52 protein-coding genes (1 of these 52 cut by a window edge) are annotated in these 57,671 nt (G+C 47.9%); 27 read left to right on the top strand and 25 right to left on the bottom strand.

Annotation, left to right across the window (positions count from 1 at the left end; genetic code table 11):
* The first annotated feature begins 187 nt into the window (after nucleotides 1-187).
* The 4 genes from CBX96_RS11430 to CBX96_RS11415 all read left to right on the top strand — a co-directional run bounded on the left by CBX96_RS11430 (nucleotide 188) and on the right by CBX96_RS11415 (nucleotide 4,917).
* Nucleotides 188-388 carry a twin-arginine translocation signal domain-containing protein gene (locus tag CBX96_RS11430; protein WP_011624444.1) on the top strand — a complete coding sequence of 67 codons (201 nt, stop codon included), beginning with the start codon at nucleotides 188-190 and terminating at the stop codon, nucleotides 386-388.
* A gap of 17 nt (nucleotides 389-405) precedes the next feature.
* Nucleotides 406-3,258 carry a molybdopterin-dependent oxidoreductase gene (locus CBX96_RS11425; RefSeq protein WP_086903568.1) on the top strand — a complete coding sequence of 951 codons (2,853 nt, stop codon included), beginning with the start codon at nucleotides 406-408 and terminating at the stop codon, nucleotides 3,256-3,258.
* A gap of 29 nt (nucleotides 3,259-3,287) precedes the next feature.
* Nucleotides 3,288-3,857 carry a formate dehydrogenase FDH3 subunit beta gene (gene fdh3B, locus CBX96_RS11420; protein WP_011624446.1) on the top strand — a complete coding sequence of 190 codons (570 nt, stop codon included), beginning with the start codon at nucleotides 3,288-3,290 and terminating at the stop codon, nucleotides 3,855-3,857.
* 76 nt (nucleotides 3,858-3,933) lie between these two features.
* Nucleotides 3,934-4,917 (top strand): formate dehydrogenase subunit gamma, encoded by a 984-nt coding sequence (locus CBX96_RS11415; protein ID WP_109286773.1) that lies wholly within the window; start codon nucleotides 3,934-3,936, stop codon nucleotides 4,915-4,917.
* An 80-nt stretch (nucleotides 4,918-4,997) separates the two neighbouring features.
* Here the strand turns inward: CBX96_RS11415 and CBX96_RS11410 are convergent, their stop codons facing one another.
* A complete protein-coding gene (locus CBX96_RS11410) occupies nucleotides 4,998-7,064 on the bottom strand; it encodes a TonB-dependent receptor (RefSeq protein ID WP_109286772.1) in 2,067 nt (688 codons plus the stop codon).
* A 628-nt stretch (nucleotides 7,065-7,692) separates the two neighbouring features.
* On the opposite strand from CBX96_RS11410, the gene CBX96_RS11405 reads away from it, so the two are divergent.
* Nucleotides 7,693-9,276: a methyl-accepting chemotaxis protein gene (locus tag CBX96_RS11405; RefSeq protein ID WP_109286771.1), complete on the top strand. Its 1,584-nt coding sequence runs from the start codon at nucleotides 7,693-7,695 to the stop codon at nucleotides 9,274-9,276.
* Between the two features lie 100 nt (nucleotides 9,277-9,376).
* Here the strand turns inward: CBX96_RS11405 and CBX96_RS11400 are convergent, their stop codons facing one another.
* Entirely contained in the window at nucleotides 9,377-10,306 is a 930-nt protein-coding gene (locus CBX96_RS11400; RefSeq protein ID WP_109286770.1) for a bile acid:sodium symporter family protein, read from the bottom strand.
* A 386-nt stretch (nucleotides 10,307-10,692) separates the two neighbouring features.
* On the opposite strand from CBX96_RS11400, the gene CBX96_RS11395 reads away from it, so the two are divergent.
* The 3 genes from CBX96_RS11395 to CBX96_RS11385 all read left to right on the top strand — a co-directional run bounded on the left by CBX96_RS11395 (nucleotide 10,693) and on the right by CBX96_RS11385 (nucleotide 13,346).
* A complete protein-coding gene (locus tag CBX96_RS11395; RefSeq protein WP_011624451.1) occupies nucleotides 10,693-12,030 on the top strand; it encodes a coproporphyrinogen III oxidase family protein in 1,338 nt (445 codons plus the stop codon).
* 115 nt (nucleotides 12,031-12,145) lie between these two features.
* Nucleotides 12,146-12,379: a hypothetical protein gene (locus tag CBX96_RS11390; protein WP_109286769.1), complete on the top strand. Its 234-nt coding sequence runs from the start codon at nucleotides 12,146-12,148 to the stop codon at nucleotides 12,377-12,379.
* Between the two features lie 28 nt (nucleotides 12,380-12,407).
* The gene (locus tag CBX96_RS11385) at nucleotides 12,408-13,346 is read left to right on the top strand and encodes a DUF4424 domain-containing protein (RefSeq protein ID WP_109286768.1); all 939 of its coding nucleotides are present in this window, start codon (nucleotides 12,408-12,410) and stop codon (nucleotides 13,344-13,346) included.
* Nucleotides 13,347-13,405: 59 nt separating this feature from the next.
* Here the strand turns inward: CBX96_RS11385 and CBX96_RS11380 are convergent, their stop codons facing one another.
* The gene (locus CBX96_RS11380; protein WP_109286767.1) at nucleotides 13,406-15,397 is read right to left on the bottom strand and encodes a ligand-gated channel protein; all 1,992 of its coding nucleotides are present in this window, start codon (nucleotides 15,395-15,397) and stop codon (nucleotides 13,406-13,408) included.
* A gap of 121 nt (nucleotides 15,398-15,518) precedes the next feature.
* Between CBX96_RS11380 and CBX96_RS11375 the strand changes: the two genes are divergently transcribed.
* Together CBX96_RS11375 and CBX96_RS11370 are read left to right on the top strand one after the other, a co-directional pair.
* Nucleotides 15,519-16,481, top strand: a complete 963-nt coding sequence (locus CBX96_RS11375) for a LysR family transcriptional regulator (RefSeq protein WP_109286766.1) — start codon at nucleotides 15,519-15,521, stop codon at nucleotides 16,479-16,481.
* Nucleotides 16,482-16,561: 80 nt separating this feature from the next.
* Nucleotides 16,562-17,434, top strand: coding sequence for a patatin family protein (locus CBX96_RS11370; RefSeq protein WP_109286765.1), 873 nt, complete (start codon nucleotides 16,562-16,564; stop codon nucleotides 17,432-17,434).
* Here the strand turns inward: CBX96_RS11370 and CBX96_RS11365 are convergent.
* Both CBX96_RS11365 and CBX96_RS11360 read right to left on the bottom strand, forming a co-directional pair.
* Nucleotides 17,427-18,362 carry a LysR family transcriptional regulator gene (locus CBX96_RS11365; protein WP_109286764.1) on the bottom strand — a complete coding sequence of 312 codons (936 nt, stop codon included), beginning with the start codon at nucleotides 18,360-18,362 and terminating at the stop codon, nucleotides 17,427-17,429. The genes CBX96_RS11370 and CBX96_RS11365 overlap by 8 nt on opposite strands.
* Nucleotides 18,363-19,217 carry a DMT family transporter gene (locus CBX96_RS11360; RefSeq protein WP_109286763.1) on the bottom strand — a complete coding sequence of 285 codons (855 nt, stop codon included), beginning with the start codon at nucleotides 19,215-19,217 and terminating at the stop codon, nucleotides 18,363-18,365.
* A 196-nt stretch (nucleotides 19,218-19,413) separates the two neighbouring features.
* Between CBX96_RS11360 and trmL the strand changes: the two genes are divergently transcribed.
* Nucleotides 19,414-19,878 carry a tRNA (uridine(34)/cytosine(34)/5-carboxymethylaminomethyluridine(34)-2'-O)-methyltransferase TrmL gene (gene trmL, locus CBX96_RS11355; protein ID WP_011627532.1) on the top strand — a complete coding sequence of 155 codons (465 nt, stop codon included), beginning with the start codon at nucleotides 19,414-19,416 and terminating at the stop codon, nucleotides 19,876-19,878.
* Between the two features lie 972 nt (nucleotides 19,879-20,850).
* Nucleotides 20,851-21,174, top strand: a complete 324-nt coding sequence (locus tag CBX96_RS21495) for a hypothetical protein (protein WP_146194340.1) — start codon at nucleotides 20,851-20,853, stop codon at nucleotides 21,172-21,174.
* Between the two features lie 157 nt (nucleotides 21,175-21,331).
* Here the strand turns inward: CBX96_RS21495 and CBX96_RS21570 are convergent, their stop codons facing one another.
* A complete protein-coding gene (locus CBX96_RS21570) occupies nucleotides 21,332-21,499 on the bottom strand; it encodes a hypothetical protein (RefSeq protein WP_181382193.1) in 168 nt (55 codons plus the stop codon).
* 176 nt (nucleotides 21,500-21,675) lie between these two features.
* On the opposite strand from CBX96_RS21570, the gene CBX96_RS11345 reads away from it, so the two are divergent.
* From CBX96_RS11345 to CBX96_RS11330, 4 genes are all read left to right on the top strand, one after another.
* Nucleotides 21,676-22,653: a transposase gene (locus tag CBX96_RS11345; protein WP_109286762.1), complete on the top strand. Its 978-nt coding sequence runs from the start codon at nucleotides 21,676-21,678 to the stop codon at nucleotides 22,651-22,653.
* Between the two features lie 230 nt (nucleotides 22,654-22,883).
* Complete coding sequence (locus CBX96_RS11340; protein WP_258294499.1) at nucleotides 22,884-23,414, top strand: hypothetical protein; 531 nt, start codon at nucleotides 22,884-22,886, stop codon at nucleotides 23,412-23,414.
* 52 nt (nucleotides 23,415-23,466) lie between these two features.
* Nucleotides 23,467-23,889 carry a hypothetical protein gene (locus CBX96_RS11335; RefSeq protein WP_109286761.1) on the top strand — a complete coding sequence of 141 codons (423 nt, stop codon included), beginning with the start codon at nucleotides 23,467-23,469 and terminating at the stop codon, nucleotides 23,887-23,889.
* A gap of 123 nt (nucleotides 23,890-24,012) precedes the next feature.
* A complete protein-coding gene (locus CBX96_RS11330) occupies nucleotides 24,013-24,333 on the top strand; it encodes a hypothetical protein (protein WP_219930417.1) in 321 nt (106 codons plus the stop codon).
* 153 nt (nucleotides 24,334-24,486) lie between these two features.
* Here CBX96_RS11330 and CBX96_RS11325 read toward each other — a convergent pair whose 3' ends face one another.
* Nucleotides 24,487-25,041, bottom strand: a complete 555-nt coding sequence (locus CBX96_RS11325; protein WP_109286760.1) for a hypothetical protein — start codon at nucleotides 25,039-25,041, stop codon at nucleotides 24,487-24,489.
* A gap of 245 nt (nucleotides 25,042-25,286) precedes the next feature.
* Between CBX96_RS11325 and CBX96_RS11320 the strand changes: the two genes are divergently transcribed.
* Complete coding sequence (locus tag CBX96_RS11320; protein ID WP_109286759.1) at nucleotides 25,287-27,314, top strand: S9 family peptidase; 2,028 nt, start codon at nucleotides 25,287-25,289, stop codon at nucleotides 27,312-27,314.
* A gap of 102 nt (nucleotides 27,315-27,416) precedes the next feature.
* Here CBX96_RS11320 and CBX96_RS11315 read toward each other — a convergent pair whose 3' ends face one another.
* The 6 genes from CBX96_RS11315 to CBX96_RS11290 form a co-directional block, all read right to left on the bottom strand.
* A complete protein-coding gene (locus tag CBX96_RS11315) occupies nucleotides 27,417-28,877 on the bottom strand; it encodes a pitrilysin family protein (RefSeq protein ID WP_109286758.1) in 1,461 nt (486 codons plus the stop codon).
* Nucleotides 28,874-30,205 (bottom strand): pitrilysin family protein, encoded by a 1,332-nt coding sequence (locus CBX96_RS11310; protein WP_011627539.1) that lies wholly within the window; start codon nucleotides 30,203-30,205, stop codon nucleotides 28,874-28,876. The genes CBX96_RS11315 and CBX96_RS11310 overlap by 4 nt, the downstream gene beginning before the upstream one ends.
* A 138-nt stretch (nucleotides 30,206-30,343) precedes the next feature.
* Nucleotides 30,344-31,741, bottom strand: coding sequence for an amidohydrolase (locus CBX96_RS11305; RefSeq protein ID WP_109286757.1), 1,398 nt, complete (start codon nucleotides 31,739-31,741; stop codon nucleotides 30,344-30,346).
* Between the two features lie 336 nt (nucleotides 31,742-32,077).
* Nucleotides 32,078-32,395 (bottom strand): hypothetical protein, encoded by a 318-nt coding sequence (locus CBX96_RS11300; protein WP_109286756.1) that lies wholly within the window; start codon nucleotides 32,393-32,395, stop codon nucleotides 32,078-32,080.
* A 313-nt stretch (nucleotides 32,396-32,708) separates the two neighbouring features.
* Nucleotides 32,709-33,347 (bottom strand): class I SAM-dependent methyltransferase, encoded by a 639-nt coding sequence (locus CBX96_RS11295; RefSeq protein ID WP_109286755.1) that lies wholly within the window; start codon nucleotides 33,345-33,347, stop codon nucleotides 32,709-32,711.
* Nucleotides 33,348-33,408: 61 nt separating this feature from the next.
* Entirely contained in the window at nucleotides 33,409-33,762 is a 354-nt protein-coding gene (locus CBX96_RS11290) for a hypothetical protein (RefSeq protein ID WP_109286754.1), read from the bottom strand.
* 290 nt (nucleotides 33,763-34,052) lie between these two features.
* Between CBX96_RS11290 and CBX96_RS11285 the strand changes: the two genes are divergently transcribed.
* Nucleotides 34,053-36,173 (top strand): bifunctional diguanylate cyclase/phosphodiesterase, encoded by a 2,121-nt coding sequence (locus CBX96_RS11285; protein ID WP_109286753.1) that lies wholly within the window; start codon nucleotides 34,053-34,055, stop codon nucleotides 36,171-36,173.
* 268 nt (nucleotides 36,174-36,441) lie between these two features.
* On the opposite strand, the gene CBX96_RS11280 is transcribed toward CBX96_RS11285, so the two are convergent.
* Entirely contained in the window at nucleotides 36,442-37,044 is a 603-nt protein-coding gene (locus CBX96_RS11280) for a tRNA-uridine aminocarboxypropyltransferase (protein ID WP_109286752.1), read from the bottom strand.
* A gap of 207 nt (nucleotides 37,045-37,251) precedes the next feature.
* Here CBX96_RS11280 and CBX96_RS11275 point away from each other — a divergent pair, with 207 nt between their 5' ends.
* Nucleotides 37,252-38,091 carry a putative porin gene (locus CBX96_RS11275; RefSeq protein WP_109286751.1) on the top strand — a complete coding sequence of 280 codons (840 nt, stop codon included), beginning with the start codon at nucleotides 37,252-37,254 and terminating at the stop codon, nucleotides 38,089-38,091.
* Between the two features lie 70 nt (nucleotides 38,092-38,161).
* Here CBX96_RS11275 and CBX96_RS11270 read toward each other — a convergent pair whose 3' ends face one another.
* Nucleotides 38,162-39,370: a multidrug effflux MFS transporter gene (locus CBX96_RS11270; RefSeq protein ID WP_109286750.1), complete on the bottom strand. Its 1,209-nt coding sequence runs from the start codon at nucleotides 39,368-39,370 to the stop codon at nucleotides 38,162-38,164.
* Nucleotides 39,371-39,485: 115 nt separating this feature from the next.
* Here CBX96_RS11270 and CBX96_RS11265 point away from each other — a divergent pair, with 115 nt between their 5' ends.
* The gene (locus CBX96_RS11265) at nucleotides 39,486-40,445 is read left to right on the top strand and encodes a LysR family transcriptional regulator (RefSeq protein ID WP_086903545.1); all 960 of its coding nucleotides are present in this window, start codon (nucleotides 39,486-39,488) and stop codon (nucleotides 40,443-40,445) included.
* Between the two features lie 62 nt (nucleotides 40,446-40,507).
* Here the strand turns inward: CBX96_RS11265 and CBX96_RS11260 are convergent, their stop codons facing one another.
* Nucleotides 40,508-42,379, bottom strand: coding sequence for a methyl-accepting chemotaxis protein (locus CBX96_RS11260; protein WP_109286749.1), 1,872 nt, complete (start codon nucleotides 42,377-42,379; stop codon nucleotides 40,508-40,510).
* Nucleotides 42,380-42,768: 389 nt separating this feature from the next.
* The gene (locus CBX96_RS11255; RefSeq protein WP_086903544.1) at nucleotides 42,769-44,640 is read right to left on the bottom strand and encodes a methyl-accepting chemotaxis protein; all 1,872 of its coding nucleotides are present in this window, start codon (nucleotides 44,638-44,640) and stop codon (nucleotides 42,769-42,771) included.
* 444 nt (nucleotides 44,641-45,084) lie between these two features.
* On the opposite strand from CBX96_RS11255, the gene CBX96_RS11250 reads away from it, so the two are divergent.
* Nucleotides 45,085-45,435, top strand: a complete 351-nt coding sequence (locus tag CBX96_RS11250; RefSeq protein WP_109286748.1) for a hypothetical protein — start codon at nucleotides 45,085-45,087, stop codon at nucleotides 45,433-45,435.
* A 3-nt stretch (nucleotides 45,436-45,438) separates the two neighbouring features.
* Here CBX96_RS11250 and CBX96_RS11245 read toward each other — a convergent pair whose 3' ends face one another.
* Together CBX96_RS11245 and CBX96_RS11240 are read right to left on the bottom strand one after the other, a co-directional pair.
* On the bottom strand, nucleotides 45,439-46,896 hold the full coding sequence (locus tag CBX96_RS11245; RefSeq protein WP_109286747.1) for a DUF4145 domain-containing protein: 1,458 nt from the start codon (nucleotides 46,894-46,896) through the stop codon (nucleotides 45,439-45,441).
* Nucleotides 46,897-46,932: 36 nt separating this feature from the next.
* Nucleotides 46,933-47,640 (bottom strand): hypothetical protein, encoded by a 708-nt coding sequence (locus tag CBX96_RS11240; RefSeq protein WP_011624476.1) that lies wholly within the window; start codon nucleotides 47,638-47,640, stop codon nucleotides 46,933-46,935.
* A 190-nt stretch (nucleotides 47,641-47,830) separates the two neighbouring features.
* Between CBX96_RS11240 and CBX96_RS11235 the strand changes: the two genes are divergently transcribed.
* On the top strand, nucleotides 47,831-48,358 hold the full coding sequence (locus tag CBX96_RS11235; RefSeq protein WP_109286746.1) for a DUF2780 domain-containing protein: 528 nt from the start codon (nucleotides 47,831-47,833) through the stop codon (nucleotides 48,356-48,358).
* A 96-nt stretch (nucleotides 48,359-48,454) separates the two neighbouring features.
* Nucleotides 48,455-48,916 carry a TerB family tellurite resistance protein gene (locus tag CBX96_RS11230; protein ID WP_109286745.1) on the top strand — a complete coding sequence of 154 codons (462 nt, stop codon included), beginning with the start codon at nucleotides 48,455-48,457 and terminating at the stop codon, nucleotides 48,914-48,916.
* Nucleotides 48,917-49,005: 89 nt separating this feature from the next.
* Here CBX96_RS11230 and CBX96_RS11225 read toward each other — a convergent pair whose 3' ends face one another.
* Nucleotides 49,006-49,830, bottom strand: coding sequence for an HDOD domain-containing protein (locus CBX96_RS11225; RefSeq protein WP_011624479.1), 825 nt, complete (start codon nucleotides 49,828-49,830; stop codon nucleotides 49,006-49,008).
* 295 nt (nucleotides 49,831-50,125) lie between these two features.
* Between CBX96_RS11225 and CBX96_RS11220 the strand changes: the two genes are divergently transcribed.
* The gene (locus tag CBX96_RS11220; protein ID WP_109286744.1) at nucleotides 50,126-50,737 is read left to right on the top strand and encodes an energy transducer TonB; all 612 of its coding nucleotides are present in this window, start codon (nucleotides 50,126-50,128) and stop codon (nucleotides 50,735-50,737) included.
* Between the two features lie 72 nt (nucleotides 50,738-50,809).
* Here CBX96_RS11220 and yjeH read toward each other — a convergent pair whose 3' ends face one another.
* On the bottom strand, nucleotides 50,810-52,078 hold the full coding sequence (gene yjeH, locus CBX96_RS11215; protein WP_109286743.1) for an L-methionine/branched-chain amino acid transporter: 1,269 nt from the start codon (nucleotides 52,076-52,078) through the stop codon (nucleotides 50,810-50,812).
* 227 nt (nucleotides 52,079-52,305) lie between these two features.
* Between yjeH and CBX96_RS11210 the strand changes: the two genes are divergently transcribed.
* Nucleotides 52,306-52,737 (top strand): Lrp/AsnC family transcriptional regulator, encoded by a 432-nt coding sequence (locus tag CBX96_RS11210; protein WP_011624482.1) that lies wholly within the window; start codon nucleotides 52,306-52,308, stop codon nucleotides 52,735-52,737.
* A gap of 264 nt (nucleotides 52,738-53,001) precedes the next feature.
* Here the strand turns inward: CBX96_RS11210 and nrfD are convergent, their stop codons facing one another.
* The 4 genes from nrfD to CBX96_RS11190 all read right to left on the bottom strand — a co-directional run bounded on the left by nrfD (nucleotide 53,002) and on the right by CBX96_RS11190 (nucleotide 55,646).
* The gene (nrfD, locus tag CBX96_RS11205) at nucleotides 53,002-53,943 is read right to left on the bottom strand and encodes a cytochrome c nitrite reductase subunit NrfD (protein ID WP_109286742.1); all 942 of its coding nucleotides are present in this window, start codon (nucleotides 53,941-53,943) and stop codon (nucleotides 53,002-53,004) included.
* The gene (locus tag CBX96_RS11200; RefSeq protein WP_109286741.1) at nucleotides 53,940-54,626 is read right to left on the bottom strand and encodes a 4Fe-4S dicluster domain-containing protein; all 687 of its coding nucleotides are present in this window, start codon (nucleotides 54,624-54,626) and stop codon (nucleotides 53,940-53,942) included. Before CBX96_RS11200 ends, nrfD begins: the two co-directional genes overlap by 4 nt.
* A 4-nt stretch (nucleotides 54,627-54,630) precedes the next feature.
* Nucleotides 54,631-55,095, bottom strand: a complete 465-nt coding sequence (locus CBX96_RS11195) for a nitrite reductase (protein WP_011624485.1) — start codon at nucleotides 55,093-55,095, stop codon at nucleotides 54,631-54,633.
* 77 nt (nucleotides 55,096-55,172) lie between these two features.
* Nucleotides 55,173-55,646, bottom strand: a complete 474-nt coding sequence (locus tag CBX96_RS11190) for a DUF2726 domain-containing protein (protein WP_011624486.1) — start codon at nucleotides 55,644-55,646, stop codon at nucleotides 55,173-55,175.
* Between the two features lie 414 nt (nucleotides 55,647-56,060).
* Between CBX96_RS11190 and CBX96_RS11185 the strand changes: the two genes are divergently transcribed.
* Nucleotides 56,061-57,029, top strand: coding sequence for a LysR family transcriptional regulator (locus tag CBX96_RS11185; RefSeq protein WP_011718683.1), 969 nt, complete (start codon nucleotides 56,061-56,063; stop codon nucleotides 57,027-57,029).
* A 174-nt stretch (nucleotides 57,030-57,203) separates the two neighbouring features.
* Nucleotides 57,204-57,671, top strand: partial view of a 2-succinyl-5-enolpyruvyl-6-hydroxy-3-cyclohexene-1-carboxylic-acid synthase gene (menD, locus tag CBX96_RS11180; protein WP_011624488.1) — the beginning only. 1,254 nt of this gene lie beyond the right edge of the window; the window shows 468 of its 1,722 coding nt (coding positions 1-468); the start codon lies at nucleotides 57,204-57,206; the stop codon falls past the right edge of the window.

The raw sequence follows: 57,671 nt of genomic DNA, 5'->3' as shown, positions 1-57,671 counted from the left end.
CAAACTGTTCTAGATCAAATCCTACTCAATCTTTTCCTACTATATTGCCCTCACGCGCGATGATTAACGGCAAGCAAGATGATTTCATTATCTTTTCCACCTCTAATCTTCACTTTTTGATAACAAGTTATATCCCCTCGAAAAGTCGCGCCATCCAAGAACCATAACCCCTCATTCAGGAGTCAGCATGAAGCAACAACCTAGCGATTTATCTCGCCGTTCTTTGCTTAAAGCACTCACCGTTGGCAGCGTTGCCGGCGCCGCAATTGCCGCTACCGGCATGAGCGCAGCCCAAGCCAGCGAGAGCAGCAAGGTAACAACCAAAGAGCCTAAGGGTTACCACGAAACTGCGCACATTATCAGCTATTACGATAGCCTGCGTAGCTAATCTAGGAGAAGTCAGCGATGAAGTTAACTCGCAAGTCCGATGTCGCCCAAGTGGCCGACAAACCGACGTTAGGCATTAGCCGTCGTCAATTTATGAAACAAGCAGGTATTACTACTGGTGGTATCGCAGCCGCTTCTCTGATGGGTACTGGCATGATGCGCCGCGCAGAAGCCAAAGATGTACCACACGACGCGCCGATCGAAGTTAAACGTACGATTTGTAGTGCCTGTGCTGTGGGTTGTGGTCTGTATGCCGAAGTGCAAAATGGTGTGTGGACAGGTCAAGAACCTGCGTTCGATCACCCATTCAATGCCGGCGGTCACTGCGCGAAAGGTGCTGCACTGCGTGAGCATGGCCACGGTGAAAAACGCCTGAAATACCCAATGAAATTGGTTGATGGCAAGTGGAAAAAAATCTCTTGGGAAGATGCGATTAACGAAGTGGGCGACCAAATGCTCAACATTCGTAAAGAATCTGGCCCAGACTCTGTGTACTTCATGGGTAGCGCTAAGTTCTCTAACGAAGGCTGCTATATGTACCGCAAACTGGCGGCCATGTGGGGCACAAACAACGTCGACCACTCTGCTCGTATTTGTCACTCTACCACGGTAGCCGGTGTTGCTAACACTTGGGGTTACGGTGCGCAAACTAACTCTTTCAACGACATTCAGAATGCCAATGCCATCTTCCTGATCGGGGCAAACCCAGCGGAAGCGCATCCGGTTTCAATGCAACACATTCTGATCGCCAAAGAGAAAAACAACGCGAAAATCATCGTTGTTGACCCACGTTTCTCTCGCACAGCGGCGCACTCAGATCTGCACTGCGCGATTCGTCCTGGTACCGACATTCCCTTTATCTACGGTATGTTATGGCACATTTTCGAAAACGGTTGGGAAGATAAAACCTTTATCCAACAACGCGTATTCGAGATGGAAACCATCCGCGAAGAAGTGAAAAAGTTCCCACCTAAAGAAGTGGCGGATATCACTGGCGTGAGTGAAGAAGTGGTTTATCAAGCCGCAAAACTGATGGCAGAAAACCGTCCAGGTACTGTGATTTGGTGTATGGGTGGTACTCAACACCACGTCGGTAACGCTAACACCCGTGCTTACTGTATTCTGCAATTAGCCTTAGGCAACATGGGCGTTTCTGGCGGCGGTACTAACATTTTCCGTGGCCACGACAACGTACAGGGCGCGACCGACTTAGGTCTGCTGTTCGACAACCTGCCAGGTTACTACGGTTTAACCTCAGCCGCTTGGACTCACTGGACCCATGTGTGGGATCTGGATATGGAGTGGGTGAAGAGCCGCTTCGATCAAAACGCCTATTTAGGCAAAGATCCAATGACCACCCCAGGTATCCCTTGTTCTCGCTGGCACGATGGCGTGTTAGAAGACAAGAGCAAGCTGGCACAAAAAGACAACATCCGTATGGCCTTCTTCTGGGGTCAATCGGTCAACACTGAAACCCGTCAACGTGAAGTGCGTGATGCGCTAGACAAGATGGACACAGTCGTGGTTGTCGACCCATTCCCAACCATGGCGGGTGTTATGCACCGTCGTAAGAATGGTGTGTATCTGTTACCTGCTGCGACACAGTTTGAAACTCAAGGTTCAGTGTCTAACTCAGGCCGTTCTATCCAATGGCGTGAGCAGGTTATCCAACCTTTATTCGAGTCAAAAACCGACATCGAAATCATGTATCGTTTAGCGCAAAAACTCGGTATCGCCGAGCAATACACTAAACGCATCGCCAAAGAAAACGGCTTACCGGTTATCGAAGAGATCACCCGCGAAATCAACCGCGGCATGTGGACCATCGGTATGACAGGCCAAAGCCCTGAGCGTATCAAGCTGCACACCCAAAACTGGGGCACTTTCAGCAACAAGACGCTCGAAGCCGCCGGCGGCCCAGCGAAGGGCGAAACCTACGGTTTACCTTGGCCATGTTGGGGCACACCAGAAGCGAAACACCCTGGTACCCAAATTCTGTATAACCAATCTAAACACGTTAAAGACGGCGGCGGTAACTTCCGCGCTCGTTACGGCGTTGAATACAATGGTAAAAACCTGCTGGCTGAAGGCTCTTTCTCTAAAGGTGCCGAGATCCAAGACGGTTACCCAGAATTTACCGACAAGCTGCTGAAGCAACTCGGTTGGTGGGATGACCTGACTGCGGAAGAAAAAGCCGAAGCTGAAGGCCGCAACTGGAAGACCGACTTATCAGGCGGTATCGTGCGCGTGGCAATTAAGCACGGTTGTATTCCATTTGGTAACGCGAAAGCCCGTTGTATTGTTTGGACTTTCCCAGACCAAGTGCCAGTTCACCGCGAGCCGTTATACACAGCACGCCGTGACTTAGTGGCTAAATACCCAACCTACGACGACATGCAAGTTCATCGTCTGCCAACACTGTACAAGTCAATCCAAGAGAAAGACTTCAGCGGCAAGTACCCACTGGTACTGACCTCTGGTCGTTTAGTGGAATACGAGGGTGGTGGTGAAGAATCTCGTTCTAACCCATGGCTGGCTGAGCTTCAACAGGAAATGTTTGTTGAAATCAACCCAGGTGACGCAGCCGACCGCGGTATCCGCAACGGTGAGTTTGTGTGGTTAGAGGGCGCCGAAGGTGGCCGCATTAAAGTACAAGCCATGGTAACGCCACGCGTTAAACCAGGTGTGACCTTTATGCCATACCACTTTGCGGGTGTGATGCACGGTGAAAGCTTAGCGCCTAACTATCCTGAGGGCACTGTGCCTTACGTTATCGGTGAATCCGCTAACACGGCACTGACCTATGGTTATGACCCTGTGACTCAAATGCAGGAAACCAAAGCGTCGCTCTGTCAGATCGTTAAAGCGTAAGTGCAGCTTAAGCTAGGAGAATTGCCACTATGGCTACAATGAAATTTTTGTGTGACACCAAGCGCTGCATCGAATGTAACGGCTGTGTCACCGCATGTAAAAACGAAAACGATTCCGCTCTCGAGTGGGGTATCCAACGCCGCCGCGTCGTGACTATCAACGATGGTCAACCCGGTGAAGCTTCAATCTCTGTCGCCTGTATGCATTGCTCAGACGCGCCATGTATGGCGGTTTGCCCAGCAAACTGCTTCTACAAAACCGAAGACGGCATTGTGCTACACAACAAAGATGCCTGTATTGGTTGCGGTTACTGCTTGTACGCCTGTCCATTTGGCGCACCACAGTTCCCGAAAAAAGGTGCCTTTGGTAGCCGCGGTAAGATGGATAAATGTACCTTCTGTGCCGGCGGCCCAGAAGAAAACCACTCAGAGGCAGAGCGCCAGAAGTACGGTTCAAACCGTATTGCCGAAGGCAAACTGCCAATGTGCGCAGAACTATGTGCGACTAAGGCCCTGTTAGCGGGTGATGCAGAAGTGGTTTCTAGCATCTTCCGTGAGCGTGTGGCTTACCGTGGCGCTAAAAACGCGGCTTGGAATTAATTCAGGTCACAGGATCTGTCCACAGACTTAGCTTGGCGCCTGCTAGCAGGCGCCACTAAGCGAGAGAGGATGTATGATGAACAAATGGTTCAAACACATAGGTTTAGCCATAGCACTGCTATTTAGTGCCGTGTGTCTAGCCAATGGTGGTGATGAACAGGCGCTCCAACCTCAAGCCTCTGATGCCCAAATTTGGGCACAGCTGAAGGACGGCGCCACGGGATACACTACCTCCCAAAGCGAGTTCCACGCACAAGCGATCAATACCTATGATCTGCGCGTGCTGGAGCTGCGTAGCGACTGGTTAGCGCCGGCCTTAATGGCGGCGTTATTCGGCATGATCATTATCTTTGTCTTATTTATCAAGGTGAACGGCATCTCCAAGCTACACCATGGTTTTTCGGGCAAGCTAGTGTATCGCTGGTCAAAGTTTGACGTTTCAATCCACTGGTTAGGTGCGATCCCGTGCTTAATGTTGATTTTAACGGGCTTAACCTTATTAGCGGGTCGTTTCTTCTTCCAACCTTGGTTGGGCGAAGGCATCTGGGAAGCCATCGTTTATGGCGCCAAGCAAATCCACGATGTGATGGCGATTCCGTTTATGATCGGCTGGGCATTGATGACAGTGTTATGGGCGAAGAACCAGCTGCCAAAAATGTACGACGTGAAGTGGTTCCTCGTTGTGGGTGGTTACATCAACTTTGGTCCCTTCAAAGGTAAGCACCCTGACGCAGGTTTTGCTAACGCCGGTGAAAAAATGTGGTTCTGGGCCTTTGCCCTGTTTGGATTAGTGATTTCAGCCTCAGGTATGTTGTTACTGTTCCCAAATCTTTTCGAACCTAGCCGCACCTTAAGCCTAATCGCGCTGGTATTGCACTCAGTGAGCGCTATCGTGATCTGCGCCTTCTCTATCGTGCATATCTTCATGGCAACGGTAATGTCTGAAGGTGGTATGGAGTGTATGGTGTCTGGTTATTGTGATGAAAACTGGGCAACCCAACACCACAACCTTTGGTACGACGAAATCAAAGCCAACGGCACTTTGAAATATAAAGAGTAAAAGTCGCTGAAAATACAAAACCTCCACAGCATGCTGTGGAGGTTTTTTTCTCGGTAAAATAAGTGCGTTAAATTGAGCGCTTAGAAGCGGTACATCACAGATACACCCAGATTTCTTGGGTCGATAATCGCCGCATAACCATCGGGATAACTGCGGCTGGCGGGTTCATTTACCGTCAAGGCTTGCTCATCAAACAGGTTGTTTACAAAGCCGCTGATTCTCCAGCTATCAGTTTGATAATCGAGGCTTAAGCGGGCAACAACATAATCGCCAGCCACCCGTGATTCGGTATTATTGATATCCGCATAATACTCACCTACGTAGTTGCCTGAAAAACCGAAAGAAAACGCATCGCCTAACCAATATTTTAATCCCGCATTGGCGGTCACATGCGGCGCCGAGTTCAGCTGATTGCCGATAATGTCACCATAGCTAGGATCCGCTTGCTTGATCTCACTATCGAGTAAACCTACGCCCGAAATAAACTGCAGGTTTTCGGTGAGCATGGCGCTGAACTCAGCCTCAATACCGTAGCTGACAGCTTTATCGATATTGGTAATTTTGCGGGCGCTGTTAGAGGCTTGATAACCGTCAAAATCGTTGTAGAACAGGTTGGCACTAAAGTTAACATCGCCATCCATAAACGCGCTGCGACTGCTGATTTCATAGGTATTAACGTACTCTTCGTCGTAGTAGTAATACTCACTTTCGGCTAACGACAACGCACCGCCACCCGAGTTATAACCCCGACGCACGCTGGCCGCCAAAGTTGTGCTGTCATTCAGCGCATATTGCAGCACTAACTTCGGCAGGGTAACGGTATTGGCATTATCGAGTTTTTCCTGCAATTGACTGCCTTGATAGAGCATATTGAAGTTACGCAATTGCTCCTCACGCATCACGCGGCCACCAAATGTGACCCAGAGTGATTCGGCAAGGCCATAGGTCATCTCACCATAAATAGAGGTGGACTCAGTGCTATCATCCCCACTGTAGACAGAGCTGCCAGTACTACCAAAATCTTGATCGCGTTTAAAGTAGGCTAAACCCACAAAGCCATTTAAATCTTTATCTTTTAGACCAAAGCTGTACTTACCATCGACTGTGTAACTCTGGTCATTCATATCCACATATTGCTGCGCCGTGGCGAGGGCCTCATAGGATTCAAAGCCCCAGTCATAATCCATATAAGCGACGATGAGATCGAAGGCGCGGCCTTCACCGAGGTCATAATCGACTTTCACTGAATGAGTCGTGGATTTAGTCTCGATATAACGTTGGAAAATAGGCTTAAACGCCCAAGGATCATCACCGGTAAAATAGTTGCGCCCAGAGTCACCTTTCTCATCATTGTATGAAAAGCTATAGAGTACTTTGAGATCTTCAATCGCACTCGGCTGCCACAGGAATTTACCGCGCCAGCGATTAGTGATCAGTTCATTGAGGTCAAATGGGGCTGGATTTGTCTCATATTCCAAGCCTTTATTGAAGGTATTCCCTGTCACATTTTGTCCGCTCACCCTAAACGCCAACTCATCATCGAGGATAGGACCAGAGAGCATCACTGCACTGTCGATAAAGTTATCTTGATTGCGATAACCAACACGAGCCGCACCTTGCCAATCGAAAGTGGGGTCTTCAGTTTTAATAAACACTGTGCCGCCAATGCTGTTACGACCGTTAATCGTCGATTGTGGACCGCGGTACACCTCAATTTGTTGGATATCCCACAGACCAGTATCACCAGTAAGATCGGCCACAAAAGGTTCGGCAACTCCATCGACTAAGGTGGATACCCGCGCCCGAGCACCTCCGGTAAAAGAGTTAAATCCAGAGGCTGAACCATTACCAGAAACCCCACGGATATCCGGCACAGATCCCGTAAGCACCACCACGTTAGGCACTTCAGATAAGGCACTCGAGGTGGATTGATATTGACCGCTGTCGAGCGCTTCTTTATCAATAACCGAAATAGAGGAAGTCGTATCCTTAAGGCTACGCTCGATTTTCTCACCATAAACAGTAATCTTTTCAATCGGTTCAATCGGTTCAGAAGATTCTGCATCCACAGCAGCGTAGGCTGAGGACATCACTAAACTCGAAACCATTACTGCAATTGCACTTTTCTTAAACGCCCTGCATTCCATAAAAACCTCGACGGCACTCATTGATAAACGGTGTTAGCTTGAAATGCCGACAATCTACATTAAAACAACCTTAAATCCAAATGATAACCAATATCATTTACACTCAACTATTAACTTTGTGACCGAACGCAAATTCGTAGGAATGAGAGATAAACAATTGAGCAAGGAACAATTGTCACTCGCTTTGACTGAGACAAGAGCGCATTGACGCCTCAGTTTTTTACAGCGATTTGGCGGGCTGTGATTCGAGCGAAAGCCCGTGGTGTTTGGTTGTTCAGCCCCAACGTGCGATAGCACCATGGATACACTTATAAACATTTGTAAGTTTTGCGATCTGCCTCACAATCGCTTTTTGCGCTGTTAATAGGCTGTAGAGTGACTGCTACATCACTTTATTTTCACCATGAAAATCAATCAACTGAGAATACTTTGATTTTTACTTACATAACATCTGGCAACCACTGCAACATTCCCAATTAACACGGCAAAAACAATCCCTTTTAAAACATGCCACTATAGCTAAAACGCTCAAAATGTCGCCTTGCAGCAGCCTAAATCCAAGCGTTAAAATGGGTTCAATGTGTAATTTAATTACACCCCGTCTTGATTAATACCCCAGTAGGCCACCATGTTTAACAATGCAAAAACCAGCACATTGACGGCGCTGCCTTCAGTGTTTGCGAGTATTTTATTGATCATTATCGGCATTTCCTCCTATCGGGGCTTTGCTGAACTCAATGACACCAGCAGCAGGCTGGTCAACAATACCCAGCTCGCCGAAACCTTCACCAATGTGCGTGAAGCTTTCTTCGAGTTGCGCTTAGCCACATTAGTCCATAACAGCGACGCAATCAGCTTGCAGCAACGCAATGTGCAGCAGCTTGTCGAGCAACTCACAGGATTTAACACCGATTTCATGGGGCAAGATGCTAGAACGATCCGCACACTACTGCCGCAAATCGAGCAATATGTGCGTCTCTATCAGCAGGAGTTAGCCTTCGCCAAACAAACGGGCACCGAGCCTGAACTCACGCCAGAACGTGGCGCACTTGGGCCAAAAGTTAGCAATGAGATCAATCAATTAGTAAAATTGATCACCCAACGCAACCATGAACTAGGCAAACAGGCAGAAGACAAAGTCAATGCCACCGAAGCGCTGCTCCTTGGCCTAATCCTAGTTGCCATTGTCGCGTCCCTGCTAAGCGCCCTGTTTATGAGCAGACGTTTAGTCAATATCGTTAATCAAATCAAGCGGGTTGTAGAACACCTTGCCGATGGCGATCTCACCCAGAAGACTCAAATCAGTGGGCAAAACGAACTCTGTGCGCTCGGCGCCGATCTTGACCGAGTGATTGACCACTTGCGCCATATGATTTCTGATATTGCCCAGGCCTCTGAACATATGTCGGATCAAATTGGTCAGCTGAATGTGCAGTCCAATGCCAATACCCATGCATTGCAAACCCACGCGGTAGAAACCGACCAAGTGGTGACGGCCATGACCGAAATGAGTGCAACTGCCCATAACGTTGCCGGTGATGCCGCCTCTGCCGCACGCTTTACCCAACAGGCAAATGAACAGGCTGATAAGTCGAAAAAGGCTGTCGAACAGGCGGCAAATACTGTCGTCGCCTTAGTTGGTAAGGTCGATACCGCCGCTCACACCATAGCGGAAATGAATGAAAACACCCGCCATATCGCCACCATCTTAGATGTGATTGGAGATATCGCCGACCAAACCAACTTACTCGCCCTTAACGCCGCCATCGAAGCCGCCCGCGCCGGTGAACAAGGTCGAGGCTTTGCCGTGGTCGCCGACGAAGTACGCGCCCTAGCCGCTCGTACCCAAGCGAGCACGGCCGAGATCAATCAAATGCTGGAACGCCTGCGCACGGGTGCTAACAGCGCCGTTAATGCGATGGATGAGACAAAACAGAGTTGCCAAGATGCAGCGGACACCACTACGCTGGTGACTGAAAGCCTTGAAACCTTAACGACCTATGTATTTGATATTAATGGATTGAGCAATCAAATCGCCACCGCCGCCGAAGAACAAAGCGCCGTGAGTGAAGAGATTAATCGTAACTTGAATACCATTCGCGAAATGGTTGAAGAGTTAAATCAAAGTGGTAAAGCGACCCTCAATAGCGCAACCTCCTTGGCCGCCACGAAAGAACAGTTAACAGGTGTAGTCTCGCATTTTAGACTCTAATTCGAGTCAGCTAAGTCGTTACAATGGCCTAATATCGCAAGATGTTAGGCCAAACTTTTTTTAGTGCAATGCATAAAGCCTTAAATAAACATCTAATGGTTTATTCCAATCCATCGCTCTGTTTCTTCAGCTCTCGGCTCGCCCAATATCCTGCCAGCAGGGCGCCTGAAAGGTTATGCCAAATCGAGAAAATCGCGCTTGGGACGGCGGAGAGCGGGCTAAAAAACTTGATGCATAACGCGGTCGCAAGGCCTGAGTTTTGTAACCCCACCTCAATCGAAATGGTTTTACACACTGTATGGTTAAAGCCGAGCAAGCGGCAGCAGGTATAACCCAAGGCGAGTCCTAAACCATTATGTAGAAACACCGCGAGTAAAATCACAGGCCCCACCTGCGAAAATTGCCCAGCATTTAGGGCCACAATAATGCTGATGGCCAGTACAATCGCCACGATAGAAATGATGGGTAATGCGGGGGCAAGTTTAGCCACCTGCGGTTTAAAGAAGTGATTCAACACCACACCCACAGTCACAGGGATAAGCACGATTTTAACGAGGCTGACTAGCATATCCATTAAAGGAATAGCGACCATCTCGCCGATTAATAGCCCAATAATCAAGGGTGTGAGTACCACACCCGCTAAGGTGGATAGCGCAGTCATAGTGATAGATAAGGCGACATCGCCCTTGGCCAAATAGCAAATCACGTTCGATGCCGTACCACCCGCCACACTCCCCACCAGCACCATGCCTATGGTCAATTCCCGATTGAGCCCTAATAGCAAACTAATGGCTAAGGCACTTAAGGGCATCAGGGTAAATTGCAAGATTAAGCCAGTGATAACGGCACGTTTTTGTTTGAATGCATTGGCAAAATCCCGCACATCTAAGGTCAGCCCCATAGATAACATAATCACCACCAGCAACGGTACTATGCTGGTTTTCAATCCGCTAAACCATGCGGGCATCAAATACGCCGTACCCGCCCCAACTAAGGCGAATAGCGGAAAAAAGCGGTTGATATTAACCAATGGGGATCCTCCAAGATTTCAGGCAGGTTGGGGAGATTAGGCAATGTCCGCAGGGATAATGACAGCCAGATACCCTCAGTACAAGTCAAAATGCCCACAAGTAAGAAGCTCAACTTTTTATCATTTCAGTCTTTCGATTGAGCGCTAAAGTTAATCGCTCAAATTCAATAACAAACAGCCAAAAACCTCAGTAAATATGCATCTATGTTTACTAAAACATGATCCGCTTAACAAAAAGCCAGTGATTTCCTTGTTAGGAAACCGTAACTTATAACCAGTTCACGTTTTGCTTACTCCATACGAGGTAGTCTAATTGCGCTAGGTGGTCGTGAATTACCTAAAGCAATTTCGGGGTTTACGGTTAGCACTCTCAGATAGGAATCGTTATGTCTTCAGTTATTCAAACGCTCAATGGCGCGATCGCAACGCCTTATCAAGCGAATATTACCGTCCCTAACTGGATGCTCAGCTCGATGGAACGAGTCATGCAGTATTATGTCGATAAGAATCTTCGCCTCGATACGCTCTCCGCCGACATCATGCCCGCCCCGGTCGAAGGTAAAAAGTACATGCTTTATGCCCATGTGCCCTTCTGCCATACCTTGTGTTCTTACTGTACCTTCCACCGTTTTATGTTTAAGGAAGACAAGGCGCGCGCTTACTTTATCTCTCTGCGTAAAGAGATGGAGATGGTCAAAGCCTTAGGCTATGACTTTGAATCTATGTACATTGGCGGCGGCACCACTACAGTATTAGAAGACGAACTCGCCCGTACCATTGAGCATGCCAAGACCCTATTCCCAAGCATTAAAGAAGTGTCTTGCGAGTCGGATCCACAGCATTTAGACAGCCCAGGCTTTAAGCAACTCAAAGGCTTAGTGGATCGCATGTCCATCGGCGTACAAAGTTTTAACGATGACATTTTAAAAATGACCGACCGCCTCGAAAAATTCGGCACAGGTCAGCAAACCTTCGACAAGATCATGGCGGCCAAGGAGTTGTTCCCTATTATCAACGTCGACCTGATTTTTGGCTTCCGCGGTCAAACCGATGAAGTGATCCAGCACGACTTAGACATGGCCTCACGCCTCGACCCCAGACAGATCACCACCTATCCGCTGATGATCACGCACCAAACGCGTAAGAGTGTGAAAGGTAAACTGGCAGCGCCACAGGCAGATATGGCCAACCAATATCGCCAGATCTTAAACCGTTTAAATGGTCAATATAATCAGTTGTCTGCATGGGCCTTTGGTAAGGCGAATGACGAAGGCTTCGACGAATATGTTATCGATTACGATGAGTATTTAGGGGTGGGTTCAGGCTCATTTAGCTTCCTGAACGACACTTTATACGTCAACACTTTCTCGCTGCGTAAATACCAAGAGCGGATCGCCGCCGGCAAGATGGGCGTAGAGCAACAGAAAAACTACAGCAAAAAGGACGTGATGCAGTATCGCTTCCTGCTGGGGATGTTCTCTGGTCGCCTATCGCGCAAATACTTCCGCGAAACCTTTGGCGTTAACTTAGACACAGCCCTGTTTAAGGAAATGACCTCGATGAAGTTAATTGGCGCCATCAAAAACGACCCAACCGATCCCGATAATCTTATCATCACAGATAACGGTAAGATGATGGGCCTGTTAATGATGAAAGAGTTCTACGCCGGCATGGATAACGTGCGCGCCCAATTGCGTAAGCCACTCAAGCCCTGCGATATGTAAATATCGGTTGAACCACAAAAGGCCCATGATGGGCCTTTTTGTTAGCGCCATTTCAGGCTACGCTTGCCACCACTCACGCATGAGTCTGTCGCCCAGTAATAAAGGAGTATTCGTTATGGGTTTTAATGAGCAAGAAAGACAAGCACTACTCGCCGTTAAGGGCGTTGGCCCGACGGTCATTAAACGCTTTGAAGAAATCGGTATTAGCTCACTCGCGCAGTTGGCCGAGCATGAGGTCGAAGATATCGCCAACCTCGTCGCCAGCATGCTACGCACCACTTGTTGGAAAAACAGCCCACAGGCTCGCAACGCCATCGCCGCAGCCATAGAGCTTGCCCGCCGCGCCTAATCCTTTATTGCTATCTTTTGAGATGTTTATGTCAATCCATGTTCGCGCCTTAATGGGCGGTTTACTCGCGCTGCTGAGCACGGCAGCCTTCGCCAATGACAGCAGTTTTGGTGATGCTAATGGTTCTATCACCCTTAAATATCAGCCACATATCAGTATGGACAAGGAGTCGCTCTTTATCAGCGAGACCGAAGTCAGGGTCGATTATCTGTTTACCAACACCAGTTCGCAGGATCTTACCGTCCCCATCGCCTTCCCTATGCCGCCGATGTTTTTTGGCTCCGCCGATCACAGCAGCATTGATAATTTCACCCTCAAAGTGAATGGCAAAACCCAACCAACCGAGCATAGGCTCGTCGCCCAACTTGCCGATAAGACGGATATTACTGCCGAACTGAAACAGCTTGGTTGGGGGATAGATGAAGTCGCTTACTTTGCCGAATATGGCGAAATCCCTAAGGGCAAACCTGCGCTCCCCAAGGAATGGTTGGATGAGGAGCAACAAATCGCCTTTACCCTAAGCGATTACTTTGTGTGGGAACAAACCTTTCCCGCGGGCCAATCTGTCTCCATCAGCCACAGTTATACGCCGAGCCTCTCAACGGGCATCCCCGATACTGCCAATAGTATTATCGATACTTACACTGAACTTGCCTGTTTAGATGAAAGCGCTAAGCAAGGTATTCGGAAGCGAAACCTTATCGTTAAACAAGACGGCGAAGATGTTGAATATGGCGTGGAATGGAGCCACCTTAGCTATATTTTGGTCACGGCCAATAACTGGCAAGGGGCGATTAAGGACTTCAAACTGACGCTGAAAAAATCCCAGCCCACAGATCTCATTAGCTTGTGTTTTGATGGCGAGCTTAAAAAAACCGATCCACTCACCTTTGAATTCCAACAAAAACAGTTCACGCCAAAACAAGATCTCAGCATCCTGTTTATTCGTAAACCGAATATTGAATAATCAAAAAAGAAGCCAGCTAGGTGCTGGCTTCTTTATAAGCTGCTGTTTTTTTTAAAAAATTAAAAACTATAAGTCATACCTAACCAGTAACGACGGCCATCTTCGATGTAGCCATATTCTTCTTGAGTAATTTCCTTATCGAAAGCGTTATAAATACCCGCGCTGAATTTAATGCTGTCGTTAACGCGATAGTTGGCCCCTAAATCTAACAGCGTATAGGAAGGCGCAATCAAACTTTTCGACGAAGGCCCAGTGGTTGGCTGGCTCTCTTCACCACGATAGTTAACCCGCAGCCAAGTATTTAAGTTATCGATCGGCTCATAGTTAACCGATAATTGCACCAGATGTTTAGGTAACTGATTCAATGGACTACCTTTATATGCGCCCGTCTTCTGCTCCGAGTCGGTATAGGTATAGTTGCCCGTCAATGCCAAGTTGCTGAGGATTTTATAGTCGATACTTAACTCAACCCCTTGGGTGACCGCCTCATCGATATTCACATAAGTGGTGGGATTAGCGCCAAACTGGTTTGGCCCATCGGTACATTGAGTCGCAGGGCAAGCGACACGGGTGATCTTGTCCTCAAACTCGTTATAGAACACGCCAGCACTGGTGGTAATGGAATCGGTGAGATCGGTGTAAATGCCTAACTCATAGTTCACTGAGGTTTCGGGTTGTAAATCCGGGTTACCGTACATATTGCCGCCTCGGCTCACCTGCCCCCAATCGGGCACAGTTTGCCTCAGGCTCGGCGCCCTAAAGCCCGTCGACACACCACCTTTTAAGGTAGTGTGCTCAGTCAACCCCCAGACGCCGTAAATCCGTGGGCTGAGGTGGTCGCCAAAGTTTTCATCATCGTCTAAACGCAGGCCTAAGGTTAAGGCAAAATTATCGACGATACGCCATTCATCCTCTGAGAACACAGACCATTGTCGGCGACTAATATCGGTTAAGTCACTGACCTGATTGCCAGTTTCATCGGTCAGATCTTGATAATTGAAGGCCGCACCAAAGGTGGCGGTATGGCTTTCACCTAAGGTAGCGATCAGGCTGGTTTGAGCATCGGTATTTTTGATTTTCATCTTGCGGGACTTGTTATCGTACACTTCGTGCTTGATATAAGTATCCGAGGTACCAAAGTCCCAACGTCCGGTGTGAGATAGCGAAATGGTGCTGTTTTCATACTCGGTTGTCGACGATGCAGGGCAGCCACCGCGGCCACAACTGGCGCCCGGTGCCAATGGCGCAACGGTTTTACCCAAGGTGCTATCCAACTCTTGGTTGGCGATGCCGACTTCCAACATAATGTCGTGGTCTTGGTTAGGCGTGAGGGCAAATCTGGCGGTGAGATTATCCGCATCACGACCTCGGTAACCACCATAAATATTATCTTCTTCACGTTGAGTGTATTGGCCGTATAACTGCACGCCGAGCAGATCTTTAATCAAGCCACCGTTCACAAAAAAGTTGCCCTGATACACATTGCCTGAGTCCGACTTCTCCTGCAGCGTGGTGTCGAGGCGTAATTCCCCCTGCCACTCATTGGGGACTTTGCGAGTGATAATGTTGATCACCCCACCGATAGCATCGGAACCATAAAGGGATGACATAGGGCCGCGGACAATTTCAATCCTATCGATTGCGGCGAGCGGCGGCGTCCAAGCGCCTTCAACACCTGGACCATCGCTGTTGGTGCGGGTCTCGCGGGAAGACTGGCGCTTACCATCAACTAAAATCAGCGTGTATTGGCTGCCCATGCCCCGCAGACTAATGTCCCGACGGTCGGCACCGCCAGTCACCACCACGCCGGGCACTTCTAACATGGCGTCGGTTAAGTCACGGTAAAAACGTGTATCGAGATCCTCACGGGTGATAACACTAATCGACGCAGGTGCGTCACGCACTTGCTGTTCAAAGCCCGATGCAGTGACGACAATCCTTTCCATCATCTTGTCTTGATCGGGTGCGGCATCCGCCAAAGCCTGAGTGGCTGGTAGCAATAATGCGGCAGAAATTAGCTGTGCGAGGATCTTTTTACGACGTAACAACATAACCAACAAATCTCCCTTGATCGCCTGTAAATGATAATAATTTTCAATACGGCAATGTATCCCTATGTTACAATCGGCTCAAGTTAGACTTTGAGTAATCACTTGTAAGAGTTGCTTAAGAATGAATAGAAATATGGTCAAGGGCATGATCGTGTTTGCCGCCATCGCGGAAAAAGGCTCGATGAGCGCTGCGGCAACACAGCTTAATCTGAGTTCATCGGCGGTGAGCCAACAAGTCGCAAAACTTGAAATGGATATGGGAATTAGTCTGTTTCACCGTAATACCCGCCACCTGACACTCACAGAGGCGGGCACGTTATTTTATGAAAACTGCATTAAAATCATAAAAATAGTAGAAAGCGCCGAACAACAGCTGCATGCATTAAAGGGCACGCCTTCGGGGGAGCTTAAAATCGCCGCGCCTGTCGGTTTTGGTGGTGGTTTACTCAGCCAGCCATTAGCGCATTTATTGGCGGCTCATCCGCAGATCAGCCTCAACCTGCAATTACAGGACGGTCCAATCGATATAGTTAATGAAGGAATCGATCTGGCAATTTGCATCGGTCCCCTATCGGACTCTAACCTTATCGCTCGCCCCTTGGCGGATTGGCGCATGTTGCTGTGTGTGGCTCCTAGCTATATTCCCCAGCATCAGAGCCTGCAACACCCTGAAGACTTACAAGGGCTCAATCGCATCAGCCACAGTTATGCTAAGCCCGAGTACTTAACCCATTTACAGACTCAAGAGCGAATAGAGCTTCCAGCCCAGCGTATCAGCGTGAACAATATGCAGACGCTTATCCAACTCACCCTCGATGGATTAGGCTTTGCCGTGTTGCCAGAACCCGAAGTGCATCAATATCTTGCATCTGGCCAGCTGGTAACCCTTTTACCCGAGTGGTCGCTACGCACCTACAGCGTTTACAGCGTGACCTCCGCGCGGGACAAACAGCCCGCCAAGGTGAAAGAAGCCATCACTGCGCTCAGCCATTATTTTAGCCAGATGGATTTTAGCCCGCGCACAACGTCACTGGTTCAGCCCAACGCCTGCGAACACACGCCAAGATTTGCCATCCCCGCCTAAGCACTCGTAGGCACGCGTTTCATTTATCAGATGAGTTAGAGTATGCTGTTTTATCCATTCGATTAAGCAGTAGTAACTCAATGCAAGATGTGGCCTTAGTGTTAGAGGGCGGCGGCCTGAGGGCAATTTATACCGCCGGCGTATTAGATGCCTTTTTGCAGCAACAATTGCACTTCCCCTATGTGATTGGTGTATCGGCGGGGGCGATTTATCCTGCTTCCTATGTCTCACGCCAATTTGGCCGCAATTTAAAAATTCAGCAGCAATATCTGCGGGATAAGCGCTATATGGGGCTACGCCACTGGTTAGCCACTGGTCATTACGTCAACACCGATTTTACCTATAAGCGCATGGCCTATGAGTTACTGCCTTTTGATTTTAAAACCTTTTTAACGAGCGGTACTGAGTTTAAGGTCGGGGCATTTAATTGCCAGACAGGACAAACCGATTACTTTGGCATGGCCGATTTTCAGGAGCACGACAAATTGCTCGACGTGCTTATCGCCTCCTCGAGCCTGCCTTTTATGGCCAATCCCTATCCGATAAACCACCAAACCTACCTCGACGGCGGCATCGCCGCGCCCATTCCGGTAGCGAAGGCGCAGCAAGAGGGCTATAAGCGGCAGGTGGTGATCCTGACTCAGGACGCAAACTATCGAAAATCGCCGATGAAGTTCAATTGGTTAGCTCGCAAGCGTTATCAAGCTTATCCGGCGGTAGCCGCTGCACTTAAAGTTCGTCACCAACGTTATAACCAATCCCTCGAGGAACTCGCCCAGAGTGTTGCCAGCGGCCAGTCCTTTGTGATCCGCCCTGCTGCGCCACTTAATCTCTCGCGACTAGACCGCAATATCGATAAAGTGACCGCCGTATATCAGCAAGGCCTAGCCGATGGACAGGCGATTTTGCCTAAGTTACAAGCTTGGCTAAACACTGGGGCAGAAGTTAGTTAGAAAGCGAGGCGCTGACTTTGTTAATAATCAGTTCCCGCAGCCATTTATGGCTGAGATCGTGCTCGAAGTGCTTATGCCACATCAGCAGATACGCACCGGGGATCAGCTTAATTGGCGAAGGTAAATACTTAAGGTCAAACGACTTCATCACAGCTAAGGCATAACGGGAAGGGGCACAGAGGATCAAATCGCTCTGCTCGCACAGGGCCAGCGCACTCTGAAAATCCGTCATATTCACCGCAATATCCCGTTTACGCCCTTGGATTTGCAGCACATCGTCTAACAACCAATGCTCCAAGCCGCCAAAGGCGACCTGTAACTGGCGATAGCTTAAAAATGTGTCGAGATTCCATTCCTGCGATAGTGCAGGATGGTCACGGCGCATCAGGCACACTGTGTAATCCTGAACTAATTCAACATAATGGATATCATCCGGGATATGGTTTACATGCATGGGCGAACGTTCATCCCATTCGCGGCAACCTATGGCGAGATCGATATCGCAGCGCAGGAGTCTATCCATGGTGTCCAGCCGCCAGGTTTGGCAATTAATGCTCACACCGGGCGCCTGCGCTAAAAGCGAAGGCATAAAGTGTGGAAAGGTCAGCGAGTAAGTCGTTTCGACCAGATGCATCCGAAACTGACGTTGGCTTAGGGCGGGCTCAAAACTGTCTGGCCGAGTAAATTGCGCTAATTGCTGTAAGCATTGGCGCAAGTCGGGTGCCAGCGACAGCGCCTTGGGCGTCGGCTTAAGGCCGTAAGCGGTGCGCTCGAATAAGGGATCATCAAACACTTCGCGCAGGCGGGTCAATTGCTTGCTCACCGCCGACTGACTCAAATGCAGCCGCGCCGCCGCTGCCGTGACACTCTGCTCCTCGAGGAGAATTTCCAGTACGGGCAGTAAGTTCAAGTCTAAGTGTTTTAGCATTTAACCCCTCGCTTTTAAGGGGTTCCACCTCAAGTTTTGCGGCAACTTCATCAGCAGTAGCGACAGTAAAATCACTAAAATCCCTGCCCACTGGCGCACATCTAAGGTTTCACCCACAATCAATACGCCTAATGATACGGCAACCACGGGATTGACTAAAGCGACCATCCCCATGATTTCTGGTCCTAAATTTCGCATCGACCAGAGCCAAGCCCAATAAGCCACCGCGGTATTTGCGGTAACTAGCCAGATTAATGAGGGAACCACATCCATACTCGGGATCTGTGGCGGTCCCGCCATAAACCACGCCAGTGGGATCAACATCAATCCCCCCAAGAGTAATTGCCAAGCGGTGAGCACTAAAAAGTCGCCCACATCCCAGCGCTGCATCCAGCGGGAAGAAAAGGCAATCAACGTTGTCGCGCTCAGCATACACAGGACACCAATCGGGTCGAGATCCGCCGAAGGATTAAGCAATAAAATCACGCCACCGAGGCCCATTAAGCCGAGCAGTAACCACTTCATCCCCGGGCGTTTTTTATCGATCAGCCAAGCGAGGATCAAAAAGATTAGTGGCAATGTCGCCCCCAGCGTGCCCGCGACGGCACCGGGTAGCCGATAGGCGCCAATAAACAGCAGCGCAAAGAAGGCGCCAATATTACAAAACGCCAGCAAGCTTAATTTAGACCATGCCAGTGTCGGCAAACGTGGGCGCAGCATCAGCAGCAATATGCCCGCAGGCAGTGCGCGCCAAACCGCCACCCAGTAGGGCGACATATCCTGTAAGTAAAGACTCACCAGTGCATAGGTAGTCCCCCAAAACACGGGGGCGAGTAACGCAATCACAAACGGCATAATGACTTCTTAAAAAGTATCTTGATGTTGAGATATATTACTTTGAGAGAATAAAACAGGCAAGTACTGAGATAAGGTTAATAGGGAGAAAAGAAAAATGGACCCGCATTATGCTGCTTTAGATATGCGCACGCAGAGCTGCGCTTAAGGCTTGTTTGCCGTATAATCGGGCGTCATTTTTTATAGGCGGGCAAGCATGTTCCATATCGCACTCTATGAGCCAGAAATCGCACCCAACACGGGTAATATCATTCGCCTTTGCGCAAACAACGGCAGCCAACTGCATCTAATTGAGCCACTTGGCTTTGATTTTGAAGAGAAAAAACTGCGCCGAGCGGGCCTAGATTATGCCGATTTAACCAATGTGACTCGCCATAAAAACTTCGATGCCTTCCTCGAAGCCATGACAGGCAAACGCATTATGGCCTGTACCACTAAGGGCAGCCGCCCACACACTGAACTCAGTTTTGCCAAGGATGACGTGCTATTATTTGGCCCAGAAACCCGTGGTCTACCTATGCCAATTATCGAGTCGATCCCAACCGAGCAGCGATTACGCATTCCGATGGCGGCGACCAGTCGCAGCCTCAACCTCTCCAATGCCGTGGCGATTATCAGCTACGAAGCCTGGCGTCAGCTCGGGTTTGAAGGCGCAATTTAATAGGTAGGAATACTGATTTGGATTAGGCTGGACTTAACCAGCCAATTTTCCAATCATTCAGCCATCCACGCCGAAAGATAGCTTTAACTCAATTCACACCAAAACCAGATAACCTTGCCGCTAGGTGTGCAGTATGAATTGTCATTGTTACCTCAGTGACACGCCGCCTTTTTATTTAACAAGAGTTATCCCTATAGGCTCGACGGCGGCATCTGCAACACATGGAAGTGTAAATGCCGCGTTCACATGGCCAATGATGTTCCCAACATCATTGTGGCATTTCCCATATCCCTATGGGTCAGATGTGAAAGAGCGGCCATGCCCCAACGGCCACTGTTGCAATAGTGACAATTTTGACGACCATTGAACTGTTCATCTGGCTAAAAGCTTTTGCCCCAAAGCGAGATAAGTTTGTCGTCAGGTGTTTAGGGTTAATTGTCATTGTTTCCCCAGTGACACGCCGTGAATATGTCCCTATAGGCTCGACGGCGACATCCATGTCGCCAACGGTCACTGTTGCAACAATGGCAATCTTAACGACCATTGAACGGTTCATTTAGCTAAAAAGCTAATCGCCCCAATCCTTGTTTCGTTTCGTTGGCTCAATAGAAAACTCCTACTCTTGTTGCCATACAAAATCTTATCCATTTACCTAATGTTTGGGCCTAACGTAAAGCGACTAACAATGTATGGGTATACAGTCGTATTTAAATTTAGGTGTTTGGGTATGATTTTTAGACAAAATCAGTGCGCACTAATTCCATCCGAAATAAATAAAACTCTATAAAATCAGGTGAATATAGTAACTGAATTTTAGTTAATAGGTTTGGAAAACGCGCATGCGCGTTTTTCCAGATGGTGTATTTGGCAGAAAGCTGATAACTTCTTTGCATACAGATAGTTAACCGTGCGCGTTTTTACTAGTCTAACAAGGTAAACGCGCATGCGCACTAATCAAATGTTAAATACCTTATGAAAACTTTCGCCATAATCGTTATTTTAATGTCGCTGTTATCGTGTTCAGCACACAATAATTTCAATTATGCCCCCACAAATTTTGGGCTCGGGAAAGAAGGCTATGAAGAGACATTGAAGTCCGATGGTACATGGGAAGTAAAAGTAATCGCGATGAATTCATATAGTAAAGAAATACTTGAGCACTATTTTCATCGACGAGCATCAGAAATTTGTGGTGGTTATAATTATTCTTTAGTTAGTTTTAATCAAATGATTGATGTTTGTTCCGAAGGCGGTTGCTTCAAACAGGCGGTAGTAGGTGAATTTAAATGCATTTAACAAGGCAAGGCAAAATCGCCCTGCGGGCTGGACGCGCTTACGCGCGCCTTTGCTTGCGGCGTTATGTTTAAGAGGATCAAGTTGGCTAATACGGCTTTAAAGTGGATTTACTCGGTGATTTTAGGATGCCTTTTTGGGGTACATGCTTCCGTTTTAGTCACACATTTTCGCCTTGCAGATCTAATTCCAGCACTATTAGCCTTTTGCTTTTTGATAGGTTACATCCTGTATCTCCTAACTCATAAAAGGTACTTACTAAATCTATCTTTTTCATTTTATTTAATCTATACCCTGCTGATGGTGTGGCAAACATTTTTGTATCCATTGGTGTCGCCACAAGAATATATTGCTGCAATTGTCATTTATTCTATTTTGGGTTCTCCATTTTTAGCAGGTGTGATCGGGAGTTTTAAACATAAAAAAACTTGGACACCCAGCCTTAATAGCGCGGTAGCTAACCTCCGACTATGCTTTGGTTAAGCATTAAACATGGAGGTTTGTATGCCCCGTCCTCGCCGAACTCAAATAAGCCTTGAAGACACGCCCTATTACCATTGCTGTAGTCGCGTGGTGCGGCGTGCATTTTTATGTGGCGATGATACCTATTCGGGTAAAAACTATGACCATCGCCGCGCTTGGGTAGGGTCATTATTGTTTGAACTTGAAGCGGTTTTTGCTATTGATGTGGCCGCGTTTGCTGTGATGTCGAATCATCTGCATGTGGTGTTGCGGGTAGATATCGAGACTGCCAATCGTTGGACTGACTGCGAAGTACTAGAGCAATGGCATAAGTTGTTTAAAGGCGATGAATTAACACAAAAGTTCGCCAAAGGTGAATTGGTTGAAGCTCATGAGGTCAACCGATTAAAGCATTCAATTGCCATTTATCGCAGTCGTTTGTGTGATATTTCATGGTTTATGCGCTGCCTCAACGAACCGATTGCAAGGCAAGCAAATCAAGAAGATAACTGCACAGGCAGGTTCTGGGAAGGTCGGTTTAAATCCCAAGCCCTACTCGATGAAGCCGCTGTGCTAGCTTGTATGACTTACGTCGATTTGAATCCCATCAGAGCACAACTCGCTGATACACCAGAACAATCTGACCATACCAGTATTCAGCTACGTATTCGGGCCGCATTAAAAGGTGAGCAGCCCAGCAATCTCCTGCCTTTTATTGGTAACGAGTGCGACAAGCAACCCAAGGGCATTGCGTTTTCCTTAACGGATTACCTTCAATTGGTGGAAGATACCGGCCAAATTATTCGCAATGATAAACGGGGAGCCATCAGTGAAAATAGTGGTAAGTTACTGAGCAGATTAAATATCCCCCATGACAATTGGCTCAAGCTGACCACCGAGTTTGGCAAGCTATTTCATGGCCCCGTGGGAACCTTGCAAGAACTAACCGATTATTGCGAACATCTCGAAAAGCGACGACGGCACTTTACATCAAGCTGCCAGCACTTGCGCTGCAACTGACAACGGCTTATATAACTTCAAAAGCCCCATCCAGAACACATCCCAAGCACTAAGGGATGACTTACCTCGTCTGAAATACTCCATTTTTAAAGGAATTAGCGTAATTTTTTGCCTTAGATGCTGTTCCTGCGACTTTTGATGACTCCCACTCAAGTCATTTTAGCTCGCACAAGTTGTAGGCAAACCGAAAGTGCATTATGTTATTGATTTAAAATGGGTGGCCAGATTTATTGCCAGATTTATTTTTCACCATAGTCTTAATGGCTTTGCTTTCATTAGCCTCACATGCAGAGCCAGCTGGGGACTGCAATGGAACACCAAAGGCAGCTGTTACATCCTTGCCTGAACCTCTAAACAAATGGGGGCAAATAGTTTGCACGCCGTACGGCCACATTATTACAAATCGAGAAGGTTGGGTTTGGTCGAACCCAGGCAGTTATAGCCCCGTAATGATTCCATCTCAAATGGTACGGAGTAATCCCGAGCCACTCGCCAACAAATCATATTTCACAAAAATAGAAATGAATGAGATTTCGGGCATAGAGGCCGAAAATTCAATAAAGCTATTTGAAAAAGGCTTTGATTCATCTGAGAGCAAGCCGAAGGTATACACCCTGAATGTCGCTTCTGTTTCAGGTAAGTCTCTGGGCTTTAAGTTCTTTGATTATAGTGACTCTCAGTGGGGTATGTGGTGCAACAAAGAGTGTGACCCAAATTCAAAGTTTATGCTTTTAAATATGGCCAAAGGGCCTAACAAGTAAAGGCATTGGACACAGCAAAGCTGCGCCCATGCTTTAGGCGTTATGTGCCAATATGAATACTGAAACTGATTTTGCTATTGCAGCATTAAGACTTGAGCAACATTACTCAGATACCGACAACGAAGATCTGCTTGTTAGCCTAGGTCACCAAGAATCAGACGCTTTACCAATTAGTACACTCGAAAGTCGTGTTTACGAATTTTTGACTGGCAAAGCTTCGTTAGCAGGCCATCTTATAAGCAGCGCAGTCTTCGCTCTGGGAAAGACATACAAGAATGAATACCTTGGACTGTATACTCAATTGATTGAGCAATATCTTGAACAAGATATTCTAATCGTTTACCAAGCTGGCATCGCTATTGAAAACCTCGGGTTCAGCATCTTTCAATCTGCGGGCCCTTATGATAGTCCAGATTTAGTAACAAAACGGGCAAGTGAGTATTTGCAGGCTCAGGCACATAACAAGTCAATATAGTCGCTCACTGCGTTCGCTGGGACACAAACACGTAGGCTCCCATCGCTTCGCTTAGGATTTTAGCCTACGTATTTGTGCCCCTAATTGGGGCGTTATGCCCTTAGTGAGTAGGTGCCCCGAACAATGAAGCCAAGTGCTCCAGTAGAACTGCCGTTTACGCGAGAGTCCGTATTAAAGATGCTTACTTGGGGCGCAAATCCAGAGGCATCGCCATACTCGCACAAGCAGATTGCAGAATGGTGTGATCGGTTCTGGTGTCAGTATCTAGATGTTGATGCTGAACCAGAAATAGAGGGTTTGCTCCCTATCCTCACGGATGTGGAAACACAGTGGGATCTCTTTTTAGCAAATACATATACTCTTGAAGAGCTACGGGATAATGACTTTGAGGCAGAGCAAATGCCGAAGGATTGGTTTAATGACTGGCTCCGACAACTGGCATAACAAGCACAAGCAAGGGACCAAACTACGTTCCGCCCCTGTTGTGGGCGTTAACCCATATAAATTTTAATCCGAAACTGGCGAGTTAGAGCAAAAGATCTATCAAGCTTTTGTCCCCAAAGTGAGTTGCGTATTGTCGAGCATGAATAAGTCGGCTTAATAAGATGGTGCGACAGGCGTCATCTCTATCCCACGAAAGAGCTGATAGCGGTCTATATCATCGTCTAAATATTGGATATTTTGCGTCCACTGCCATGCGCCTTGGGGCGATTTAGTTTCGAATAACAGTTGGATTAAGGCGGCGCGCGCATTCACGACTCCCTCTCCCAGCAGGGAATAATCGCCATTTTGTTGATATAAACTAAAGAGTTGCTGCTTTTCCTGCGAGACACCGTCGTAGTAGGTTAACAGTACTTGCTCGCCCTGCTCCCTAAACCACCATGTCTCGCTGTAGGGAGCGCGCGTACCGACACTTACGGAGAGGATCAACTGCCGCTGATCATGGGAGCAAAAGCCGTTGACTATGACTTGCTTCGGGATTTCCCCCACTTTAGCGGCATTGCCCTGCCACTGCCCCACCATTTGTGGACAAAAGGCTTTAAAACTGATCTTAGCGGCTTGCGCAGGAAAGAGAGCTAAACAGCCTAAGGCGAGTATCAATACATTTTTGATCAATAGCTTGCCCAGTTTTTGCGGGATGATTAACGCCATATTCGAGTCCTATTTCAATCTCCCAATACATTAGCGTTAAAACCCGTTAGCCACAAATACGCTACGACAGTTTGCGCCATGCCTGTCATATCTAGTCATCAAAATGTGGCCAGTGGTTACAGTTACTTACATAAAAGTCCGCCTCAACCTTCACAGACTCAGCTTGATTTCATGCTCGGTTTTTATACTTTGGGGTTTAATGGGGAAAAATAACGATAACACTCTGAATGATAAGGAGACATCTAGTGAAGAAGGCAGGAATCATACTGCTGAGTCTGCTAATGCCCCTCAGTACGGCATTTGCAGAAGCCAGCAAACCACTCTCAGTTGAATTACTTTGGCAACTCAAACGCATAGGTAGCCCAGTGGTGTCCTCCACGGGCGAGCACATTATTGCGCCAGTGACTGAATACGACCTTAAGGAAGACAAGGGCTCAACCCAACTGTGGCGCTTCGACGGTGAAGGTAAAAATAACCGTGCGATTACCGCCAAAGGCTTAAAAGTCAGCGAGCCAGTATTTTCGCCAGACGGCAAAACCTTGGCCTTTATCAGCGAACGTAACGATGACGACGCGGGCCAAATTTACCTGTTACCTATGGATGGCCCGGGTGAAGCCAGCAAACTCACGGATATCCCCACCGGCGTCAATGGCATCAAGTGGGTTGGCAAGCATTTGTATTTTATCAGCAATATCTTTCCTGAGCAGAATTGGGAGCAAATGAAGGCCCAGCTTAAAACAGACAAAGATAATAAAGTCTCCGCCCGCCAGTGGAATGCGCTGCCCTATTCGCAGTTCGATCATTGGTTAGATGAGCGCCGTCAGGCCCATGTATTTAGGATCCCAGCCACAGGCGGCGCGGTTGAAGCCGTGACTCAGCCTTTAGGCCATGAACTGCCACGCTCAAGCCAAAGCAGCTCAAGTTATGATATTTCCCCCGATGAACGCTTAATCGCCTTTAGCGCCTATGGTTCGGATAATCGCGTCGACCCTAAGTTAGATTTGTTCCTCGCCACCATTGGCGGCAGCAAGGCTGAAAACATCACTCCAGATAACCCAGCGCCGGATCTGAATCCAACATTTAGCCCTAACGGCAAAACCCTCGCCTTTACTCGGCAAAAAATCCCCGGATTTTATGCCGATACCGCAAGGTTGATGCTGCTGGATGTGAGCAGTCGCAAACTCACCACGCTCACCGCGGATTGGGATCGCTCAGTGTCTCAATTCGAGTGGACACCCGACAGCAAGGGCTTCTATGCCAGCATTGATGATGCAGCGACAAACCGTATTTATCATATCGATGCCAAGAGCGGTAAGGCCAAGGCCATCACTCAAGCCACCGACTTTAGCCAACCTGCTATCGCTAAAGATGGCCAGTTGATTGCGACCAATCAGAGCTTTTTGTATCCCGCGCGTTTAGTCAGCATCAAGCCTCGCAATGGTAAAACCGAGCGTTTAGAGCAGTTTAACGACGAGATTTTAAAGGATGTCGATTTAGGCACCTATGAGTCGGTCACCTACAAGGGTTACCAGGGCCAAGACATTCAAATGTGGGTTCACTATCCACCTGGGTTCGATCGCAGCAAGAAGTACCCGCTGTTTATGTTGATCCACGGCGGCCCACACAACGCCATTAGCGATGGTTTCCACTTCCGCTGGAACGCGCAAACCTTCGCCTCTTGGGGTTATGTCACCGCTTGGCCAAACTTCCACGGCTCTAGCGGCTTCGGACAAGAGTTTGCCGATGCTATTAACCCAGATTGGAAAAACAAATCCCTCGAAGATGTGCTCAAAGCCGCAGACTGGTTTAAGCAACAAAGTTGGATTGATAGCGATCGTATGGTTGCCGGTGGTGCCAGCTATGGCGGCTACTTAACCTCGATTATTTTAGGTCAGCCGCATCCCTTCAAGGCGCTGCTAATCCACGCAGCGGTGTACGACATGTACTCACAAATGTCGGCCGACTTTGCCGTCCACAGCACCCGCTTTGGTAACTACTGGGATAATCCTGAGCTGTATAAATCCATTTCGCCCCATTACTTTGCCGCCAACTTTAACACTCCAACCTTAGTCAGCCATGGGCAACTCGATTATCGTGTGCCTGTCGGCCAAGGTTTTGAGCTGTTCCGCACCCTGCAAACCCGTAATGTCGAATCGCGGATGATTTATTTTCCCGATGAAAACCATTGGATCATGAAACCCAACAACTCCATCTATTGGTATAACCAAGTGAAGGATTGGATGACCCATTACGCTAAGCCCGGTGCGCAATAACACCTAGAACCTAGAACCTAGAACCTAGAACCTAGAACAGAAAAACAAAAGGTCTGCACTATGCAGACCTTTTTATTGGGCGAAATACACTAACGCCAGAGGTTATTGACCAAAACCCACCGCATTAATATCAACGGTTTGCACTTGGCCATACTTGGCCGCGATAGGCGCTATCTTGCTAGCATTACCAATCAGCACAAACTGCAGGTCTTTTTGTGGGAAGTAAGTTTTTACTAACCTTTGGGTTTCTTCTAAGGTTAAGCCGTCCACTTTAGCTTGGAACTCATTGATAAACTTATCATCGAAGCCGTAGAGATACATGCCAGATAAGAGTCCAGCCAATTGGCCCGAGGTTTCAAACTTAGGCGGAAACTGACCTTTAACATAGGCCTTAGCCGAATCAAGAGTCGCTTGGTCAACGCCTTTTTCCCATAAACGAGCATAGGTTTTCAGAGCCAAATCAATCGCTTCTTGAGTGGTTTCCGTCTTAGTGAAGGTGCTAATGGTAAACACGCCAGAGTCGGTATAAGGACTAAAACCGGAGCGCGCGCCATAGGTTAGCCCCGCATTCACCCGCAGTTCATCGTTCAGCCAAGAGGTAAAACGACCACCTAAAATGGTGTTCACTACCGTTAGCCCCACATAGTCTGGGTTATCACGGCTAATGCCTAACCCACCGATAACAAAGGTGGTTTCCATCGCATCTGGCTTATCCACCAGCAGCACTTTGGCCTCAGTTAACTTAGGTAAACCTTGGTTTAAGTCGGGTTGAACGAGTTTTTCGCTGCCTTTCCATTGACCAAAAGTCTGGGTTAGCTTGGCCTTCATCGCTGCCACATCAAAATCCCCCACCACAGTTAATGCGGTATTGGCGGGTTGATAGTAGCTCTTATGGAAGGCGCGCAGCTGCGACACTGTGACTTGCTCAAGTGACTCGCGATTACCCGATGAAGCATTACCGTAAGGATGAGCACCGAACACCAATTTATCGAAGTAGCGACCAATCACGGCGCGCGGGCTTTCTTTATCCTGCTGTAAACCCGCAATGGCACGCTGCTTAAGCTTGTCGAACTCGGCCGAATCAAAGTCTGGGCTTAATAGCGCGGCGCTGAATAGGTCGAGCATCACATCGGTATCTTTTGCCATAAAATCGGCGGCCAGATAACTGCCTTCTTTGTCGGCTTCAGCCCCTAAGCTAGCGCCAAGAAAATCCACTTGCTGCTCAATCTCGGCCTTGGATTTACCCGCCGCACCAAGGAGTAAACCCTCGGCGGTCATTTGGGCGATACCCGCTGTGGTGTCGTTTACCGCCCCAGCACGCACGACCGCGTTTAGAGTGATTAACGGCACTTCGCGCTGTGGCATTAAATACACGGTTAGGCCATTATCTAGCACTAACTTGTCGTAACTTGGCATGGCAAAGCTGCCAGTATCGACGCGTTTGGGTGCCGTGGTGGCGCAGCCGGATAAGGCTAAGCTAGTGCCTAGGGCTAATGCGACCATTAACTTAGTCGGCTGCAGAGATGATTTTATAAAGGATGATTTAACAAAGGAGAATTTCATTGATCCGACTCCTCGTTTGCCGCCAATACCGCAACAGTGCGATTCGATTTGCGTAAATAGGTTTGGGCAACACGTTGGATATCCGCAGGCGTTACCTTGTTATAGGCCTCTGGCGCATTAAATAATTTATCGTAGCTACCAAAATACATTTCATAGGTGCCTATGGTGTTGGCCTTGCCATTGATGGTTTCCATCGCACGATAAAAGTCCATCAACTTGATATTTTTGACTTTATCTAGCTCTTGCTGAGTCACGCCATTGGTCGCGATGCTATTAATTTGTTCGATCAGCGCGCGCTCTAAGGTGTTAGCATTCACTTCAGGCGTGGCTACGCCCATCACATAGAACAGGTTAGGATCGACCGACATCGGCATATAGGTCTCGGCTTCGAGCGCGACTTGCTTATCCACCAGCGCTTGATATAAACGCGAGCTATTACCTTGGCTTAGGATAGAGCTGAGCAGATCCAAGGCATAATAATCGGCATGGGTCGCCGCTGGCACATGGTACGCCAACATCACGTTAGGTGTACTGACCGACGCCTTTTGAACGAAAGTACGGCGCTCACCCTTTTGCAAAGGCTCGACGGTACGCACAGCTTTAGGCGGTGTTTGTGCAGGAATGGGCGCAAAATACTTATCTGCCAATGCCTTAACTTGAGCCAGTTTTACATCTCCGGCAATTACTACGACCGCATTGTTCGGCGCATAGTAGGTTTTATGGTATTGCACTAAATCTTCTAAGGTCCAAGCGGCAATATCCGACTCATGGCCAATCACAGACCAAGAGTAAGGGTGCGCTAAAAAGGCCACGCCTTTAACTTCGCCTTCGAGGGTATTCCAGTTGGAGTTTTCAAGCCCAGTCGAACGCTCCGACTGCACTACGCCACGCTCGCTTTCCACCATATCGGGATTGATATCTAAGTTGGCGATACGGTCGGCCTCGAGGTCAAACATGGTTTCTAGCGCATTGGCTGGGAACCAGTCGGTGTAAACCGTCATATCCTCTGTGGTGTAGGCATTGTTAGCCCCGCCCGCAGCTTCCATGGTACGGTCGAACATCTTAGGGCCGTATTTTTTCGAGCCGTTAAACATCATATGTTCGAAAAAGTGTGAGATACCGGTAATCCCCGGGACTTCGTTGCGGGAACCGACTTTCCAAAACAGATACATGTTGGCATTGGGAATAGAAGAGTCCTCTAGCACCATGATTTTCATGCCGTTGGCTAGCGTAAAACTCTTGATGTCTTCTGCCGTTGTGGCCTGTGCTTGGCTTAAGGGATTAAAGAGTCCCATCGCCAACACCAGCGCCGATAGCGTGCGCTTCATCTTGTTCGCTCCTTGCTGTAAAAATCCACATATGAAGGCAAATTGCCTAGCAAATCAAGCGTGGGAAGTCCTTCCCACGCCGATTTTTTTGTAAGCTCAAGTTATACCGAAAAGCTGACGGAATAAGGCTTAAGCGGTTTATTGCGCCTTAAGTGCCGTAAGGGCAACCTTGGTCATGGCCTCAACACCAACTTTTAACGCACTTTCATCCACATAGAAGGCGGGAGAATGGTTACTGGCCGCCGTTTCAGGATCTGTGCCTTTGGGTGTTACCCCGAGGAAGAAAAACATCCCAGGTGACTCTAGGGCATAGAAGGAAAAGTCCTCGGCACCTGTGATTAATCCTGGCTCAATCAGCATCTTATCGCCGACCACACTGGCAAGCACTGGGCGCATACTGGCGACCAATTCAGGATTATTCACCACCACGGGATAACCTTGATGGATTTCGGTTGTCGCGGTGGCGCCTAAGGTTTTTGCCGATAACTCGGCGATTTCGGCCAAGCGCACCTTAATATCGGCGCGCATAGGTTGATCGAATGTACGGATGGTGCCAATCAGCTCCACTTCATCGGGAATAATATTCGAGCGAATGCCGCCATTTACTGCGCCAAAACTCACCACGGCAGGTGCTTTGGTAATATCCACCTGACGACTGACAATGGTTTGCACATTGGTAATAATTTGCGCCGCGGCGACGATAGGGTCGACGCCATTCCAGGGGCGAGAACCATGGGTTTGACGACCTTTCACTTTGATTGTAAAGGAATCTTCACTCGCCATGGCAGGGCCGCTACGCACCCCAATCATGCCGCTTGGCATACTCGAGGTCACATGCATGCCAAACACTTGGTCGGGTTTGCGCTTGGCAAACAGCCCTTGTTTTAGCATTAATTCCGCGCCGCCTTCTTCGCCATCAGGCGCACCTTCTTCGGCGGGTTGGAAGATAAACATCACATCGCCAGCAAGACTATCTTTCACTTTCACTAAATTCTCGGCCACGCCCATTAACATAGCCACATGGGTATCGTGACCGCAGGCATGCATCACCCCTACGGTTTGACCGCGATAGGTATCTGTCGCTTTGGAGACAAAGGGCACATCGACCACTTCGGTCACGGGCAAAGCATCCATATCGGCGCGGATCGCAATCAAGGGACCGGGTTTACCGCCCTTTAAGATGCCTACAACGCCAGTATGGGCAATGCCCGTCTGTACTTCTAATCCGAGGGATTTCAGATGCTTTTCGATAATCTTGCTAGTGCGAAACTCACGGTTAGATAACTCAGGATGCTGGTGCAAATCACGGCGCCAGTCGATCACCTTTTGCTCCACACCCGCCGCTAACTTGGCCGCGTCGGGCTGCGCCGCATAAGCAGAACTTAGCCCTGCGCCCATTAAGCTCAAGGTGACGATGGAAGCGAGTAAGCTCTTGGTCAGTTTTGATGTGCTCACACCGAGTGAACGGGAATAAGGTGCACAGGATGTAGCAACAGAGGGTGTTGATAAAGCGCGCGATACCGAGAGTACAGTCATAGCGATAACCTATTGTTGTTTTTATAAGCTATCTAAACTACACGGACATAGAGAAATTGTTAATAGATTTAATAGTAAGGAGACATTACGCGGTGGATGTATAGAGTCACCCGCCAAGAACCGTTTTAAGCTATTCATATGGAATGTCACAGGAAAATGGCGGGCATGAACTGAATTGAGTACGGTTCACACTTAAATTTAAAGCTAAATACCCTAGAGGGGAACTACCATTAACATGTAATCAATTGTCTAGGTATGTTTAAAAAGCCACTTAACACAGCAAAAGCTGCTAGCAACATTTAGTTCTTACTCAATAGTTTATTAGACAAACTCGTATTAACTTGTAAGTACGCATACTAGTACACATAAAGAATAAAACCCGATCAAAAGCCAATTTATAACTAACACTGAAATCCATCCAACTGACTTGAAACCAAAATACTCCCTATTATCAACTTTTAGCAAAATACATGAACTAGGTACAATAAATAAAAATACAAAGGATATCGCAAAAAACGCAACAACAACCCAAAGTAGAAATACGGAAGCGCCTGCATACTTAGGTGTATTAGGCTCAAGATCATGAAAAAGATAATATGCAAATGCAACCAGTAATACAGGAATGGCATTACCAAATATTTGTAAATACTTCATAGCGACTCCATTCACTTAAGATTTATTAGAGTTTATACACTTTTAGTGCATTATTTCTGTAGAAACAGGCATAAAGAACTACTTTTATACAGTAAATTATCTGCATTATTTAGATTTTCCATTAGGTATGCACACACTTTGGAAATGGTTTTATATCACTCGCGCTCAAGCAAATCGAGGAGTATAACAGTATTCAATCATAGCGAAGTAAAGACAGGATTATACTGCTTAACCTAACTCGATCTGCCTAGACGAGTCATTTACTAATTACTAGCCCTCGACAAAACCTAATCAAGTATATAAATCCATTCGATTAGCTCGCTCTATGCAAAAAAACCACGTCTTTGTCGATGATTTCCAGTTGCCAGCCGTAATGCTCGGCGAGCCATTGAAAGGTGGCTTCGGAGTAAAAGTTAATATGGGTGGGATCATTTTTATAATGCCAAGTGCTAAAGGCCGTGGGATTGAGCACTCGCTTCGTCATTACGGCCAAAATGCCCTTGGGTTTGAGCAAGGAATTTAATAAGGTCAGTAACGCATCGGCATCGCTCACATGCTCAATGACCTCTGTTAGGGTAATGAAATCGTATTGCCGCGTGAGTAACTCGGGGTGGTTAGCGTAATAGAGATCGTAGTTTTCGACCCGATAACCCCGCGTTTGCGCCAGTAGACTCAACGCCTTGCCCTCACCACACCCAAAATCGAGCCCCAATGCCGTTGGCGCAAAGCGGCTCAACAAGGGGGCGAGGGTTCTGTCTAGAAACTGCTGATAACCAAGATCCTGCGGGTGATTCTCGTGCTTATCGTATTCAGCCTTTTCGGCTTCAGGACTCAGATAAAATTCGGCAGGCACGCTCACCAAGGCACACTGCTGGCACTGTTGGTAACGACGGCGTTTATCTTGGTGGTAAGCCACTAAATTGGCACTGTGGCAAAGGGGGCAGGTGTTCAACGGCAATTCCTAGCAGAATCAAAGGGCAAACGGTGAATATTGCCCTTAGTGTAAAAAATAACTAAGGTTTGGGGATTTTACGCTCTTTGGCGGCCGCTTCCTTGGCTTCTTGCAGATATTTTTGCTCGCGGCTTTCCCTTTCATCGAACTGCTTTTGAGCCTTAAGCTTTTGTTGGGCTTCCCAATCCTGCGGATTGGACTGTTGGCGGATTTTTTCTTCCCGTGCCGAGGTTTCTTGGGCGGCTCGGCGGGCCTTTTCAAGCTGCGCCTGCTCGATACGCTGCGAGTCGATGCGCGCCTTATCGGCCCGTTGCTCTAAGGTCAGCCGTGGTTTCGGCTGTTCAACCGCGTGCGCGGTAGGCAATACTAGGCCAACAACGACACTTAATGCGATAGTGGGGATAAGTTTTTGCATCCTAATTCCTTAGAGTCCTTCCTCGGCTGATTGACACGGCAAACTGGGTATTCAGGGCAAAACATAGCATAAAACCGTATTTTGCAGTGATGAGTTAGAATGATTTTCATGTAAGACACTGAAAATCAGCTACCTTAGACTGTCAGTTTTTAGTTGTTATTTGAGCAAAACCTCGATTAGGTTTATTTTAACCTCGCTGGAATGATGTACTATTCGAATTAATTTCGTTATAAACGAAGTACCTAGCTATAGGATGTGACCTTAATTTGTGTCACAAGGGAGTATCCTAAATGATCAGATGGCAACACTTGCTCAATAAACTCAGTACTGATGACCCAGCATTACAAGGAAAGCTGTTATGCTGGCAGGCCGAACCGCACCAGACTCCCCTCGCCCTGATCCAAGGCTTTAGTTTTATTAGTGCAAATAGTGCCACCCTCAACTACTTTGGCGCTGAATACGATGCCTTTGTGAATTTCACTCCCTATGACTTTTCACCTAGGATCCAATCCTCTGGACGCAATAGCGTTGAATTTGCACGGGAAATGATTCTTGAGGCTATATCGGGGAACCATGTTGAATTTAGTTGGCTCCACCTAAACCAACAAGGTCAAGAACTCCCCACCAAGGTAAGACTCTACCGCTGTGATTTGCAACAGCAAGCCGTGGTGCTCGTTGAGCTACAAGCCCTCAACCGTCGAACTCAAGTTCGGCCGTCGCTCTCCGATGGCTTTGCCCATATCCCACGGGAAATTATGGCGACCACACTTGAAGAGAGTGCCGAAGCTGTATATATCACCGATGCTGACAATCGCATATTGGCCGTGAATAAAGCAATGTGCCGTATCTGTGGTTACAGTGCCGAACAATTGATCGGCAAAATACCAGAGTTTTTAGAGGCCAAACTCCTGCCGCCAGGGCAACAAACCGATTGCCAAGCAGCTCTCAAACAGCGGGGATTTTGGCATGGTGAGACGCTTAAACAGCGATCTAACGGAAGCCACTTTCCCGCATGGCAGAGCAGTCGCCGAATCGAGACCGATGATAATGCCCTGTATCATGTGAATATTTTCAGCGATATCAGCACCAAAAAACTGCTCGAAACGCAGCTCACCACCCGCGCCATGTACGACACATTAACGGGGTTGCCGAACCGTTTTCATCTCAAGCAAATACTCAATAGTGCCCTCGAAAAACTGAAGGATGATCCTTCCGCCCTCGGCGCACTGATGTTTTTAGACCTCAATGGTTTTAAGAACATCAATGACAGCTTTGGTCATTCCATGGGTGACAGGGTATTGCAACTGGTGGCCGCGCGTTTAGAAGTAGGCTGCATTGAGAAGGCCGATATCGCCCGTATGGGGGGCGATGAGTTTACCTTAGTGTTGCAAGACTGCAGTTGTAAGGAAGAAATTAATCTGTTTGCCGAGCAAATACTGAGTCTGTTCGACAGTCCATTTGAAATCGAAGGACAAAAGTTCTTCCTCGGTACCAGTATTGGTATCGCGCTGTTCCCAACCCACAGCAATCAAGCGGGGCAGCTGATTAGCTTGGCCGATACCGCCATGTATAGCGCGAAGAAAAATCAGCCGCACTTAGTCTTTTATGACAAGGCGATGAGCCAGGCTGCCGAGCTTAAATTAAAGCTTATCAACAATCTAAGGCATGCCCATAGCCTTAAACAGTTTGACCTCGCCTATCAAGCAATTGTGGATTTACACACCAATAAGCCCATAGGTGCCGAGGCGCTGTTGCGCTGGCATAAATCTCCAAGTGAGCATTTTGAAGCGGCCGAGTTCGTCCCTTTACTCGAGGAAACAGGGCTGATTATTACCATTGGGCAATGGGCACTGGAACAAGCCTGTAAACAGGCCGCCATATGGCGCGCAAGTTATCAGCCCGATTTTAAAGTGTCGGTTAACGTATCGCCCTTACAACTGGAGCATGTGGATTTTGTCGGCCAAGTGATTAACGCCCTAGAAATGGTCGCCCTGCCCGCGGAAGCGCTGATTCTAGAAATCACTGAGTCAGCGCTGTTACGTCAACCCGAATTGGCTCGCCAAACCCTTGAGCGCATCAAAGCCTTAGGTGCCAGCATCGCCATTGACGACTTTGGTACGGGTCTCTCGTCACTCAGTCGTTTAGGGACCTTACCGATTGACTGTGTCAAAATTGATGCCGAGTTTGCCCTACGTTTACAAGATGACTCGGGGCAAAAACTTTGCCATGCCATAGTGCAATTAGCACAAGCTCTCGACATTCACTTTGTGGCAGAAGGCATTGAAACACAGCAGCAAAAAGATATCATAACCCATATGGGACAAGGATTTGGCCAGGGCTTTTTGTTCGGCTACCCCTGTTCGGTTGAGCAGTTTACTCATGCCTTTTTAGCCGAAAGGCGTATCGCTTAAGGTTGAGCTGCAAGGTGATGATAATTGACTGTTCTATGGGGTGGATTTTTACGAATTGACTCATTGGCTCGATAGCCCTGCCAGCACACCATAAAGAATGGAATCACTCCCCTGCAAAGCAATTGGCTGGCAAAGCTATCTCATCATTTGCGCTGCAAATGAATCACCGCTATTAAACCTTGTTTTACGTTACGTTAGCGTGATCTGAATAAGATTTTAACTATTTTAATTCGTACGGGGTCTCAAAAACGTAAGAATTTAAAAACACTTACTTTCCGCCCTGATAACGCAACCTTACCTGAGCTGGCATAGCCCGAATACGCATCTCCACCATTGCATCGAAGGCATTCAATAGAGGAGACACATCTAAATCCGGCTCGAGTGCTTTTAGCATATAAGCACTCGCCTCTAAGGTTGATAAACTGTCACTGCGACTCGATTTGCGGATTTTGTATCTTGATGCATAACCTTCGGCCAAGTGCACCGCCGGTAATTGGGCTAACCATGGATTGAGCTGCAAGATTTTAAAGGCTTTGCGCCAGGTGCCATCGATCAACAACAGTACACAATCGGCGCAAAGCTTCTGTTGTTCGACACTCACACTCTGCTCAGAGGGATACACAAGATAGACCGGGCGTTCACCATTCATCAATTGTTCGCGCAATAAGGCAAAATCCGCTTCAGTCTCCCCCACATACACTTGGGTATTGGGTATCACTAGACTTAACACCTTGACGCTATTCTTTTTATGCTCGACTTCCGAGGGATGCTGCAATATCACTAGCTGCGTTTGCGGCTGTATCGGCTGCACATGGGCGCAGAGGCACGCATTCATCGGATAACAGCAAATAGGACAATAGTGGCGACTCAAAGCAAACTCTCTATAAAACGTTTATCCAGCAGTATAACAGCTCAACTCTCTCAGCATGACATTCTGTTTAGTTATTGAATCAAAAGCATTATTGACATCTTATTAACAAAGTGTATCTTTCGCTCACTAGGACGTAACGGCTGATAACGCCTCTCTCTATGGCTATGGTGAGGCAGTTATTCGTCATTAATAACAAAAGGAACAGCAATGCTCATTAATCGAATCAATCTCGCGCTATTATTTGCCCTTACCAGCACCACAACCTTCGCTGCAACAGATAACACCTATCAACACGATGCATCACTTGAGTATGCAGGCTCAAGTGAAGCATTCGACGATGGCATCTGGAATACTAATTATCGCTATTACTTCACCCCCGTTAGCCAAGATAATGTTCCCTATGCACTTAGCGGATTTTTAGCACAAACATCGAATTTGGGTGCTAACTATGCGGGTTTCGAAGGTGATTTAGATGCTTATGGGGTGAATGGTCAATACGTGTTTGCCTCGAAATGGTTTATAGGCGCGAATTACCAAAATCTTGGTGCAGACTTATTTGACAGTGATACCTATGGCGTCTCAGTGGGTTATTACTTCAATTCCACCTCGAGTGTGTACTTAGGCTATAGCAAAAATGACAAAGACTATGATATTGGTTTTGGTGCCAAAGCGAACGCAGACCTTGACACCTTTAACCTTGGTCTGCGCAGTTTTCTGCCATTGCAAACCACCGCAGGTGTCGATTTAACCGCACAGCTATTTTTTAGCCAATCTGATTACAGCGTGAAAAACAGCCCCTATGGTGGCGATATGAGCGATAGCAACAATGCCACTGTACTCATGCTGTCCGCAGATTGGTATCTCACTCGCGCTTGGTCAGTGGGTGCTAACTATAGCGTTCAAGAAGATACAGATCCCTATGGCATTAGCACGGCCTACCACTGGCGACTCACTGACTCATTCAGCGCTATTGCCCGCGCCTCTAAATCCTTCGAACCCGATGAGGATGGCGTGTTTTTAGCTCTAGGCATCAACGGCCGCTTCTAAAAAAATGCCCGTAGTTATGGTCAAATAAGCTACGGGCAAAGGGTGTTTTTGGTTAGCCGTTTAGGGCGAATTAATGCTCTGCGGCTAATTGCTCTTGGTGCCAGTGGTCGAAGCGGCTGAGCGCCATCATTGAAAGTAACCCGACAGAAAATACTCCCATCACTAAGGCCACAGCATAGGGTGCGGTCAGGTTTGTTTGCTGCACAAGGCCAGCCACCACAGACGCACCACTCATCTGAATAAAACCTAACATCGCCGTCGCGGTACCCGCCCGCTCGCCAAAGGCAGACAGTGCCATACTGGTCGCTGGGCCTAACAACAACGCAAAACCAATACATAACAGCATCATAGGTAGCATAAAGGCAAAGGCGGCGGCCATGCCGACACTCGGGCCGAAGGCTTGCGTTGCGATAATCAATACCGCAGAGAGCACCAGTAGCACTAAGGCAAGGATGGCGGTTGGACGGTTGCCTAATTTGCGGATCACCACTGGCGCGGCAAAACAGGCCACAATATTGACTACAGCGTTCAAACCAAACAAACCACTAAAAGCTAACTCTGACACCCCTAAATGGCCGATAAGCCACACGGGAGAGTAAGACACATAACTTAAAATTGCCGCCATCGCTGACATACAAGCAAAGGCATAGAACAAGAAATGGGTATTGCTCAACACCGGCTTATAACGACTCCAACGGTACAATGGGCCTGTGCTAACGGTATTGGCCGGACGGGTCTCGGGTAAACGATAGCCCACCAATAACATCATCAAAATCGCGTATAGGGTCATAAACACAAAGGTCGAGCGCCAGCCAAATTGCATGGCTAAGAGTCCGCCAAGGGTAGGTGCCAAGGCGGGAATAACGCAAATAGCACCATTTAAGTAACTGTAAATACGGGCGCCTTCCTTCGGCGAATAACAGTCACGCACAGCACTAAAGACAACAATCGAAGTTGAACACGCCGCTAACCCTTGCAGCACGCGAGCAAGTTGCAGCCAGTGAAATTCAATCGCAGCTGCGGCGAGCAAACTGCTCGCGCCATAGAACAACACACCAAAGAGTGCCACGGGGCGACGTCCATAACGGTCGGCCAAGGGGCCAATCAATACCTGTCCCACACCCATAGCAAATAAAAACAGTACTAAGGTGGACTGTACTTCGCTGGCAGACACGGCGAACTCTGCCGCCATAGTGGGCATAGAAGGGAGGTAAATATCAATTGCCAGAGGGCTAAGTAGCACCAAAGACATCAAAATAGGTAACAGATTGCGCCGCATAAAACTTATCTCGGTTAAACAGTAAAAAGTATTTCAGTGGGCGCTATTTTAAATAACTCAAGGTATGAACAGAAATGGTATAATTTCCAAAGTGAATTTCCTTTAAGGAATATCTATGAATCTCGACAACTTAGCCAGAATCGATCTCAACCTACTGGTGATATTGAAGGTTTTGCTCGAAGAGCAGAGTGTCACCCGCGCAGCCAGCCGATTACATATTAGCCAGTCAGCATTGAGCAAGAGCTTGAATCGTCTGCGAGAAACTCTAGATGATCCCCTGTTCCAGCGCACTGCCCACGGCCTAAAACCCACGGCACATGCGCTCAATATTGGGCTTAAATTGCCGAATATTTTGCAGGACTTATATCAACTCACTCAGCCACCGACGTTTACGCCGGCCAGTAGTAACAGGCAGTTTTCCTTTGCCATGGTTGAAAGCGCTTACGAAACCTTAATTCCCTATTTTATCGGCCCATTGTTAAGCACTGCACCAAATCTGAAGCTCGACTCCTATGTGTGGACCGAGAAATCGATGCACGATTTGCAGCAGGGGCAAATTGACTTTGGGATCTCGGGGCGGGATCTACACCCACTGTCGGACTCGCAAACGGACAGGCTCCCAGATGGCATTAGCTGCCAAACCCTGTTTACCGACAGGCAAGTGTGTTTGGTGCGCCAAGATCATCCCTTGATGACCGCACTCACCTCGCCCCAGTGGGATTTATCCCTGTACTTGGATATGGCACATGTGCAAGTTCGTTGTGAAGGGAGTGATTGGTGGGCGCTGGATTACTTTCTGGCCGACCTTGGCCACAGGCGAAAAATCAGCACGACTGTGCCCGATTTTTATGGCGCAGCCAGCATCTGCGCCCACAGTGATTTAATTTTCACTTTGCCTTCAAGCTTTGCACTGCACGCATGCAAGCTGTATCCACTAAGGCTATTGCCTCTGCCCTTTGAATTTATTCCTATGGCCTATGTGCTGCTCTGGCATCAGCGCAACGATGAAGACCAAGGCCATAAATGGATGCGTGATACCATCTGCCAAAGTGTTGAAAAGCTTATGCAACCCTAGGATAAAAGCCATAAAAAAGCCCAGGGCACAAGCGTATCCTGGGCTGATTCAACTCAACACACTTAGAGAATAAAAGTTGCTACTTGGGCGTTGAGATCATTCGCACGCGCCTTTAATCCTTGGGCTTGAGTCAGATCCGATTTCGCGGCCTCGGTGATTTCGTCGGTAATATCTTTAATCGCTACGGTATTTTGGGTGATTTCTCCCGTGACCTGTGTTTGCTCTTCGGCGGCAGTGGCAATTTGGCCTGCCATATCTGAAATGATATGCACGGCTTGGGTGATCTCCTCCAATGCCTTCGCGGCGGCATTCGCATCTTCTACGCTGTTGCCTGCGAGCATTTGACTGCTTTCCATCAAACTTACGGCTTTTGCTGTGGTACGTTGCAGGGTTTCAATGGTCGCATGTACTTCTTGGGTTGAATCTTGAGTACGACGAGACAATACCCGTACCTCATCGGCAACCACGGCAAAACCACGTCCCTGCTCACCCGCGCGGGCAGCTTCAATCGCCGCATTGAGTGCTAACAGGTTGGTCTGCTCCGCAATCCCTTGAATTGTGCCTAGAATACTGGAGATAGACTGAGCGTGACGACTTAAATCTTCAATGACCTCAGTTGCCTGAGTAACTTCATCGGCGAGAGAATTGATCGAACTGCGGGTTTTATTAACTAACTCTTTCCCTTGGAAACTACTTTCAGCTGATTGCTGCGCCGCTGTAGCGGTATTTTCCGCATTGGCAGCAATTTCATTGGTTGCACTCGCCATTTCGGTCACCGCCGTTGCCACCATAGCGACTTCCTGCTGCTGACGCAGTAACTCCGCAACCGAAGATTGTGTCGTCACGAGGCTACGTTCAGCATCTTGATCTAATTGATTTGCCAATTGACGAATATGGCTGATCAGTTGATGCTGACTGCCGACAAAACGGTTAAAGCTATCAGCCAGCACGCCCACCTCATCCTGAGTGTCGACGGAAATACGTTGAGTCAAATCCCCATTTCCATCGGCAATACGTGCGAGCGCCTGAGATACTCGGCTCAATGGACCGAGTAGAACGCTTATTAACCAAGAAATTGCTAATACGCTTAAAATTAATACAAGTGTCGATAATCCAAACTGAGTGAGTAGCAAACTAGAGAGTGGTGCCTCGAGTGTTTCTCTATCCAGTACAAGGACTAATTTCCAATCTGTATTTGGAATATCAACACCCCAAACTAACTTATCGCGATCTTCACTTTCAAAGTACATAGGAAGCAAAGTGCCAATTTTTCGGCTTAATTCTGACAAATTACTATTTAGCTCATTGTCTATATCACTAATAGGCTTTAGTGTTTTAGTTTGATCTTTATAAGCGATAATGGTGCCGTCTTTATGCATCATGATGGCATAACCGTCTGCAGGTAACTCCATTCGATTAACTTCTTCAGTAAGATTATTAATCGACAAATCTCCAGCAATAACACCACCTGCAACAGGCTCAGCCAAAGTCACCACCAGAATATTAAATGCAGTATCAAGATAAGGCTTAGTTAAAACACTTCCGCCAGTTCGCATAGCTTCTTGGTACCAAGGGCGAGTACGAGGATCGAAATTGGTATAGTCGGTCGCAGGCTCAGAGTCCCGCATGTTACCGTCAGACTCCCCAAAGAATGTTGATTCAAAACCTCCCGATTGTTTCGCCTGCTTCATTGCTTGCACAATGTCATGGTTTAGCTGAGTTTCCATCGCTTTCACAATTTGCTGACGACTTGAAAGCCACTCACTTATGATTAACGCTTGCTGCTCTCCAAGACGCTGAGCTTGCTCTAAATTAACATCTAACAGCACTTTTTTCTGACTGGTATAACTTTGCCACGACAGTAGTAAAATCACTGCTGAAAGAGCAAGAATAACGGACGAAAGAATTTTCTGCTTTAATGAATATGATTTCATAGGATATTTCGCAAATAAACACAGGATAACCGCCCTACTTCGAATAAAAATTATTCAAAGCAGCATTTAGCTTACCAAAATACGTGAATTAACAACTTACGTATTTACTCTTGATCGCAAAAATAAACAAATTCACAATAAAAGCCAAGATAATTAAACATCTAGATATTAATGTTTAAGTCCTACTTAACAGAACGCTTAGCTTATTTAAAGTTAAATATGCAATATGACTAGTATGAATCATAAAATATCGCATATTAATGCTAACGGATTAGAGATAAATTCAAATAATAGATTATCAATTTAATGTAAATATAAGTGCCAATTTTATTAACTGACACTTATATTGAAGAGAAATGACTATCTGTCGGAATAGTTTTAAGATTGGATTAGAGAATAAAAGTCGCTACCTGTGCATTAAGATCATTCGCGCGCGCCTTTAATCCTTGGGCTTGAGTCAGATCTGATTTCGCGGCCTCGGTGATTTCGTCGGTCACGTCCTTTATCGCTACGGTATTTTGGGTGATTTCCCCCGTAACTTGGGTTTGCTCTTCGGCGGCAGTGGCAATTTGGCCTGCCATATCCGAAATCACATTTACGGCTTGGGTGATCTCCTCCAATGCCTTCGCAGCGGCATTCGCATCTTCCACGCTGTTGCCTGCGAGCATTTGACTGCTTTCCATCAAACTCACGGCTTTTGCAGTAGTGCGTTGCAGGGTTTCAATAGTCGCATGTACTTCTTGGGTCGAATCTTGAGTCCGGCGCGACAATACCCGAACCTCATCGGCAACCACGGCAAAACCACGTCCCTGCTCACCCGCGCGGGCAGCTTCAATCGCCGCATTGAGTGCTAACAGGTTGGTCTGCTCCGCAATCCCTTGAATAGTCGCTAAAATGCTAGAAATCGACTGAGCATGGCGACTTAAATCTTCAATCACGTCTGTTGCCTGAGCGACTTCATCGGCTAGGGAATTGATCGAACTGCGGGTTTTATTGACCAACTCTTTACCTTGGAAACTGCTCGCGGCCGACTGCTGCGCCGCTGTCGCAGTGTTTTCCGCATTGGCGGCAATTTCATTGGTCGCGCTTGCCATTTCGGTTACAGCCGTTGCCACCATAGCCACTTCCTGCTGCTGACGTTGCAACTCTGCCACGGCAATATGGTTGGTTTTAAGACTACGCTCGGCATCCGCATCCAGCTCGCTCGCTAACTGACGAATATGGCTGATGAGTTGGTGCTGGCTGCCGACAAAACGGTTAAAGCTATCAGCTAGCACGCCCACCTCATCCTGTGTGTCGACCTCGATGCGTTGAGTTAAATCGCCATTGCCGTCGGCAATGCGTGCCAGTGCCTGAGACACGCGTCCGAGTGGACCTAGCAATAGATTAACCAACCAAGAAATCGCCAACACGCTCAGGAGTAACACAACGGCGGAAAGTCCAAATTGCGTCAGCAGAAGATCGGTTAACGGCGCCTCTAGGGTCTCCTTATCCAGCACTATCACCAATTCCCAATCGGTATTGGGAATATCGACGCCCCAGACTAACTTGTCGCGGCCCTCATTTTCAAAATACATGGGCAGCAAGGTTCCCGCTTTGCGGCTCTGCTGCGGTAAATCATGATTCAGATCGTTGTCGATTTGGCCGACAGGCTTCATGGCCTTTGAAGCATCTTTGTAAGCAATCACAGTGCCGTCTTTGTGCATCATGATCGCATAGCCATTGGCGGGAAGAGTCATACGATTCACGCTCTCAACTAGGCTCGCAATTGAGAGATCGCCCCCCACCACACCTTGCGAGGTCGCCTGTGCCATAGTGACCACTAACACGTTATAGGCCACGTCGACATAGGGTTTTGTCAGGATGAGGCCGCGCTCATTCATCGCCTGTTTATACCAAGGACGCGTTCTCGGATCGTAACCCATGCGGTCGATACTTGGATCTGAATCCAACATTTGCCCAGTCTCGGTACCAAAATAGGTCAGCTGGAATCGCCCAGAGGCCTGCGCCTGCTGTAATGCACTTAAACTATTACCTTCAACCTTAGAGGCCAATGCGCCTACGATATCTTGGCGTCCTGCGAGCCACTCCTGAATGCGCTCGGCCTGTTGTTCACCCAAGCGCTGCACCTGCTCTAGGCTATTTTGCAATAACAATGATTTTTGACTGGAGTAGCTTTGCCAAGACAGTGAGCCGATGACGAGGGAAAGCGCGATCACGACCGAAATCAGGATCTTTTGTTTAAGCGAATATGAGTTCATTTTGGTATCTACGGTTTTACACAGCACTGAAGGAAGGTAATGATGAGAGGCAGGCAGTTAACGTCGTAAATTTACAGTTTTAGCCAAAACCAATCAAAATATCGGCTAAATTTTCGCACATATTGCACAACAAACAAAGAATACGTTACAGTCGGAATAACAAATAATTAAGCAAAAACATTAAGATAACTAAACAACACCAAAAACAAACCTCAGGAAAACACAAAGATCACAGCCAAACAAAAGGCACAACAATTTCGGCTTCAGAGACGTAAAACAACGTAAATTAACCCAAATTAACGTGACCCAATCCGATTATTTATTGCACACTGACCCTCCATAGCATTGGGAAAGAGGCCCATTGATGGCGCCAGCTTGGTGACATCCACTCTACAATATGGCTTTACTCGTTTTCCGCCTCGCCCATTTTGATTAGGAGTTCTTATGATCTATCAACAATTTCAACAGAGCCCATTTCAGCCACGCATTTCAGGAGCTCGGGCTTGGTTAGCCATGGCGATCAGCATCAGCCTAATCTGCTTATCTCTGTTTTTATTACCTTTTGTGCTTTTATTCGGCGCGATTGCACTCGGCTGTGTCGTGCTATTTAGCCGTTTTTATGTCGCGCGCCAAATGAGTAAGTTTAATCGTGAACAAGCACATCGCGCGCAGACGCAAGCAAGGGAAGCGGCGAGCCAAGAGACTAAGTTTTATCGTTCCACGAATGTGGTGCGCGAAACCCATGCAAAGCACTACACTGGTCGCACCTTTGAACATCAAAATGATGAAGGCTAATCCCTAAACGCTTAGCAGATCCTTGGCGCGCTTCAGGGTTTGAATCTCGCCGGGATCTTGGGTCATTTCCAACACAGTATCAACTTGCAATGCGAGTGATTGCCATAGGGGCTCAATAATCTCAGCCTCTTTGCTATTGGCATGTCGGCGCGCGAGGTTGAGCAGCGCCGCAGAGCCCACCACATCGATGCGCCCTAAAATACCGTCTGCGAGTGCCATGCTCAGTTCAATCATGGCTGGCACGCTGTGACCGTATTTAATCACTTCACGCAGGTAACGCTCCGCCTGACTTACATCGCCACCCAAACCACTTTCATCATTTAGCATGTGTTGTGCGCGGGTAAGCATGGCATCGAGTTGGCCCTGTTCCGCCGCTTCAGCCATCCAATATTCACTCACAATAGGATCGCGCTTACAACCATCGCCATTAGCGAGCATTAAGGCTAAATGGTACTGGGCATGGGGATAACCCGCTTGCGCCGCTTTATTAATAAAATGATAGGCTTGGGTCAGATCTTTCGCCTGATAGTAAAGCACACCTAAATTCGCCATGGCTTCGGTCTGCTCGCCCTCGGCCGCCAGTTGCAAATAGTGCTTCGCCTGCACTAAATCCGGCTTAAATGACTCGCTGCCCACCAGATAAAAATACCCGAGTAACGCCATTGCATTGACAACGCCCGCCTGAGCAGCCTTGGCAATTGCAGCTTCGCCCTGAATGGCATCGGCCTGGCCTTGATAGCCATGGATAAGCCCCACCCCATGTTCATAGAGGGCATCCGAATGTTTTGGCGCCGCAAGGGCAAACCAATAGGCAGCTTTAGCAAAGGTATCACTGGCTTTTTGCGCCACTTCCTTTACCGCTGGGCCATTTTCATCTTCATTACCATAGGATTGGTCAGCCAAGGCAAGCTCTTGTTCTTTAAGCATTAATGCTTTGGTTTTAAAAGAAATCCCCACAAGATATTGTGCCTCAGGGTCGTCTTCCATCACCGCGCGGTAACAGAGATCTTTGATGGTAACTGCATCGCTGGCTTGGTAACGATAAGCGGGAGCCGCACGCCCAACCACCTTAGGATACAAGTGCTCAATTAAGGCCAACACATCCTTGATGGCCTTTTGGGCCAAGGCGAGCAATTGTTCTTGGGTTAAATGGTATTTTTCAGGGTGGGCGCCACGGTTACCATCGCCACGCAGGCGATGCAAGGCTCTAGTCGTCTTCACATCGATCAGTCGCTTTTGGTTTAACAGCTCGATACGATCATAGAGGTTAGGACTGGTGAAGGAGACGGCTTTATCCTGACCGAGTAGTTCAGTCAGCCTATGGGTAAAACTGCGGATATGCAGCAGTGACTGAGTGGGCACATCCTGCACATAGTTTTTAGCGTTGAGGTAATCATCGAGGAGAGAGGCCGAAAACCCTTGGATAAATTCGCTATCCAGTAACTCAGCCCCTGTCCCCATAAATCCTTACCTCAGTTCAAATGTACTCAGTTGATATTATTCCGCGGTAGGCTTTTTCGTCACCATATACAGGCGGAATAGAGCTAAGTTCACGAATAGACCGATAAATGCCATCAAGGTATCCGCCAACATTTGCACTGGCAGGCCGCCAAGAGAAGCCGCGCCAGAGAGCTGAGCCCCCACGACAGAAAGCGGCAAATAAAGCATCAATAAGGCGATAGTTTTCAGTACGATAGGACCGCTAAAGCTAAAGCTTGCCTTAATGGCTTCCAGAGGTGTAAGACGTTCAACCACCACCATAAAGTTCACATAGGCGAGTCGCGCAAACAGATAGAAACTGATGACGAGGCCGACTAACCACAGTGGACCGAACGCAGCAAATAGCATGACAGGCGCTAAAATCGCCAGTCCCGAAAACACGCCCGCCAGCAGCAGGGGCGGTACAAAGGGTAAGCTGGCCTTCAATACCATACCCGTCGGGGGATTATGTCCCTGGGATCTCAGCTCTAAAAATAGCGTTAATGCGGCGATCAGCACCGAAAAAATCAATAACAGTAGCATCATGGCGATCATATGTGGCGCGCCAAACTGTGGGTTTTCCAGATCAACTTTGCTCATCTCTGTACCTAGCCACAGCTGGATCCCCACCTGCACTAACAGTAATGGCACTGTCAGCATGGCAAGCTGAGTGAGATGATTACGGAAAAAGTTATAAGCTTCGGTCAAAATTGCGGATAGTGACATGCGCCTTTCCAAAATAATTGAAGTAAATTAACACCGTGAATTGCCGCTAAGGATACCCAAAATCCCGCCCCAATGCACAACACAAATCACTTGAGTGAACCGTAAATCACAGAAAAGGACTGCAACAAAAGTCGCAAAGCCGTTACACTGTGGCCCTTTATTGCGCGCAAACCCTCAAAGGATGCCACTCATGAAACACACTCTCACTCTCTCAATCCTGTTCAGCGCCACGCTTTTAGCGGCTCCCGCCAGTGCAGGCTGGTTAGATAACCTCGCAGGAACACAAGCAAAAACAGAAAAAGTGGCCACAGGTACCGCGACTCAATCTAACGAGTTAGTCGGTAGCGTGATGTCGCAACTCGGTTTAAGCCAAAACCAAGCCGAAGGCGGTTTAGGCAGCCTGTTAGGCCTAGCCCAGTCTAGCCTAGGTTCGAATGATTACACCAAATTAGCCGCCAGCATTCCTAATGCCGACAGCCTATTAGCCGCAGCGCCAAAGCTTGACGCTAACTCAGGCGTTTCAGGTCTATTGTCTAAGGCTGGCAATATTGGATCTTCCCTTCAAGGCAGCGCAATGGTGTTAGATGCTTTTGAAAAATTAGGTATTTCTAAAGATCTCGCTATGCCGATGATCAATATCGCCAAGTCTTATCTTGAGACAAATGGCGCCGAAGGCAGCTCAGATCTGCTGATGAAGGGCCTAAACTCTCTGCTGTAATCTTCGCTTTCACCCTAAGCACACGGCTTAGGGTGAACTTTAGCGCCGTAAATCACTCTATTTAGTTATCCCTTCTTGCCAGAGCAGTGCCCTTTTATGATTGCTAAGCTGAAACGATTCCTTCAATCCCACACCCAGGCCATCTCCCCCGAGGAGAAAGCCCACCAGCTGAAGTTGGCGGCCGCGAGCATGTTGCTCGAAGTGGTATTTGCCGATGAAACCCTCGCGGCAGAAGAAATGGCGTTACTGCCGACCTTGCTGACAGAAACATTGTCGATGCCAGCGCAGGAAGCCAATGAACTGATTAAAGAAGCGAAAAAAGCCCAAGGTAATGCTACCTCGCTGTTTGAGTTTACCAATACCATCAATGCCGAATTTAGCTTGGAGCAAAAACAACAATTGCTGTTAGCTATGTGGCAATTAGCCTATGCCGATGGACAACTCTCCCAGTACGAAGATCAAATTATTCGCCGCACCGCCGATTTGCTGTACCTCAAACACAGTGAACTGATCCAGATGCGTAATCAGGCTATCGAAGCGACCCAAGCGGCACACTAAAAGCGCCCAATAAAAAAGCATGAATCGCAGTGCTGCCATTCATGCTTTGAGTTTAACGTTTTAAATTGCCGTTTGCGGGTTAAACAGTCTTAAGCAAGGGCCTTACCTATTTCGAATCCAGCGCCTCTCAGTTCTGTTAACTTGACTCGCAATCCCCCCATTTCCATCTTTAAGCCCTTCTTGGTCGCTAATTGCGATAACCAACTGGTTTTATCGTCATCATCTATGCTGTCCCACTCCTCCAGCACTTTATAGGCGAGGCACAACAAGGCGGCCAATTTAGAAAACGGATTCGAATCCTTGGGGTGATCCTGATAAAGAATCCCCTGCACCAGCGCGGGGGTGAATTTCCAGTTTTGGGCCAACAGGGCGCCAATATCGGGCGAGTCATAGCCGAGCAGTTCACGCTCAAACGTATGCTTATCTTTGCCCTGAGCGACGGCTTCGGTAATCTTCTCGGCATCTTCGGGGGAAATCGCCGCAATCAGTAAATCACCAATCCGATGGAGGATCCCACAGGTAAAGGCCTCATCGGGCTGTACCCCACAACGTTTGGCCATCTCTTGGCAATAGAGTGCAATTTCAAAGGTCTGCCCCCAAAACTGCGCGAGATCGACCCCTTGGCATTTAGGCACTGAGCCCATCACCGCCGACGCTAGGACTAACGTCCGCAGCGTCTGCATGCCAAGGCGCACAACGGCTTCGTCAATACTGCCCACCTCGCGGCTGTGGCCATAGTGGGCGCAATTGGCCAGCCTCAGCACCTTAGCGCTGATCAAGGGATCGTGGGACACCTTAGTCGCAATATTTTTGACCGTGGCATTATCATCGTTAACTACTTCAAGCAGCTCACTGATGGCTTTAGGTAAACGGGGTAAGTCATCGACTCGACTCAGTAGCGCAGCAGAATCCATATTTATTCTCCTTCGACATGAATGATCAAAATATAGAACACAGAGTTTAGCCGCGCTTGCAAAGATATCGCCGTATATCAATGGCGTCTGGCACTTTTGTCTTACTTCAAACGATATTGAAAGCAGGCAGTGATTGCCACAAATCCGCTCGGCAAGCGCGATTGGCTCGTGCTTTATGCCATTCCAGCCCGTCAAAAATTGCTCAACAACTATGCTTATTTGTAAATAAATATTTCTAAAATTTAGTGATAGGTGATATAGATTAAATCTTGTTCATCCATTGTAAGGAAACACTATGGGCCAACATGCACTCGTTAATCGCACTGGTATTATCCTTGTTAGCGCACTGATCACCTTAGGTTTGTTCGTGTTTATGGCGCAACTTATCCATAATCCGCAGCCCTTGAGCGGGCAAGCGAGCGATGCACCGCAAATCAATATTTTGATGAGCGAGCGAACACCCATTCCGCCTAAGGAAAACCGTAAACCCGAACCACCTAAACCCATTCCGGCTAGGGAGCGCGTTACCGCTCCGGGTGAGAGCAATCAACTCGTCGACTTCAATACTCAAACTTTTACTCCCGAAATGCCGAGCCAAACCACACTCTTTACCCAATCGGCAATGACGGCCGAAGCCTTACCTGTGCTGCAAGTGTCCCCTCGCTATCCCATTGATGCGGCGCAAAATGGCAAGGAAGGTTATGTGGTCGTGGGATTTGATATTACGGCAGATGGTAGCGTCAGCAATGTGCGCGTGCTCGATGCTAATCCGAAGCGAGTGTTTGATAAGGCGGCACTGTCAGCGGTGCAAAACTGGAAATACAAACCTAAGTTTGATTCGGGCAAGGCCGTGCCACAGCTGAATCAACAGGTGCAGCTCGACTTTAAACTGGATCAGAAGATTTAAGGCCAAGGGACCAGAACGCACGATGCTTGGCGTTCTGGTCCGTCATTCAGTGATAGTTCAGCACTTCGGCCACTAAGACGCTTTATTTACCGCTAAGCTCTGTTTGCGACTGATATGCGTCTTTTGCCACCACAGGAATGGTGCCACGAACAAGATCAACACCAGCACGTAGGCCATACTTGCCCCAAGCGCGATACCTAAGGCCAAGCAGAAGCCACAACCTAATACCACTAAGGGTAAGTTACTGCGGGGCAATAACTTAGCCGCGGCTAACATCGCCATTAAATAAATCACCACGAACACCCCATTACTCCAAGCTATCAAATGTTCGAGCTCTTGGCCCGTGGTGTGGGTCAGCACTATCACACTCGCCATCACGCTGAGTAACGCCGCCAAGGCGCGGATAGGCACTCCGTGACGATTTTTTACCGCAAAGCAGCGCGGCAAAATGCCTTCGTTACTAAAGCTCCAGATTAGGCGTGCGGCACTGGCGGCATACACGTTAACCGTAGCAAGACCACTGGCAATCCCCAATACACCTATCACTTGTGCGCCATAGCCACCCAAAAGCGCATCGAACACGCCAATCATGGCCACGCTTTTATCGGTCGGCACTAACAGTAAAATCAAGGTACAGGCCACATAAATAATGCCCACCAGCACAGTACCCATCATCATCGCTGGGATCATATCCTGCTGCGGGCGGCGAAAATCATCGGCGAGGTGAGTCATGGCCTCAATCCCAAGGAAACTCCAAAAGGCGATACCTGCGGCAATCATAATGGTGGGGATTTCTGGCGTGCCATAGCTCGCTAATGAGGTTAAGTGCCCAGGTTGCACACTGCTCGCCCCGAATAACAGCACCACAATCGCCACAATACAAAGGGTTAAGCCAAATTGCAGTTTGGCCGAGACTTGAATACCACGCAGATTAAGCAGGAATAAGCCTAAAATCACTAATACCTCAGCGCCCACCTTAGACCAGCCATCTAAAGGGATGAGTGCATTAACGAACTGGAAGGTCATCAAAATCGCGGCCGGCGCCCCCATGGGCACCACCAGTAAAAAAATCAGCCCAATAGTACGGCCAGCGGTGCGACCAAAAGCCTTTTCGACAAAATAAGCGGGACCCGCAGCATGGGGAAAGACACTCGCCAATCGACCAAAAATCAGTGCCACCGGAATAATGGCTAAGGTCAGGAGTGACCACGCGATAAGCGCACCAGCCTGGGCTTTGTCAATTGTCATTTGCGGGAGAATAAACACCCCTGTGCCCAGCAAAGTGGTGGCCATCAAGCCTGCGCCTTGCCAACGTCCTATAGTTCCGCTATGTGAGTTCATCTGTTAAAATTCAGTGGTTTTGAAGCCGTCAGTATAGTGAGATTTTACGCCGCAATCTGCCGTCAATCTCAGTGTTCTTCATGGCAAATACCGGCAAAATGACGGCAAAAACGCATATTTCCGGCAAAATGACGGCGCAGCCTCAGCGAATGGTACTCAACTCATGTTAGCCTGTCTTGGCGATATGCCTCGTACTTTTTTACAACCCGTTTTTATCGGAGCTCAAGTTGGATAAGTTTGATACCGCCATCATCCACAGCCTGCGACAAGATGCCCGCCAGAGTGTCTCCAGTATCGCAGAGCAGGTTAACCTTTCCCGTAGTGCGGTTGCCGAGCGGATAAAAAAACTCGAGCAAACTGGGGTGATCCGCGGCTATCAGGTTTTGCTGAGCGAATCGCAAAAGGAAGGAGTGTCGGCCTATTTCGAAATTCAGCATAAATGCCCACGCTGCGCCGATGTGGTACATGTGTTCCATGCCATCCCCGAGGTGATCACTTGCCGCGGTATATCCGGCGATATGGATTTACTGGTGTATGTGCATGCCCCGTCGATGCGCCGCTTGCATGAAATTCGTGAATATATCGATACCCACACGGACATCATTAAAATCAAAACCCATGTGGTGATGAGCGAGTGGATAAATAACGCGGGTGAATAGGCATGCTTTGCCCCCAAACAAGAAACGCCACCCCTAAGGAATAAAGGTGGCGAGGCCCTTGTGGAGGCAGGGCAAACAATATCAAAAATATGGCTTCCCTTCCCAATAACCTCCCTGTGACAGCAAATCGCGACAAGGCAACCCACCTTTAACTACTTCAGCCAGTGTAATCAAAGGAGGTTAACTCACAGTGCATTCCTTAAACACCGCTTCGCCATCCGCCGTTATTCCTTCTTATCTTTAACTTGGGCAAACCGTGCCCCATTAAACGACCGTCATTTGCCCCGTGTAGAGAATAAAGTTACGCAGCAGTAGTACACCAATGAGACTTAAGCATGCGGTGCCTGCCACATAAGCCCATTTGCGTTTGGAAGTGGCCGTCATAAATAGGTTCATCGCCAGTGGTCCCGATAATCCCAGCCCAACTATGCCAATCCAGAAGACCCATCCCCAGAAGCCATAACCTATCGCATTGAATGCGGCAAACTTACTCTGACCTCCCGATAAGACGAGCCCCATAAAGAAGGTGAAAATCAGCACTATCTCCACCAAAATCAATGGGATCTCAACTTTATGGATAAAGTGTACTTCCTTGGCATTGGGGTTGGCGTTAAGCAACACGCCACCCAAGAGGGAAGATGCGGCGCCCGATGAAAGCCCCGAAGCCAAAAACAGCAGCGGCAACACAGGGTTTTTCAACATCGGATAACCGGGCAAGGCCGACAGTAAAAAGCCGGTATAAGCCCCAAGCGCGAGGGAGAAGATCACCAACAAACCAGTAATCGTTGCCTCGAAGCGGCTCAGCCAGGCGGTGAACTTCAGCACTATGGGAAAGCGGCTCTCACACCAAGCATCGATAGGTTTACGGAATAACAAGCCAATCCACATAAACATAAAGACTTGGTAAATCAGTAGGATCAGCACCCCCATCGACATCACTGACTTGGGATTATAGAAGACTAAGATCTTCCAAAAATCGAAGGGCTTAGTTAAGTCCAAGACTAAGATGCCCAAACCCGCCATCACAGCCACGGGCGCCACAATACAGGCCGCTTGTACAAAGCCAGACTGGTAGGCGTTATGCTTTAACACAAAATGTTTGAGTAACACCGCAAAGAACATGGCGCCGGCCGATGCGCCGGCTAAAAACAGGTAAATCGCGATCGGCCAATGCCATACTAGCGTATCAAAATGTAGGGCGCTCATATTGCTACCTCCCCTGATTTAGCCACAATGCGGAACAGTTTTGGCCGCGTTCCTAGGTCAACCTTAGCCCTTTGGGTCGGGTTAGCCTTCAACACTTGTACCACCTGTGAACTCGGATCCTTTAAATTGCCAAACACTAAGGCCTTAGTTGGACAAGCCGCGACGCAGGCGGGCTGTTTACCTTGGGCCAGATTAGTCTCACGGCAAAAATCACACTTGTCCGCAGCATGGGTAACGGGATTGATAAAGCGAATTTTGTAGGGACAAGCCGCAATACAATACTGACAGCCCACACACTTCCACGCATCCACCGACACGATTCCCGTCTCTTTATCGATAAAAGCGGCACCGGTCGGGCAGACATTGACACAGGGGGCATCTTCACAGTGCTGGCAAGACTTACGACTGAAGTGATAAAACTGGTTTGGATATTCTCCGTAAGGTCCGGTTTGTTCTATCTTTAGCCGCGCCACGCCCTCGGGCACCTGGTTGGTTTCACGGCATGCAACCTCACAGGCTTTGCAACCTATGCACTTAGTCTCATCGTGGACCAGCGCATACTTCACGCTGGGTTCGGCCTTCGCCTCATTTGAAGCACTAACAGTCGCGAGTAGGGTCGCTCCCGAAGCGCCGGCCAACAGGGCGCATGTCCCTTTGAGAAATCTTCTTTTTGAATTTTCCATAACCTTACTCCTGCTGGCCTGTATGACAGTTACGGCACAGCTCACTGCGAACCTTAGGCGTCATGTCGGCCATAGGTTCAGTTGGGCTATGTAATTTATGGCAAGCGGCGCACGCCACTTTTTGCGCATGCACATTATGCGTCCACTCTTGGGAACTGAGTTTGGCGGGCCTGTGGCATTTTTGGCATGCCTGTAATTGCACTGTGGTTTCGGATGCTTCATTTAATCCAAACACCACTAAATCATTTGGTTTTTTAGGGTGATCACCCTTTTCACCGTGACAACTGGAACAGGTCATTTTCATGGCATCTTGGCCGTGATGCCCTAACATTTGACCATTACGCTTATGACACTTCATGCAAGCATCACTGTTAATTTGCCTAGCAGGCTCAGCACTCGTAGCAGAAAAACTGAGCAATACAGCAACGACACCCAAGCGTAATGACCACAGCCATTGTCGTGTAGACATAGCGAGTCCTCATATTGATAGATGGGGAAATACAGAGGAAGTCAGGGTTCGGAAGGCTCCGAACCCGACAGTCGTGGTCAGACGGCTAAAGCTTGCTTAAGGCTTTGGGTATCCCACTGTTTATGCTGGTTCATTTCAATAAAGCCAATATTGAATTTACTGAACAGCTTTTTCATGGGTGAGTTAATTTGCTTACCAGCGTCGCTGATCACCATTTTGACTTCAGAAGAGTCATGGTCAATCAACACATAGTCGAGACGGCATTCGTGATTTAAATCAGCATCATGCTGGTCCATATCAAATACAGTGTCTAACGGCACATTGCAGCAGACATCATATTTACCTTCTACGACAGTTTTGAGTGATTTAAAAAAGCTGAAGCTTTCTTCATCAAATAACACTGGTTTGAGTTTCATTTCATGATGAGCGTCATCAGGATCTGCTCTAAAAAACTTAATGCAAGTCATGACAAACATTACAAACACGAATGGAACTGCGACGAATAGTACAAAGTACATAAACGCATAGCTGAGAATGACTGAAGTGTTCATATACGCCTCCAATAACACAATTATATTTTTGTTTTCTCCTTTAAAGCAGCTTCAGTATTATTGTTAATCCCATTTATTTTTTTGACATAGGTCACATTTAAAAATACAAAATTAAACATAAACAACAAGTTAAGATACAGAACACATTACCGTTTAACATAAATCTAAAATGCACATATTGATAATGGTTAATTAATAAATTGAAATTCAAATAGTCAAATATCACATACTAAAATTTCAAATTAAATTAAAGATGTTTTTTGAAAAATAAAAAATTCAAATCTAAATTTCCTGTTACACATAGATAGAAAAAAGGTGCTAGACTTGAGACTGGTTTCACATTAATTTTAATTACCAACACCATAATAATTCCTTGCTTATCTAGTGCTTGCCCAATATTAAGGAATATAAAAAATGCATATTAATAACATGGACAACCTCGATATTTTGAGTTTAAAAATATTGGTTTCATTATATGAGAACAAATCTGCAACCTATGTATCAAAGGCGTTAGATATCCCTGCCCCCAAAATAAGTCGCAGCCTAAAAAATCTGCGGGAAACATTTGGCGATGAACTTTTCATTCGTAAAAAATACGGTTTATTTCCAAATGAGTTTGTAACTCATTTATATCCTATTGCGAAACAAACCATAGAATGCTCGGATAAATTTCAAAAGGTGCGCGCGGCAAATGCAAGCCAAGTCAAAACCCATGTTGAAATTGCTGCGCCAGGCCTCATTGCCTATGCGTTTCCTAAAGCCTTAATGCAGGCCATTAAGGAAGAACAAAAGCCGATGCAGATTAATATCACCCCTTGGTCGCTGCACACGACACAGGACATCATCAATGGCGATGTGGCCTTAGGCATTTGCTGCAATAAAAGCACCGCCGATGTGGCGGCCTTTGGTGATAAGTTGCAAACCACGACGCTGCAACGCATGGACAAGGTTTACCTCATAGCCAGCCGTAACCATCCGATTTTTAAACGCGAAATCACGCTTGAGAGCATTGCCGAGTATCCCTATGTCAATACAGATCTTGGCAACCCCAGCACTCGCCTCAGCCCATATCAGGAGTTCTGCATTAAAAATGGCATAAAACTCAATACTGAAATTACCATTACCAGTATTTCTAGCCTGTTCGAATATCTTGGCGAGAGTCAGACAATTTCATTACTGCCCTATCGAGTGGTTTACGAGATGGTGAGCGATATTCCCGAGTTACACACTTGTCAGCTGTCGCAACTGGAGGCCGAACGTTTGTACGCCCATACCGAAGCGCCAACGATTTTCCTCGTGCAAAAAAACCAACCGAATAAGGTGAATGAGGACTTGCTCTGGCTAAGCGGACAGATAAAGAAAATTGTCGACCATATTATTTAGCGGCTCCTTATCCTGATTTTTCATCTTGTAATACGAGGTGATAGGCATACTCTGCCTTAGCTTAGGCTCCACCTCATCCCCCACAGTGTCGACCCAAGTTTTGTTAAGCCAGGCATACATCTTGCCCGCCAAACACGTTACACTAAGCCCATCTTTATCCTGATAGATCTTGCTATGCGAACCGAAAACACAGCCACACTGAACCTGATGTGGGGCGCACTTATTCTGGAAGAATTAGCACGTCTTGGTGTGCAGCATGTCTGCATGGCACCGGGCTCACGCTCGACACCGCTAACCTTAGCGGCGGCTCAGCAAACCAAGCTTAAACGTCACTTGCATTTCGATGAGCGTGGCTTAGGTTTTATGGCCCTCGGATTAGCCAAAGCCAGCTGCGCCCCCGTGGCGATTATCACCACCTCAGGCACGGCCGTCGCCAACCTTTATCCTGCGATAGTCGAAGCTTGGTTGACCCATGTGCCCTTGATTGTCTTAAGCGGTGACAGGCCACCAGAGTTACTCGGTTGCGGCGCCAACCAAGCCATAGTGCAACCGGCGATTTTTGCCAATTATGCCCAGCAGGTAAACCTGCCCACGCCAGATGCGCACATTGCGCCGCAGATGTTGCTCACAACCCTCGATGAG

The organism is Shewanella sp. BC20 (genome assembly GCF_003129585.1).
Lineage (GTDB): Bacteria > Pseudomonadota > Gammaproteobacteria > Enterobacterales > Shewanellaceae > Shewanella > Shewanella seohaensis.
Note: the sequence above shows the minus strand (reverse complement) of the source record. Positions and strands in the feature narration are given on the sequence as shown.

Coding starts and splice junctions, on each gene's coding strand:
- CBX96_RS11430 (WP_011624444.1), top strand. CDS start 188: ATGAAGCAACAACCTAGCGATTTATCTCGCCGTTCTTTGCTTAAAGCA.
- CBX96_RS11425 (WP_086903568.1), top strand. CDS start 406: ATGAAGTTAACTCGCAAGTCCGATGTCGCCCAAGTGGCCGACAAACCG.
- fdh3B (WP_011624446.1), top strand. CDS start 3,288: ATGGCTACAATGAAATTTTTGTGTGACACCAAGCGCTGCATCGAATGT.
- CBX96_RS11415 (WP_109286773.1), top strand. CDS start 3,934: ATGAACAAATGGTTCAAACACATAGGTTTAGCCATAGCACTGCTATTT.
- CBX96_RS11410 (WP_109286772.1), bottom strand. CDS start 7,064: ATGGAATGCAGGGCGTTTAAGAAAAGTGCAATTGCAGTAATGGTTTCG.
- CBX96_RS11405 (WP_109286771.1), top strand. CDS start 7,693: ATGTTTAACAATGCAAAAACCAGCACATTGACGGCGCTGCCTTCAGTG.
- CBX96_RS11395 (WP_011624451.1), top strand. CDS start 10,693: ATGTCTTCAGTTATTCAAACGCTCAATGGCGCGATCGCAACGCCTTAT.
- CBX96_RS11390 (WP_109286769.1), top strand. CDS start 12,146: ATGGGTTTTAATGAGCAAGAAAGACAAGCACTACTCGCCGTTAAGGGC.
- CBX96_RS11385 (WP_109286768.1), top strand. CDS start 12,408: ATGTCAATCCATGTTCGCGCCTTAATGGGCGGTTTACTCGCGCTGCTG.
- CBX96_RS11380 (WP_109286767.1), bottom strand. CDS start 15,397: ATGTTGTTACGTCGTAAAAAGATCCTCGCACAGCTAATTTCTGCCGCA.
- CBX96_RS11375 (WP_109286766.1), top strand. CDS start 15,519: ATGAATAGAAATATGGTCAAGGGCATGATCGTGTTTGCCGCCATCGCG.
- CBX96_RS11370 (WP_109286765.1), top strand. CDS start 16,562: ATGCAAGATGTGGCCTTAGTGTTAGAGGGCGGCGGCCTGAGGGCAATT.
- CBX96_RS11365 (WP_109286764.1), bottom strand. CDS start 18,362: ATGCTAAAACACTTAGACTTGAACTTACTGCCCGTACTGGAAATTCTC.
- CBX96_RS11360 (WP_109286763.1), bottom strand. CDS start 19,217: ATGCCGTTTGTGATTGCGTTACTCGCCCCCGTGTTTTGGGGGACTACC.
- trmL (WP_011627532.1), top strand. CDS start 19,414: ATGTTCCATATCGCACTCTATGAGCCAGAAATCGCACCCAACACGGGT.
- CBX96_RS21495 (WP_146194340.1), top strand. CDS start 20,851: ATGAAAACTTTCGCCATAATCGTTATTTTAATGTCGCTGTTATCGTGT.
- CBX96_RS21570 (WP_181382193.1), bottom strand. CDS start 21,499: ATGGATACAAAAATGTTTGCCACACCATCAGCAGGGTATAGATTAAAT.
- CBX96_RS11345 (WP_109286762.1), top strand. CDS start 21,676: ATGCCCCGTCCTCGCCGAACTCAAATAAGCCTTGAAGACACGCCCTAT.
- CBX96_RS11335 (WP_109286761.1), top strand. CDS start 23,467: ATGAATACTGAAACTGATTTTGCTATTGCAGCATTAAGACTTGAGCAA.
- CBX96_RS11330 (WP_219930417.1), top strand. CDS start 24,013: ATGAAGCCAAGTGCTCCAGTAGAACTGCCGTTTACGCGAGAGTCCGTA.
- CBX96_RS11325 (WP_109286760.1), bottom strand. CDS start 25,041: ATGGCGTTAATCATCCCGCAAAAACTGGGCAAGCTATTGATCAAAAAT.
- CBX96_RS11315 (WP_109286758.1), bottom strand. CDS start 28,877: ATGAAATTCTCCTTTGTTAAATCATCCTTTATAAAATCATCTCTGCAG.
- CBX96_RS11310 (WP_011627539.1), bottom strand. CDS start 30,205: ATGAAGCGCACGCTATCGGCGCTGGTGTTGGCGATGGGACTCTTTAAT.
- CBX96_RS11305 (WP_109286757.1), bottom strand. CDS start 31,741: ATGACTGTACTCTCGGTATCGCGCGCTTTATCAACACCCTCTGTTGCT.
- CBX96_RS11300 (WP_109286756.1), bottom strand. CDS start 32,395: ATGAAGTATTTACAAATATTTGGTAATGCCATTCCTGTATTACTGGTT.
- CBX96_RS11290 (WP_109286754.1), bottom strand. CDS start 33,762: ATGCAAAAACTTATCCCCACTATCGCATTAAGTGTCGTTGTTGGCCTA.
- CBX96_RS11285 (WP_109286753.1), top strand. CDS start 34,053: ATGATCAGATGGCAACACTTGCTCAATAAACTCAGTACTGATGACCCA.
- CBX96_RS11275 (WP_109286751.1), top strand. CDS start 37,252: ATGCTCATTAATCGAATCAATCTCGCGCTATTATTTGCCCTTACCAGC.
- CBX96_RS11270 (WP_109286750.1), bottom strand. CDS start 39,370: ATGCGGCGCAATCTGTTACCTATTTTGATGTCTTTGGTGCTACTTAGC.
- CBX96_RS11265 (WP_086903545.1), top strand. CDS start 39,486: ATGAATCTCGACAACTTAGCCAGAATCGATCTCAACCTACTGGTGATA.
- CBX96_RS11260 (WP_109286749.1), bottom strand. CDS start 42,379: ATGAAATCATATTCATTAAAGCAGAAAATTCTTTCGTCCGTTATTCTT.
- CBX96_RS11255 (WP_086903544.1), bottom strand. CDS start 44,640: ATGAACTCATATTCGCTTAAACAAAAGATCCTGATTTCGGTCGTGATC.
- CBX96_RS11250 (WP_109286748.1), top strand. CDS start 45,085: ATGATCTATCAACAATTTCAACAGAGCCCATTTCAGCCACGCATTTCA.
- CBX96_RS11245 (WP_109286747.1), bottom strand. CDS start 46,896: ATGGGGACAGGGGCTGAGTTACTGGATAGCGAATTTATCCAAGGGTTT.
- CBX96_RS11240 (WP_011624476.1), bottom strand. CDS start 47,640: ATGTCACTATCCGCAATTTTGACCGAAGCTTATAACTTTTTCCGTAAT.
- CBX96_RS11235 (WP_109286746.1), top strand. CDS start 47,831: ATGAAACACACTCTCACTCTCTCAATCCTGTTCAGCGCCACGCTTTTA.
- CBX96_RS11230 (WP_109286745.1), top strand. CDS start 48,455: ATGATTGCTAAGCTGAAACGATTCCTTCAATCCCACACCCAGGCCATC.
- CBX96_RS11225 (WP_011624479.1), bottom strand. CDS start 49,830: ATGGATTCTGCTGCGCTACTGAGTCGAGTCGATGACTTACCCCGTTTA.
- CBX96_RS11220 (WP_109286744.1), top strand. CDS start 50,126: ATGGGCCAACATGCACTCGTTAATCGCACTGGTATTATCCTTGTTAGC.
- yjeH (WP_109286743.1), bottom strand. CDS start 52,078: ATGAACTCACATAGCGGAACTATAGGACGTTGGCAAGGCGCAGGCTTG.
- nrfD (WP_109286742.1), bottom strand. CDS start 53,943: ATGAGCGCCCTACATTTTGATACGCTAGTATGGCATTGGCCGATCGCG.
- CBX96_RS11200 (WP_109286741.1), bottom strand. CDS start 54,626: ATGGAAAATTCAAAAAGAAGATTTCTCAAAGGGACATGCGCCCTGTTG.
- CBX96_RS11195 (WP_011624485.1), bottom strand. CDS start 55,095: ATGTCTACACGACAATGGCTGTGGTCATTACGCTTGGGTGTCGTTGCT.
- CBX96_RS11190 (WP_011624486.1), bottom strand. CDS start 55,646: ATGAACACTTCAGTCATTCTCAGCTATGCGTTTATGTACTTTGTACTA.
- CBX96_RS11185 (WP_011718683.1), top strand. CDS start 56,061: ATGCATATTAATAACATGGACAACCTCGATATTTTGAGTTTAAAAATA.